Source organism: Streptomyces sp. ISL-96, from assembly GCF_018614035.1.
In the GTDB taxonomy this organism is placed as follows: domain Bacteria; phylum Actinomycetota; class Actinomycetes; order Streptomycetales; family Streptomycetaceae; genus Streptomyces.
Map to the genome: position 1 here is coordinate 112886 of NZ_JAGGPA010000006.1, position 57671 is coordinate 170556.

45 protein-coding genes and 1 tRNA gene (2 of these 46 running past the window's edge) are annotated in these 57671 nt (G+C 68.9%); 12 read left to right on the forward strand and 34 right to left on the reverse strand.

Annotated features, from left to right (window positions below; all coding sequences use genetic code 11):
* The 9 genes from tyrS to J7E96_RS04535 form a co-directional block, all read right to left on the reverse strand.
* Positions 1–784 carry the 5' portion of a tyrosine--tRNA ligase gene (tyrS, locus tag J7E96_RS04495; RefSeq protein ID WP_215127657.1) on the reverse strand. The gene continues 620 nt to the left of window position 1, outside the view, so the window shows 784 of its 1404 coding nt (coding positions 1–784); it begins with the start codon at positions 782–784; the stop codon falls past the left edge of the window.
* Between the two features lie 98 nt (positions 785–882).
* The gene (locus J7E96_RS04500; RefSeq protein ID WP_215127659.1) at positions 883–1800 is read right to left on the reverse strand and encodes a glycosyltransferase family 2 protein; all 918 of its coding nucleotides are present in this window, start codon (positions 1798–1800) and stop codon (positions 883–885) included.
* Entirely contained in the window at positions 1797–2885 is a 1089-nt protein-coding gene (locus J7E96_RS04505; protein ID WP_308295835.1) for a hypothetical protein, read from the reverse strand. The genes J7E96_RS04500 and J7E96_RS04505 overlap by 4 nt, the downstream gene beginning before the upstream one ends.
* Complete coding sequence (locus J7E96_RS04510; RefSeq protein WP_215127661.1) at positions 2882–3592, reverse strand: methyltransferase domain-containing protein; 711 nt, start codon at positions 3590–3592, stop codon at positions 2882–2884. Before J7E96_RS04510 ends, J7E96_RS04505 begins: the two co-directional genes overlap by 4 nt.
* A gap of 14 nt (positions 3593–3606) precedes the next feature.
* Positions 3607–4623 (reverse strand): hypothetical protein, encoded by a 1017-nt coding sequence (locus J7E96_RS04515; protein WP_215127663.1) that lies wholly within the window; start codon positions 4621–4623, stop codon positions 3607–3609.
* Entirely contained in the window at positions 4620–5516 is an 897-nt protein-coding gene (locus J7E96_RS04520) for a radical SAM protein (RefSeq protein ID WP_215127665.1), read from the reverse strand. The genes J7E96_RS04515 and J7E96_RS04520 overlap by 4 nt, the downstream gene beginning before the upstream one ends.
* The gene (locus J7E96_RS04525; RefSeq protein ID WP_215127667.1) at positions 5510–6661 is read right to left on the reverse strand and encodes a hypothetical protein; all 1152 of its coding nucleotides are present in this window, start codon (positions 6659–6661) and stop codon (positions 5510–5512) included. The genes J7E96_RS04520 and J7E96_RS04525 overlap by 7 nt, the downstream gene beginning before the upstream one ends.
* A 17-nt stretch (positions 6662–6678) precedes the next feature.
* Complete coding sequence (locus tag J7E96_RS04530) at positions 6679–7605, reverse strand: zinc-binding dehydrogenase (protein WP_215127669.1); 927 nt, start codon at positions 7603–7605, stop codon at positions 6679–6681.
* Between the two features lie 71 nt (positions 7606–7676).
* A complete protein-coding gene (locus tag J7E96_RS04535) occupies positions 7677–8354 on the reverse strand; it encodes an HAD family hydrolase (protein ID WP_215127671.1) in 678 nt (225 codons plus the stop codon).
* Between the two features lie 583 nt (positions 8355–8937).
* Here J7E96_RS04535 and J7E96_RS04540 point away from each other — a divergent pair.
* The 4 genes from J7E96_RS04540 to J7E96_RS04555 all read left to right on the forward strand — a co-directional run bounded on the left by J7E96_RS04540 (position 8938) and on the right by J7E96_RS04555 (position 11163).
* A complete protein-coding gene (locus tag J7E96_RS04540; RefSeq protein ID WP_215127673.1) occupies positions 8938–10176 on the forward strand; it encodes a helix-turn-helix domain-containing protein in 1239 nt (412 codons plus the stop codon).
* 108 nt (positions 10177–10284) lie between these two features.
* Positions 10285–10725: a hypothetical protein gene (locus J7E96_RS04545; protein ID WP_215127675.1), complete on the forward strand. Its 441-nt coding sequence runs from the start codon at positions 10285–10287 to the stop codon at positions 10723–10725.
* Positions 10725–10919: a hypothetical protein gene (locus J7E96_RS04550; protein WP_215127677.1), complete on the forward strand. Its 195-nt coding sequence runs from the start codon at positions 10725–10727 to the stop codon at positions 10917–10919. The genes J7E96_RS04545 and J7E96_RS04550 overlap by 1 nt, the downstream gene beginning before the upstream one ends.
* 103 nt (positions 10920–11022) lie before the next feature.
* Entirely contained in the window at positions 11023–11163 is a 141-nt protein-coding gene (locus tag J7E96_RS04555; protein WP_215127907.1) for a hypothetical protein, read from the forward strand.
* Between the two features lie 67 nt (positions 11164–11230).
* On the opposite strand, the gene J7E96_RS04560 is transcribed toward J7E96_RS04555, so the two are convergent.
* The gene (locus J7E96_RS04560; protein WP_215127679.1) at positions 11231–11518 is read right to left on the reverse strand and encodes a hypothetical protein; all 288 of its coding nucleotides are present in this window, start codon (positions 11516–11518) and stop codon (positions 11231–11233) included.
* Between the two features lie 91 nt (positions 11519–11609).
* Between J7E96_RS04560 and J7E96_RS04565 the strand changes: the two genes are divergently transcribed.
* Together J7E96_RS04565 and J7E96_RS04570 are read left to right on the forward strand one after the other, a co-directional pair.
* Positions 11610–12269: a helix-turn-helix domain-containing protein gene (locus tag J7E96_RS04565; protein ID WP_215127681.1), complete on the forward strand. Its 660-nt coding sequence runs from the start codon at positions 11610–11612 to the stop codon at positions 12267–12269.
* On the forward strand, positions 12266–13870 hold the full coding sequence (locus J7E96_RS04570) for a tyrosine-type recombinase/integrase (RefSeq protein WP_215127683.1): 1605 nt from the start codon (positions 12266–12268) through the stop codon (positions 13868–13870). Before J7E96_RS04565 ends, J7E96_RS04570 begins: the two co-directional genes overlap by 4 nt.
* A 168-nt stretch (positions 13871–14038) precedes the next feature.
* Here J7E96_RS04570 and J7E96_RS04575 read toward each other — a convergent pair whose 3' ends face one another.
* From J7E96_RS04575 to J7E96_RS04645, 15 genes are all read right to left on the reverse strand, one after another.
* Complete coding sequence (locus J7E96_RS04575; RefSeq protein ID WP_215127685.1) at positions 14039–14785, reverse strand: M48 family metallopeptidase; 747 nt, start codon at positions 14783–14785, stop codon at positions 14039–14041.
* 6 nt (positions 14786–14791) lie between these two features.
* Positions 14792–18148: a type I restriction endonuclease subunit R gene (locus J7E96_RS04580; protein WP_215127687.1), complete on the reverse strand. Its 3357-nt coding sequence runs from the start codon at positions 18146–18148 to the stop codon at positions 14792–14794.
* A gap of 73 nt (positions 18149–18221) precedes the next feature.
* Positions 18222–19457, reverse strand: a complete 1236-nt coding sequence (locus J7E96_RS04585; RefSeq protein WP_215127689.1) for a restriction endonuclease subunit S — start codon at positions 19455–19457, stop codon at positions 18222–18224.
* Positions 19450–21933, reverse strand: coding sequence for a class I SAM-dependent DNA methyltransferase (locus J7E96_RS04590; RefSeq protein WP_215127691.1), 2484 nt, complete (start codon positions 21931–21933; stop codon positions 19450–19452). Before J7E96_RS04590 ends, J7E96_RS04585 begins: the two co-directional genes overlap by 8 nt.
* A gap of 441 nt (positions 21934–22374) precedes the next feature.
* Positions 22375–22448 (reverse strand) — tRNA-Thr (locus J7E96_RS04595).
* Positions 22449–22557: 109 nt separating this feature from the next.
* Positions 22558–24093, reverse strand: coding sequence for an alpha/beta hydrolase (locus J7E96_RS04600; RefSeq protein ID WP_215127693.1), 1536 nt, complete (start codon positions 24091–24093; stop codon positions 22558–22560).
* A 112-nt stretch (positions 24094–24205) separates the two neighbouring features.
* A complete protein-coding gene (locus J7E96_RS04605) occupies positions 24206–25420 on the reverse strand; it encodes a DNA polymerase III subunit delta' (protein WP_215127695.1) in 1215 nt (404 codons plus the stop codon).
* A 93-nt stretch (positions 25421–25513) separates the two neighbouring features.
* Positions 25514–28696 carry a dTMP kinase gene (gene tmk / locus J7E96_RS04610; protein ID WP_215127697.1) on the reverse strand — a complete coding sequence of 1061 codons (3183 nt, stop codon included), beginning with the start codon at positions 28694–28696 and terminating at the stop codon, positions 25514–25516.
* Between the two features lie 121 nt (positions 28697–28817).
* On the reverse strand, positions 28818–31700 hold the full coding sequence (gene topA / locus J7E96_RS04615; protein ID WP_215127699.1) for a type I DNA topoisomerase: 2883 nt from the start codon (positions 31698–31700) through the stop codon (positions 28818–28820).
* Between the two features lie 212 nt (positions 31701–31912).
* Positions 31913–32110, reverse strand: coding sequence for a hypothetical protein (locus J7E96_RS04620; RefSeq protein WP_215127701.1), 198 nt, complete (start codon positions 32108–32110; stop codon positions 31913–31915).
* Positions 32111–32242: 132 nt separating this feature from the next.
* A complete protein-coding gene (locus tag J7E96_RS04625; RefSeq protein ID WP_215127703.1) occupies positions 32243–33763 on the reverse strand; it encodes a methyltransferase in 1521 nt (506 codons plus the stop codon).
* A 92-nt stretch (positions 33764–33855) separates the two neighbouring features.
* Positions 33856–34437, reverse strand: a complete 582-nt coding sequence (locus J7E96_RS04630; RefSeq protein WP_215127705.1) for a small secreted protein — start codon at positions 34435–34437, stop codon at positions 33856–33858.
* Between the two features lie 210 nt (positions 34438–34647).
* On the reverse strand, positions 34648–37065 hold the full coding sequence (locus J7E96_RS04635; RefSeq protein WP_215127707.1) for a sodium-translocating pyrophosphatase: 2418 nt from the start codon (positions 37063–37065) through the stop codon (positions 34648–34650).
* 263 nt (positions 37066–37328) lie between these two features.
* A complete protein-coding gene (locus tag J7E96_RS04640; protein ID WP_215127709.1) occupies positions 37329–37805 on the reverse strand; it encodes an ATP-binding protein in 477 nt (158 codons plus the stop codon).
* A 93-nt stretch (positions 37806–37898) separates the two neighbouring features.
* Positions 37899–38252 carry an STAS domain-containing protein gene (locus J7E96_RS04645; protein WP_028810414.1) on the reverse strand — a complete coding sequence of 118 codons (354 nt, stop codon included), beginning with the start codon at positions 38250–38252 and terminating at the stop codon, positions 37899–37901.
* Positions 38253–38333: 81 nt separating this feature from the next.
* On the opposite strand from J7E96_RS04645, the gene J7E96_RS04650 reads away from it, so the two are divergent.
* Entirely contained in the window at positions 38334–40877 is a 2544-nt protein-coding gene (locus J7E96_RS04650) for a DEAD/DEAH box helicase (RefSeq protein ID WP_215127711.1), read from the forward strand.
* Here the strand turns inward: J7E96_RS04650 and J7E96_RS04655 are convergent.
* Genes J7E96_RS04655 through ssd form a run of 7 tightly spaced genes read right to left on the reverse strand, consistent with a single transcriptional unit; the run spans position 40774 to position 45743 of the window.
* Entirely contained in the window at positions 40774–41247 is a 474-nt protein-coding gene (locus J7E96_RS04655) for an Rv3654c family TadE-like protein (protein ID WP_215127713.1), read from the reverse strand. The genes J7E96_RS04650 and J7E96_RS04655 overlap by 104 nt on opposite strands.
* Positions 41244–41621 carry a TadE family type IV pilus minor pilin gene (locus J7E96_RS04660; RefSeq protein ID WP_215127715.1) on the reverse strand — a complete coding sequence of 126 codons (378 nt, stop codon included), beginning with the start codon at positions 41619–41621 and terminating at the stop codon, positions 41244–41246. Before J7E96_RS04660 ends, J7E96_RS04655 begins: the two co-directional genes overlap by 4 nt.
* Complete coding sequence (locus J7E96_RS04665; protein ID WP_215127886.1) at positions 41608–41814, reverse strand: DUF4244 domain-containing protein; 207 nt, start codon at positions 41812–41814, stop codon at positions 41608–41610. Before J7E96_RS04665 ends, J7E96_RS04660 begins: the two co-directional genes overlap by 14 nt.
* A gap of 14 nt (positions 41815–41828) precedes the next feature.
* Positions 41829–42620, reverse strand: a complete 792-nt coding sequence (locus tag J7E96_RS04670; protein ID WP_215127717.1) for a type II secretion system F family protein — start codon at positions 42618–42620, stop codon at positions 41829–41831.
* Entirely contained in the window at positions 42617–43441 is an 825-nt protein-coding gene (locus J7E96_RS04675; RefSeq protein WP_215127888.1) for a type II secretion system F family protein, read from the reverse strand. The genes J7E96_RS04670 and J7E96_RS04675 overlap by 4 nt, the downstream gene beginning before the upstream one ends.
* A gap of 35 nt (positions 43442–43476) precedes the next feature.
* Complete coding sequence (locus J7E96_RS04680) at positions 43477–44625, reverse strand: TadA family conjugal transfer-associated ATPase (protein WP_215127719.1); 1149 nt, start codon at positions 44623–44625, stop codon at positions 43477–43479.
* On the reverse strand, positions 44622–45743 hold the full coding sequence (gene ssd, locus J7E96_RS04685; RefSeq protein ID WP_215127721.1) for a septum site-determining protein Ssd: 1122 nt from the start codon (positions 45741–45743) through the stop codon (positions 44622–44624). Before ssd ends, J7E96_RS04680 begins: the two co-directional genes overlap by 4 nt.
* A 432-nt stretch (positions 45744–46175) precedes the next feature.
* Here ssd and J7E96_RS04690 point away from each other — a divergent pair, with 432 nt between their 5' ends.
* A complete protein-coding gene (locus tag J7E96_RS04690) occupies positions 46176–47051 on the forward strand; it encodes an HAD family phosphatase (RefSeq protein WP_215127723.1) in 876 nt (291 codons plus the stop codon).
* 312 nt (positions 47052–47363) lie between these two features.
* Here the strand turns inward: J7E96_RS04690 and J7E96_RS04695 are convergent, their stop codons facing one another.
* The gene (locus tag J7E96_RS04695; protein ID WP_215127725.1) at positions 47364–48188 is read right to left on the reverse strand and encodes an oxidoreductase; all 825 of its coding nucleotides are present in this window, start codon (positions 48186–48188) and stop codon (positions 47364–47366) included.
* Between the two features lie 102 nt (positions 48189–48290).
* Here J7E96_RS04695 and J7E96_RS04700 point away from each other — a divergent pair, with 102 nt between their 5' ends.
* Positions 48291–49277: an ATP-binding protein gene (locus tag J7E96_RS04700; RefSeq protein WP_215127727.1), complete on the forward strand. Its 987-nt coding sequence runs from the start codon at positions 48291–48293 to the stop codon at positions 49275–49277.
* A 542-nt stretch (positions 49278–49819) separates the two neighbouring features.
* Here the strand turns inward: J7E96_RS04700 and J7E96_RS04705 are convergent.
* Positions 49820–51109 (reverse strand): hypothetical protein, encoded by a 1290-nt coding sequence (locus J7E96_RS04705; RefSeq protein ID WP_215127729.1) that lies wholly within the window; start codon positions 51107–51109, stop codon positions 49820–49822.
* A 279-nt stretch (positions 51110–51388) separates the two neighbouring features.
* Here J7E96_RS04705 and J7E96_RS04710 point away from each other — a divergent pair, with 279 nt between their 5' ends.
* The 3 genes from J7E96_RS04710 to nhaA all read left to right on the forward strand — a co-directional run.
* Entirely contained in the window at positions 51389–53926 is a 2538-nt protein-coding gene (locus J7E96_RS04710; RefSeq protein WP_215127731.1) for a bifunctional SulP family inorganic anion transporter/carbonic anhydrase, read from the forward strand.
* A gap of 218 nt (positions 53927–54144) precedes the next feature.
* The gene (acs, locus tag J7E96_RS04715; protein WP_215127733.1) at positions 54145–56112 is read left to right on the forward strand and encodes an acetate--CoA ligase; all 1968 of its coding nucleotides are present in this window, start codon (positions 54145–54147) and stop codon (positions 56110–56112) included.
* Positions 56113–56308: 196 nt separating this feature from the next.
* Positions 56309–57671, forward strand: partial view of a Na+/H+ antiporter NhaA gene (gene nhaA, locus J7E96_RS04720; RefSeq protein ID WP_215127735.1) — the 5' portion only. It continues 116 nt past the right edge of the window; 1363 of the gene's 1479 nt are visible here — the first part of the coding sequence; the start codon lies at positions 56309–56311; the stop codon falls past the right edge of the window.

Genomic DNA, 57671 nt, shown 5'->3' on the forward strand with positions numbered 1-57671 from the left:
TGGTGATGACGACCTCGGGGGTCTGGTCCGAGATCTCCATGACCTTGCGGCACATCTGGAGGTTCAGCAGCTGGTCCACGCCGCCAAGCTCGACGTCGGCGTTGATGGCCACCGAGTCCCACGCCATGACGACGGAGTAGACGAACTCGGCGACGGACAGTCCGTGGCCCTCGGCGAGTCGGGTGCGAAAGTCCTCGCGCTGGAGCGACATGGAGACCGGTACCCGGGCGAGGACCCCGACGAGCTCCGGCAGGGTGACCTTGTTCAGCCACTCACCGTTGAAGCGCAGGTCGGCACGCTCGAAGTCGATGAACGGCGTGACCTGCTGCTGGTAGCCGCTCAGGTTGCGGGTGATGTCCTCGTCGGTGAGGGCGGGCCGATCCGAGGAGCGGCCTGACGGGTCGCCGATCTTGGCCGTGACGTCGCCGATGATGAACACGACGTGGTGGCCCATCCGCTGGAACCGGCTGGCGATGATGATCGGCACCGCATGGCCGAGGTGGACGTCGGGCGAAGTCGGGTCGATGCCGTACTTGACGACGAACGGCCGTCCCGCCGCCTGCGCGGCCTCCATCTTCTCGGCGAGCACGGCGGCCGAGGGGATCAGGTTGAGCGTGCGCCCCTCGACCAGGGCGGCCTGCTCCTGGGGGGAGAGGTCGGAGAGGTCGAGGGAGCGCCTTGCTGTTGTCTCGCCGAGGAGCTGCGTGACCGTATAGTCCGCGCCCAGGTCCGCTCCATCGAGGATGTGCATGACACGGGTGACGGACTCACTCAAACGGCTCATGGCGCGTATACGCTCCTGCGTCGGACAACTGGCCTGACCAGTATGGGATTGGAAGCGGCGATTTTATCATCGCCGCCCTCGGCGCACCGTCGGATTGATCATGAATGACCCTGCTGCCCCGGGCTCGCCGTCAGCCGCACCAGCGGCCGTCCCACGACCGTGCTGGAGAGGGATCGGAGCCACGGTGTTATCGGGTCACGTGCGCGGAGTGTGCCCATGAGCATTCCTGGAATCAGGAACATCGCGGGCAGGCGCCTCTCCCGCTGCATGGCGGATTCCACCCTGTGGCCGAAAGCGAGTGTGCGGAAATGCCAGGAGATCTTTCGGAGCCGGCGCGCATTCGCCCACGCGGGAGGACTCCCGTGCATCGCACGGAGTCGGTTCGAGAGCGCGATGCAGACGTCGGCCCGGTAGTTCTGTGAGACGCCGGGCGTACCCCGGTCGGTCATGCTGCGGGGGTGGACCCGGTAGAAGGTCAGCGGATCCCGAAGGGCGATCCCTCGGCCGGCCTCACGCAAGGCGTGGAAGAAGATCTCGTTGCTCACCGGAAGGAGACCGAGGGCGGCATCGCGGTGGACCACCAGTGTGCTCGTGTTTCCGCCCGGATGCGGCTCCTTCAGCATCGGGTCCCCGTCGGAGTCGACCACGTGCTCCCAGTGCTCGACGAACAGCGTCCCACCCATCATCACCTCGGCGCATGTACGCAGCTTCGACGGGTGGAACCAGTCGTCGGCATCGAGCGGAGCCACCCAGTCACCAGTGCTGACGAGAAAGGCGTCGGTCAGGGTCTGCCCGAATCCCTGCTGGTTCCTCCGAATGACCTTGACCTTGCTGTTGCCCTCGTGGCGCAGGCACACCTCTTCGGTTTCGTCGCTGGAACCATCGTCGATGACGATCACCTCGTGAAGGACGAAGTCTCCGGGTTCCTGTTCCAGACAGCTCGTTACGGCTCGGTCGAGATACCGGCCGTAGTTGTGGCACAGGATCACGCACGAAATCCGAGGTGGGCCGCTCATCGGTCACCTCCGTACACGCGGGCGTACTGCCGCAGAATCGCCTGGTGTTCCTGAGTCCTGTAGTCGAGGAACTCACGATCCAGACGGCGGGGCCTGGAGTCGAGTCGAGCCGCCGCGTTCTCCAGCGCGGTCAGGAACTTCTCTCCGAAGAGATTGGGGTGACCCTGCGACCAGTCGAACCATTCGGGTTCCTCGACGAGTCCCTTGTGCTGCTCGTACTGCTCGGTCAGGTGCCCCGTGAGGGAGCAGACCGGGAGCAGGTTCAGGTCGAAGGCCAGTTCCAGCTGGCCGGAGTGGCTGCCCCAGAGGTAGGGGAGCAGCAGCGCGTCCGAGGCCAGTCCGGCTTCGACCACTTCCGCGTCGGTGGGGTACGGGCGCATGGTCAGGCTGATCCGGGGATCGCGCCGGGCCGTCTCCAGCAGCAGCGGAGCACGGCCCCCGTCGGCGAAGTCGGCAGGGCTGAACGCGCGCAGAAGGACGTGGAGGGTGCTGTCGGGGTCCGTGATCCCCAAACTCCAGTTGGTCATGGTGGACAACTGGTCCCTGCTGGCCCGTGAGGCCCCGAACATGAGGCACCGGGACGAGCTGCGGGGCTCGCGCTCCAGGCTGGCCAGTTCCTCCGGAGCCGCGACGTACCCGTGGGGGATGACGGCCGCGTCGGGACGCTCGCCGAGGACCTCGGTCAGCTGGGTGACAGAGCCTTCGGTGAGGCAGACCCAACCCACCTCGGCCGAGTGGAGCATCCGCAGCCGCGTGGTGAAATCCTCGGCGTTGCCGACCATGGGCCGCGTGTCGTGGGCGGTGAAGACCACCTTGACTCCGTCGCCCAGGCACGCGTCGAGCAGGCGCTCCAGAGTGGCAGGGTCCTCGAAGTCGATGTGGTGCAGGTGCAGGACATCGAGCCATGTGAGAGGGCCGTGTTCGAGGAGCCAGGTGGCGTCGACCGCCGCCGGCACCGTGTCGCCGCTGGGGAGCTCGGTTCCGTTCAAGATGTGGAAGTCACGGCTCCGCAGTTTCCACGCGTACGGGGTACGAGCCGGGAGGTGGACGACGCGCATGCCCTCGGGCCGGGAGACCGCTGTCACCGCTGTTCCCCCTCCGCCTCTTCCGTGCCGACGAGGAGCAGCTGGGTGGACATGCCGTTGGAGGCGTCGTCGCTTCGTGTGAGCCCGGCGTGGTGGATCTTGAATCCCGACGCCTTCAGCAGCGCCTGGAATTCGTCGCTCGCCCACTCCCGGACATGGCTGGGGTTGCGGGGCGGTCCGGGAGTGTCGTAACCGCTGCGGCACTCGCGTGCCGGCGTGGACAGTACGGCGGCGGCGCTGCCCTCCAGGAGGAGGCCGCGGATCAGGGGCAGGGCCGGACTCGGGTTCACCAGGTGCTCGATCACGTCGGAGCAGACGACGATGGACCGGCGTACGAGGGCGGGGGCGATGGGCAGCCGCTCGGCCGACTCGAGGTCGACCTCGACCCACTCGCCGAAGGGGTGGTTGTCGCGGCACCACACGAGGTTGTCCCCGAAGTCCACACCAATGTAGGACCAGGCCGGGTACTCGTAGGCCAGCGAGGCCAGCTTGCCCGCCCGGCCGCAGCCGATGTCGATCACGACGTCGCGGCCGAGTTCCAGGGCCCGGGCGGCGGCGTAGGGGTAGACGTCGGGCTGCCAGGTCACGGTGTCGTCCGTCTCGTCGAGGAAGTACTCCACCCGGTCCCGGCTGCGGTAGCCGCTCCTGATGAAGTAGGTCTCGGCGCCGCCGATGGGCTGGCGGCTGGTCGCGGTGTCTGCGTGCACGAGAGACTCCTTGCTTACTTCGGCCAGTGGGAGAACAGCGAGAGCATCCGCTCGACCAGCTGCTCGCGTACGGTGTGCCATTCGGGACCGCCGTCGCGTCGCGCGGCCGAGGCCCGGTCGTACTCCCGGCCGTCGACCTCGGGCAGGCACGCGTACATCTGGAGGAGTGCCGAGCCGTCGTCCGTGGGCGCGGTGTCGGTGTCCGCCTTGAGCAGGGCGCGGATGTCCTCGGTGCACATAGAGGCGTCGATCCCTGAGCCGGGGATGCTCTTGCTCATCTTCGGGAGGCCGCCGAGACCCGGGATCATCTTGGTGTAGATGCCGGACAGTCGTTCCGCGGGCAGGCCCCAGCGTTCCGCTCCGCGCCGGGCGAGCGCGACGTACTTGTGCTCGTCGACCCCGAGGGAGACCAGGACGTGACGCCCTTGGCGGAGGAGATGGACGAAGTCCGCGGCCATGAGCAGGGTGGCCTGCTTCATCCCGTAGTTGAGGTGGTCGAAGACACCGTGGTTGCGGTAGAGCCCGGCGAGGTCCTCCTCCGCCCACTCGAAGTCGTCGTCGTCCAGGTGACGTGACAGCAGGAACGCGGTGGCCAGGACATCGGTCTCGCCTTCCTGCCTGCGCAGCACACCCCGTTCGGCGTCGAACCCGAGACGCAGGACGAACTCCTCATACCGGTCGGCGAGTTTCCGCACCGAGTCCAGCGGCGTGCGGCGCGCGTTGTAGGAGTCGAGATCGCCCAGCACGATCTGCACGTCGAGCCCGCACTGCTGCAGCTTGACCGCGCGCAGCAGCTGGAAGAGGGTGCCTGCGTGGGGCGGCCCCCCGAGTCCGACACCGGTGGTGACGATCGTGGGCTGACCGTCCGCGACCGCCTCCGCGAACTGGCGCGCTCCGGTGTGGCACACCCATTTCGTGTGCAGGTCGTCGGGGCTCATCCCCGCGAGACCGAAGTCGATGGCGCCGAGCCCCAGGCGTTCGTAGCTGTGCTGGTCGATGACGCTCTCGTAGTACGCGGTGTCGAACTTCATGCGATTCCTTCCAGCTGAGTCTGCTCACGGAGGGCGAAGGCCCGACGGACCAGCGGCTCGAAGCCGTCGGTCAGGAGGTTGCCGAGCTCCGCGTTGCGAGGTGCCGCGACGCTTCCGAGGTCCGCCGTGACCATTCCGTCGGCGAGGACCCAGACGCGGAACGGGTACGGGTCCTCAGGGGCACGCGTCGGCTGGGCGTAGATCGTCACTCCGTTGACGTCGCCGCGTACGTCGTCCACGGCCCGTACGAAGTCGTCCCGCTCGAAGCCGTAGATCTCCGCCTTGCGCGTGTTGGCGCGGCCGATGGGGCGGTACTGGGAGATCAGCCAGTACTCGACGTCAGTCCGCTGGGTCACTCCGGCGATGAGCCGCGCCATGCGCGGCAGGTCCTTCACGGAGCCGGCCGTGGTGAACGTGTTGAACGCGAGCCGCCGTTGGTCGGCGGCGAGGAACTCGACGTTGGACAGGAAGCGTTCGAAGTACCTCTGCCCGCGGAACCAGTCGGCCGTCTCGGAGTCCGGGCCGTCGACCGCCAAGGAGTACACGGTCACATGGTCGCGAACGCCGGCATAGCGCTCGCTCAGCAGCAGCCCGTTGGTGTGGAGGTTCGTCTCGAAGCCGACCTCGGTGGCGTGCCGGAGGGCGACCTCCAGGTGGTTGTCGTACGGCATCACGGGGTCGCCGCCGGTGAAGACGCACCGATGGGCCTCGGACTCCGAACGGAGTCGGTCGATGACGCGGCGGACCGTGTCCGCGTCGGTCTCGACCCGGTTGCGCTCCCGGTAGCAGAAGCGGCACACGCCCGGTGAGGTGCTGGTGGGTGCCAGGTCCCAGGCGTTGCAGTCGGTGTTGAGGACCAGGTGGACGATCGCGAGTTCGTCGTGCGTCAGCATGCTGCCGTCTCCTTGACTCCTGGGCTCACCAGGAGGGCCGTCGGGGCGATGGGCCGCAGGAGTGAATTCAGCTGATGCGGGGCTCCGCCCGTGAGCCGTACGAACTGCTGGAGCGTGTCCAGAGCCGCTCCGGAGTCGATGACGGTGAGTGCCTTGTCGATGCCGGACCGGATGGTGGGGGCCGCCTCGGACATCACCATGAGCAGGGCCGCGTTGAGGGCGACCGCGTTCCGCGCCTGGCTGGTGTCCCGGCCGGCCAGCACGCGGACGGCGGCGGCGACGTTCTCCCGAGGGTCCTCGTACTGGGTGACGGACATCAGGTCCTGCGGCATCGAGGCCACACCCCTGCGTACAGCGTCGTTGAAGGCGAGGTCCTCGTCGCCGGCGCTGACACGGCAGGTCCGTACCGTGCTTCCGGGGATCAGCTCGTCGACCTGGACCGCCTGGCCGATGCTGGAGTTGATGACGGTCACGTCCGGCAGGCCGAGCCGGGACAGCAGTCGGGCGGAAGCACCAACCGCGGGGTGCGAGAGGCCGTACACGTAGGCGGGGCACGTGACCGGGCTGAGGAGGGCGGGGAACGCCAGGCTGAGGGCGTGCACTGCCTGGAACCTGCCTCCGTAGCGGCGGTCGAACTCGGGTACGCGGTTCTCGATGGAGAAGAACCCGAAGCCGACCTCCGCGGTGATGTCCACCATCTCCTGGTGCGGCACCGTGTCGCTCGTCGCCCCCACAAGGTCGACGAAGTCGCGGGATCCGGTCTTCGACGACGCACTACGCGATCCGAGTTTCGCGACGTGTGCTCCCCCGGTGGCCGCCACCAGGGCGGCGGCGGTGCTGAGGTTGATCGTCTTGAAGGTCTTCTTCCCGCTACCGGTGTAACCGACGAACCGCGTGCCCGCGGGCGGCTGGTGGAAGTCCCAGCCACTTCGGTCGAGGGCCGTCGCGGCCCGGATCGCGGCCTCGACCTCCTCCAGCCTCGGTCCCCGCAGGAGCAGCCCGGTGAGGACGCTCCCGAGCATCACGTCGCGCGTGTGGCCCTCCGGTAACGCGAGGATGCTCGCGATGCCGTCGTGGACGTCCTGGGGTGCGATGTCGGCCGGCGAGTTGATCTTCTGGGCCAGTAATGGCGTTGTCACCGCCACGGTGTTGGCTCCTTCCTTCAGATGTCGGACGTGAGCAGAACCTTGAACGGACGATGGCGGGCCCTGGTCTTCAGAGCCGCCAGCCCCTGTGGCAGGTCGCTCAGAGGGAATCGGTCCCGGGTCATCAGGGCAGCCCAGTCGCCGCCCTTCGCGAGGACGTCGATGGCGTCACGGAAGTCGTCGTGGCCTTCCGCGCGGCAGTACGAGAAGGAGCCGCGCAGAGTGATCGAGCGCCGGAAGACGTCCCGTAGGGGGACCGAGAGGAGCACCCGGGGCGCGTAGGCGTTCTGGACGAGAACCGTTCCACCGTCACGAACGGCGCCCAGCGCCTGCCGTATGGGGGAGTCGCTGTCACCGGACGCGGCGTCCACGACGACGTCGCACGGCGGCAGGTCGGCGGAGTGGAGGTTGATACGCGAGTCGAGGACGTAGCTCAGCTGATGCGACCGTGAGGGCTCCCTGACCAGCATGTGGACGTCCCACCCCGCCTCCGCCGCGCAGATCGCCGTGCACACCCCGATGACGCCGCCCCCGATGACGCCGAGCCGCCCCAGAGGCATCCGAAGACCACAGCGGATCCCATGCAGGGCCACCGCCATCGGATCCGCGAGGACTCCGTGTACGGGATCGTGCAGGTGGGGCAGTGGGACGACGTTGTCGCGGGGCACCCTCACGGCGTCGGCGAGCCCCCCGGGCAGGTCCCATCCGATGCGTCGAAGCCCCAGGCAGAGGTGGACGTGGCCGCGGTCGCAGTAGTGGCACGAGCGGCAGGGCACCAGCGGGTCGATCGCGACCCAGTCATCCGTCTCCGTGTCGATCCCGACGATCTCGTGCCCGGGGTACCAAGGCTCCGGAAGCCGCCCCTGCCACGGGTGGTTGAGCTTCGCGACGTCGCTCCCGCAGACGCCCGTGCAGCGGATCTCGACGATCGTCGTGTCGCTCATCGGAGGCATGTCGGTCGGCGCGGGGAGTCGGCGGAGGGCACCACTTTCAACCGCCCAGGCGTACGGGACGTTCATCGTTCCCTCCACGCGCTCAGTAAGGACGGGAGAGCCTCCACCTCGGGTATCGCCCTGCCGGGCCAGGCGGTCTCGCCGAACGCGAGCCCGTGCGGCCCGCCCCGGCGTTCCACGCGAACCGCCCGCATCCCGGCGCGCTCGGCGCCGGCCAGCTCGTCACCGCCGCCGTCGCCGCAGTAGAGGGTCTGCTTCGGGTCGACACCGAGGGCTTGGAGCGCCGCGCCGAAGAGCTGCGGAGCGGGCTTCACCGCGCCCACCCGGCAGCTGAACACCGCGGCGTCGAAGAGCGGCGCGAGATCGCTGGCGTTCCACGCCTCGGCGATATCAGGGGACGCGTCGCTGAGGACCGCCAGCCTGACCCCGCCGTGCCGAAGCTCCTTCAGGGCCCGCAGGAGAGTGGCGTCGACCTGGAGCCGGTCGCGGGCGAGTTCCGCCAGGAGCTGTTCCAGCTTGTTGACGCAGGACGCCGGAGCGTCGCAGCGCGCGACGAGGTGTGCCGCGACCTCGGTGGTTGACCTCAGCTGCCCGTCGTGCCTCGCCCGCCAGCTGTCGGACAGCGCGGACTCGGCGACCGTCGGCGACAGGCGCATGGTCCCGGCGAACCGGGCGGCGGCGGCACTCCGTTCAACCATGCTCGGGGCCGCGACGAGTGTGCCGAAGAGATCGAGTATCACCGCGGTCGGCCTTGGAGCCCGAGGCGCGGAGTCCTGTCGGCGGGAGCAACCAAGCAGGACGTCGCTCACAGGGTGTGTGTTGATCGCGGACAGGCTCGTCGACAAGGCGGTGCTCGTCGGCGGATATCGCATGGCGAGGCTCCATCAGTAGATCGGCGATCTTGTGCAGAACCCAGTCCTCAGGCCAGCTGGGTATCTACGACCCGTCGACGAGCTGGTCATCGAGCGAAGGGAGGGTGGGCGCCCTCCGGGGAACTGGCCTACGGGTGGCGTGCGTTGTGTACAGAACAATCCCACCGGGAAGGACACGCGAGCGGACAGACTGTCCGCGCTTTCTTGGCGCACAGGGCTTGACTCATGCGCTGACCCTCGGTAAAGCGCGTGGCGCTGGTAGGAGGTCGGCAAGGGAGGAGATTTGAGCGATTCATGTCGAATTCAACACTCTTGCATGCAGGGGCTGCCTGATGTCCGAGCGTGCACCGGCCGACGACGTCGCCGTTAACACTTGGCGAGCAGCTCTGTGGGACTGGACATTGTCCGTACGCTGAGCGCAGTGCTCCGTCGCGAAGGGATCGATCCACCGATGAGTGAAAACCTGACGCTGGGAGACCGTCTCCGTATAGCCCGCCGGACACGGAAGCTGTCTGCCGCTCAACTGGCACAGAAGGTCGCGATATCGCCCAGCTACGTCCAGAAGCTGGAGTCCGGCGCGCGCAAGGCTTCGCCTTCACTGGTCCTGGCGCTCGCCAAGGCACTCCACTTCGGCCCCGAGGTCCTCACCGGCCAGCCGTACTACGGCGAGCCGGAGGCCGAGGACGGGGTGCACGCGGTGATCCCGGATCTCCGAAGGATCATGCTGTGCTTCGACACCCCGGACGAACTCGAGATCGCCCCGAGGCCGCTGTCGGTCCTGGCGTCCGAAGTCGACCAGGTAGCCGCTCTCCGACGGGACGCACGCTACGCACCCATGGGGCCGCTCCTGCCGGCCGTCATCACGGAGCTGACACATCTCGCCCTCAGCAGCCGCAACGGCGACCAGGCCAAGGCGTTCTGGCACCTTGCCCGCGCTTACCGGGCGGTGAACTCCCTGGCCCACAAGATGGGACACCATGACCTGTCCAACACGGCGCTGGAGAGGGTGCGGTGGGCGGCGGGCCAGTCCGGGGATCCGCTGATGAAGTTCACCGCCGGATACCTGGCCGCCGGCGCGATGCTTCGACAGGGGGCCTATTCATCCGCCCGCCGCAAGCTCCAGGCGCTGCGCCAGGAGCTCGAACGGCTCCAGCCGGAACGCTCCTTCACCGACGACGCGCTCGCGGTCGACGGCGCACTGCTGCTGAAGCTGGCCGTACTGGAGGCCAGGGAGAACAACCCGGACCGAGCGGACGACTACCTGCGCGAGGCCGAGGCCGTGGCCAGGATGGCCGGCAACCGTGACTCCCTCGCCTACGAGATGTCCTTCGGGCCGACGAACATCCGCATCCACGAAGTGCACGCCATGATCGACATGGGGGACACGGAGCAGGCTCTCGCCCACCTCACGGAGTGGTCCTCCGTGGCAGGCGAGGAGTGGGCGCCTCCGGCTTCGACGGTGGGCGAGCGATCGAGCCACCACTTCATCGACGTGGCCTCGGCGAAGCTGGCCGTGGGGGACAGAGCGGGTGCGTTCGGGGACCTTCGTCGTGCGCGTAAGGTCGCCCCCAATCACACGCGATTCCACCCCTCGGCCCGCGAGACGGTCGCGGCGCTCCTCCGGATGGACGCCCACCCCTCCAACGAGCTGTCTACATTCGGCAGTTGGGCGGGAGTTATCACAACCTGACGCCGAGTCAAGGTACTTCGCGAAGAAAACCCATGGACAGTCTGTCCGCGCACGGAGCTGGCAGAGTGGAAAGGTCTCCTCACAGATGATTCTGAGGAGGCCTTTTCCATGTCCGACGTCACCCCGCGCGTTCCCGCGCTGCCGCCTCGGTGGATGCCGATAGGCGACGATCCCGAGCTGTGCTCGGCAGGCCAATGGTGGGACGCCATACGCGCCGTAGAGGTCGCTGGCCGACGCGCGATCGAGCTTCTCCGGGAGGACGGCGCGGCGGTCGGTCCGGTCATCCTTGACCCCGGAGGGCCGGAGCCTCGCCTGTACTTCCTTGTGCCGCCTGGCACGGCCGCCGACTGGGAAGAGCCGGGGACGGTTCCTCTCGGTCAGAAGTGCCATGTCGTCGTGCCCCCCGCCGGGGCCACCGAGCCGCCCGGCCTGCACTGGCACGTCCTCCCCCGAGGCCCGAGGTCGCTGACACAGCCCGGTCCGCTGCGCAAAGCCCTCGGCCAGGCACGCAGGGAGCGGAGCGGTCAGGCGGAGGCCGCGGACTCCTGATGTCTCTGAACATCTCCCTCGTCCTGCTGCTCGGGATCATCCTGGTCGTATTGATCCGAGGCGGCTCCCTGAAGGCCGGGCCCGCGGTCGTGAGCGTGCTCTTCGGGTTCTTCCTGGCCAGCACATCGATGGCGCCGGACATCAACATGTTCGTCTCCAGTGTGACGAACATGGTCGGCCAAATTCAGTTCTAGCGGATCGCTCGGCGCGCCTACACCTGCGGCCGATCAGTCGACGCAGAAGCGCCAATCGCTCTTGATCGATGCGGGGACTTTCCACCCAACGGCGCTGGCCAAGATGAACAGCGTGGACCTCGGCTCCGAGGACGCCCCGAAGTTCGAGAAGAACACGCGACGTACCTACGCGCGCAACGGCATGGGGCGCAGATCCGGACGAGCGAGGCGTAAGCCTCCCGCTGATCTGCGGATCTCCGCGTGAGCCCCAACAGCGACATACCCCGGCAGGTACCTGGGGCCCGTCATGTGCCACCTATAGTCGTTCGCTTCTATGCGGCCAGGCTGTGGCGCTCGGTTCCGCCATCGGTCTGGTCTCCGTCATCCCGATGGCGGTCCAGCCCCAGCAGCTTCAGCAGGTCGGCCGTCACCACTCGGTAGGCGTTCCCCAGCCGCAGAACCTTGACCGGGTACTGCCCCTGCTTGGCGAGTCCGTAGCCGGTGGATCGGCCGATCATCAGCGCCCGGTTCGAGGTGTCGAGGTCAATCACGGCCGGGAGGGCAAGCAGCTCGTCGCCCGTCAGACCTCGTGCCTCACGGGACGAGTCAGATGCCGTCATGATGCCCTCCTGGGGATTTCTGGTGTCGCAGTGGCGCCATAGATGTATCACGGAGTTGCAGCAGCGCCTTTTGGCTACCTAAAGTGTCACCATGACACCTGATCAATGGCCGACAGCGTTCACCGGTCGGATCGCCCAGCGCTTGCGGGACGCGCGCAAGGCCGCCAGCCTCACCATGGCCGAAGTCGCCCAGAGCTGCGCCGACCGCGGCTTGCCGGAGTTCACCGAGCACTCCATGAAGAACCTGGAATCCGGCCGCAAGACGAGCATCACCGTCGCGGACTTCGTTGTCCTGGCTGACGTCCTGGGCGTCCCGCCAGTGACCCTCCTCTTCCCCCTCGGCACCTCAGCCACGGTCGAGGTCCTCCCGGGTCGGGAGGTGTCCACCTGGGACGCCGTCGCGTGGTTCACCGGCGAAACCCCCCTGGACGAGCCTGCCCCCGAAGGCACCGCCCGGGACGTCCTCGATGCCTTCCGCCACCACGGCGACCTGGTGGCCGCCGCGACGTCCTCCTACGCCCTAGCCAGGGAGCGGCGACGAGCGGCGAGCACCACCCTGAATCGGACCCGCAGAGCCACGCTCCTGCAACGTGCCGAGGGCTACGAGGAGCACGCGTTCGAGGACTGCCAAGAACTGCGGGCGTTCCGAGGCCGGATGCGCGAGCGCTCCCTCATACCGCCGAACCTTCCCGACGAGCTTGCTTTCGTCGACCAGCCCGAAATACCCACCCACCCGGAGGACAACGAGTGAAGAACGGCACCATCACCCGGCGGTGCCGGTGCACGGACCCGGAGACCCGCAAGGACCTTGGCGCCTCGTGCCCCAAGCTCAAGTCGCGGCGGCACGGGGTCTGGAGCGTGTTCCAGGAGCTAGACCCGGCTCAGGACGGCCGCCGCCGACGGTTCCGTCGCGGCGGCTTCGAGTCCTCCACCAAGGCCCAGGAGGAGCTGGACAAGGTCCGCGCCCTCATGGCCATTCCCGAAGAGGACGACGCCTGGGGCAAAACGCAGATCAGCGACCTCATCGAGAGCTGCCTCAAGGAGAAGGACCCGCTCCCGGACTACGACGAGACCCGTCGCCGGTTCCAATCCGGGCAGACGCTCAACTCCAAGACCACCGTCGGCGAGTGGCTCGACACCTGGCTTGCCGGGCGTAAGCGCCTGCGCCGGGGAGGCGCGGCCCGCTACGAGTGTGATATCCGCGTTCACCTCAAGCCGCACCTCGGCCACCTACGGCTGGACAAGCTGCGCGTGCACCACATCAACACGATGTTCGACGCGATCAACGAGCGCAACATCGAGATCCAGGAGCAGAACGCCCAGCGGCGGGTGGTGCGTGACGACCTCAAGGCAACGCCGAACAAGGGTGCCGAGAACCGGGCCCGCCGCAAGTGGCTGCAGGCCCAGCTCGATGCGATGCCGCCCTTCCGGCGGGTCACCGGCCTCAACACGCAGCCGCACATCCGCGACACCCTGCGGGCCGCGCTGAACGTCGCCATCGCCCAACAGGTGATGCCGGCCTTCAACCCCGCGGCACACGTCGAGCTGCTGCCGGGCACCAAGCCGAAGGCCCTCATCTGGACCGACGAGCGGATTGCCCACAGGCGCGAGACCGGCGTCAAGCCTTCGCCGGTCATGGTCTGGACCCCCGAGCAGACCGGTCAGTTCCTCGACTACGTCGCCGAGGACCGCCTGTACCCGTTCTGGCGGCTGATCGCCTTCCGTGGCACCCGGCGCGGCGAGTCGTGCGGGGTTCACTGGATAGACCATTCGGCCTCCGCGAAATCCCTCGCCATCGCCACCCAGCTCGTCCAGGACGGCTGGGAGATCCACGAAGGTGCGCCCAAGACCGACTCCGGTATTCGCCTGATCGCTCTCGACGACGAGACCGACCAGCTGCTGCTCGCTCACAAGGCTCGTCAGCAGCAGGAGCGGCTCGAGTGGGGTAACGGGTGGGTCGATACCGGCCGCATCTTCACCCAGGACGACGGCTCGATCCTCCACCCGGGCAAGGTATCCGACCTCTTCGAGCGTCTCGTGGAGGCCGCCGGGCTCCCGCCCATCCGACTGCACGACCTTCGCCACGTCGCCGCCACGCTCATGCTCGCGGCCGGGGTCGACATCAAGGTCGTCTCCGAAACCCTCGGCCACTCGGACACTCGGGTCACCCGCGACATTTACCAGGCCGTCCTGGACGACCTCGCCCGCGACGCCGCAGAGAAGGTCGTGCAGCTCGTGCCTCGGGCACGGAAGCCACTCACGGTGGTCAAGGACACCGAGACTGCCCCTGCCCGCCCAAGGATGACCCCTCCTCGGAAGGCCAAGGAGTCGGCCGAGGAACGCTCTGCCTGAGTGAGCGATGGAGAGGAGCCCCGGTCAGCGGGAATCTGACCGGGGCTCCGGCATGTGTGCCACCCGTTGTCGGCGGCGGCGCAATCTTCACGTTGGGCCGCATGCCCGCCGATCAGAGCGGAGGTCACCCGACCGAGGCGTTCCGCATTCCTTGTTCAAGATCGCGATTCACTGCAAAGTCGAGGTATGGGACAGCGTTACCTCACTGGGAAGCCACACGCCGGCCCCCCACTCTTCCAGCCGATCCCGCCGAGATTCGTAGTCAGGAAGAGCTCGGGCCACCATCCGCCAGAAGTTCGGTGAGTGGTTCGGCTCATGCAGGTGGGCCAGCTCATGCACCAGCACGTAGTCCACAAGTGCGGCGGGAAGCTGCATGACCGCCCAGTGGATGTTGAGCGCGCCCCGGTCCGAGCAGGATCCCCAGCGGTAACCGAGGGGGCGGACCAGTAGATCAGCGGACGGAGCTTCGAGGCAATCTGCCCATGGGCTAATACGCTGGGGAAGCCATTGCCTCCCCCGCTCCGCGTACCAGGCCACCAACACGTCGCTAGCTGAGTCCTCACAGTCCCGTCGCAACCTGAGCCTGCCTTCAACCAGGGCTACCGGGCGAGGAGCTTCGTCGACGGTCTTGAGCCGGTAGCTGCGCCCCAAGTAGTAGAAACCCTCGCCATCGAAAAACCGGCGGCACGGGCGCTGCTCTACATCCACCTCACGGTCGCGGACTTTGGTGTAGAGCCAGGGCAGACGGGTGCGGATGAGACTTTCGAGGGCCTCGCGGTCCGCGCCTGGCGGCACGGTCGCGACGATCCGGGCATCACGTTCCACCGTGACCCGGACGCTCGTGCGTCCGGGTACTGGGTGGATGTCGATGACCAGACCGCCCACTTGCAGCGGTTCGGCCGCGGTGTCGTGCATGAAGGGTTACAAGTCCTTCTTGTTGTGCTGGATGATCTCCCGCACCGCAGGCGCGAGACTGTCGACAGCGGGATGAGTGCGGTCGTTGACGGCGAGGAGCATCCAGATATCGCTCTGCAGATCGTGGAGCGCGGCCGTGTTGTAGAACAGGTCCTTGCGCGCGCTGTGCCGCACGGCAACAGCCCGCACTTCGCGCGTCAGCCCGATCAGGTCCAGCCGTGCCTCGTCGGTGATGACCCCGTCCGTGACGACGGTAGTCAGCTGCTGGTACACGGCCTGCTCGAGCTTGCTGAGACTGCGCACGTCCGCCGGCAAACCCGAATCACGCCCCTCGGCCACATCCTGCGTCTCCTGGGAGAGTGTCTCGAAGGCTTCTAGCTGCTGCGCCCAGTCCTCCGCGTACTTCTTGAGGATTTCCTCCAGGCGTTCACGGAGCCTGTTGTAGGCGACGGGGTTCTCCTGAAAGTGGAGTTCGATGTGGTTACGCACGGCGTGCGCCATCATCGACGCCTTGGCGCGGGAACTCGGCAGCTGCTCGACCTTGGTGCGGAAATCGTCGGAGGTGAGCCGGGTGGGTTCTATTGCGCGTTCTACGCCAAGGGCCCTGACGTGCTCGTTGATCAGCTCGGCGACTCGCTCACCGTACGCGGCCGGGTCGAAGCCGTCCTCCTCCTCGCTGAACCGTTGCTTGGCCACCTGCGCGATGAACCCGAAGAGCTTGGCCGGCCGCTGATAGCGGCGGGTGGCTTCGCGTGGCAGGAGAAGGTCGAACGTGTTCAGGAAGGCCCGAAGGAGCTTGCGGTAGGTGATCCGCCGTTCCTCATCCTCCAGAGTGTCCACCAGCCGGTGCACGGCGGCAGTGTCGGCAGGGTCGATCAGTTCCCGGGTGAGGCCGAGATGGTGGCGGAGCGCGTCGTACTGGTGTTCAAGCTTGTTCTCCTCGACCTCGATTTTGACGGTACCGCCCTCGGCTTCATCGGAGGCGTAGGCGGCCATCGCTTCGAGGAGGGCTTTCGAGACGCCCGCGTAATCGACGACGAAGCCGGCCTGCTTCTTCTCCCCGTAGGTGCGGTTCACACGGGCGACGGCTTGGAGGAGTTCAGCCTCACGCATCCGACGATCTAGGTACATGACCTGTTCGATGGGGGCGTCAAAGCCGGTCAACAGCATGGTGCGGACGATGAGGATGGCCACCGGCTTGGAGGATTCCGCAGTGAGGTCGGCGGGGTTGGGGAAGGGGCTACGGAACGCCGTGATGGCGTTCTCCTGAGCGTTCCCGTCGGACCAGGATGCCCAAGCCGGGTCGTCCTCGGAATCGGGGGAGATCACCGGCACGAAGTCGATGGCCTTGAGCAGCGCGAGCTGCTTGTGGGCGGAAACGAGAAGTCGCTGCTTGGGGGTACGGTCCTCCGCCGGGATGTCCTGGGCCTTGACGAGAGTGCGGGCCGGAGACTTGGCGGCCTTCTCTACTTCGGCGACCAGTTCGTCGCGTGCGTCGCACAGGGCTTCCCGGTAACGCACCGCAATGCCACGTGAATGGGCGACGACCTGGGCCTTGAAGCCCTCCTTCATGGCCCCTTCGACGTAGTGCCGCAGCATGTGGCGTGCCTTACGCCGGATCATGTCGTCGGCGTTGAGGACAGCCGAGGACTTGGCGTAGCGCTTCTGGAGTTCGTCGTACTGGTCATCGGTGAGTTCTTCGAACTCCTCCTGGAACGCCTCATCCAGAGTCTCGCCCTCATTGACCGCGCCCTTGGCGATGTGGCCTTCGTAGTAGATGGGCACGATGGCGCCATCGTCCTCGGCGTCCTTAAGGCGGTAGGTGTCGATGAACTCACCGAAGGTCGTCGCGGTGAGCTTGCGGCGGTTCATGATGATCGGAGTGCCGGTGAAGCCGATACGGGCTGCGTTGGGCAGGGACTCCATGAGGTTCTGGTGGAGGGCAGAGCCGTGTGAGCGGTGTGCCTCGTCGACCATGATGAGGATGCCGTCCCGGTTGTTGATCAAGCCCCAGCCGGGAGTGCCTTCGTGGGCCAGGGAGTCAGCGGCGTTCTGCCGGGCCTTCTCCGCGTCCTGCTGTTTCTGGATCATGACGAAGACCAGGCCGGCGTTCTCCAGACCGAGGACCTTCGGCACTTCGGACGCGCGAGTGATGACGTCCGGCTTTTCGCCTGCAAGCTCGGCTGTTTCGGCGAGCTGCTTCTGGAGCTGCCTTCGGTCGGTGACGATAACGATCTTGAAATGACCCAGGCCGGGAGTGGAACGGAGCTTGCGTACCAGGAACACCATGGTCAGCGACTTACCCGAGCCCTGGGTGTGCCAGACGATGCCACCGCGCTGGTCCTCCTTGCCGTGGACCTGCTTGGTCTCGCCCGTTAGCAACCGCTCCACCGCCTTATGGACGGCTCGATACTGCTGGTAGCGCGGACCAATCTTCACCCGGGCAGTTCGGCCTTCGGAGACCTCAACATCTTTGAAGACGACGAAGTTCCGCACGATGTCGAGCAAGCGGTGCGGGTGCAGCACTCCTGCTACGAGAACCTTTTGGGCGCCGGCGAAGGCGTCATGCTTGTGGAATGTCGTTTCTGCTACTCGCTTCGTGTCCAGGGGGTGCGAATCCCGCCAGACCACGTAGTCCTGGGGACGAGAGGTGAACGTGCCCAGCAACGCGGTGTCCCCAGTTGTTGCGATCGTCAACTGCACCGTACGGAACAACTGTTCGCTGCCCTCGGGGGCAAACGAATCCCGCCTCTGATTGGCGTACCGGCGCAACTGCTGGATCGCCTTGTGTGCATCGCCCTGCCCGGCTTTGAGCTTCTTGCACTCGATAATGACCAACGGGATGCCGTTGACGAACAACACAAGGTCGGCGATGAGTTTCCTGGGCTTGCCGTAGTCGTCCCGCGCACCAGGGATCGTCATCGGGAACTGGGAGACGACAAGGAAGTCATTGTTCTCCGGTGTCTCCCAGTCGATGAACCGCACCTTCTGCGCCCTCCCTCCATCCCAGCCGTCGATGCCAGGGACGGCGACGCCTTCGATCAGAGCTTGGGTTGATGCCTCATTAGCCGCTATGAGCCCGCCGCCGGGTGCCCCGCCCTTGCTGAGCTCGGAGATCGCGACGGCCGCGCGGGCGTCGTCCAGCCACGCCGCCCCGTTCGGCATCCGGTTCAGCCGGTCCAACTGGCGCCGGAGGATTCCGGTGAGCAGCGCACTGTCCGCCCCATGCCGGATATACGGATCTCCGCCTGGCGCTTGCAACTCCACGCCCTGATTCCCCACCGCATGCCGCCAACCCATGGTGCGGTGGGTGAGCTGAGCGATCAGTGGGGCTTCTACGTACTTGTACTCGGGGCCGGACATGGGGTGCGGTCTCCTTCAGTGAACGGGTACGTGGGGAGCAGCCGAGGGGGTGGAGGTGCGGCGCAGCTAAGGACTACGCGGGAACCAAGACGCGAGCCTTGCCCATGAGAAGGTCATCCATCGTAGATTTCTTGAAGAGCTCAAGCTTCGCGATCAGGCGATCACCCTCAGATCGCTGCTGAAACAGATCGGCCACGATGCGCGTAATCTGCTCCTGCTCAGCAACCCCTGGCACAGGAATCAGGAACGCTTCCACATCCCTCTTCGTGACATTGGCATCCTTACGGGTACTCGCCCCGACCTTCCTCCAGCGAAAACGGCCGTGCTGGAGAGCGAGCAGAAGGAATTCAGGGAGGACTCTCGCGCCCTGCTTAATCTCCAGCGCAGAAAGCGCTTGGTTTACTGCCGCAGAACACCCGAGGATCGCTGTACGACCGATCTGCCCCCAGCCTCCATACATCGCGACAAGCACAGTTTGGGGCGGGTAGATGCGCATATTAGAACTCTGTAGCGCGGTGTCAGTAACGCTCTCCTGCGTGAACGAAAGAACCCCATCATTAAGGTCGAGCGTCTTTACCCACGGCGTTCCGGAAGGAGAAAAGTAGAGGTCCCCCTCCGAGCGCAATGGAGTGCTACCAGACCCGACTTCACACATTTCGGATACTGGCAAAAGATCCCAATCATAGGGGATTTCACCAATTTCGCTCCGCACTCGTCTGCGACCCGCGATCACACCATCCATGAATAGCTGATCCAGCACCCCAGCGTGGACCATCTCGCGTTTATGCAGAATGGCGCGTTGTGCGCGGATCTGCCCGTCGACCTCGTCGAGGATTTCGGCGATCCGCCGCTGCTCTGCCAGCGGCGGCAGGTTAACCTCAATCTTCTTGAAATCTCTGTACCGAACAGCCCCACGCCGGTCTACAGAAGCCTGGTCATGTACGCCATATTCAGCCAGCATCACGTCGCTCTTGAGAATTCGATACATGAAGGCTGTATCAATTTCCGGCGAACATGAGAAGACTGTGTAGATCGGGCTGACACAGCCAATCTCAACAATCCCCTGAAGACCGATAGAACCTTCCGTAAGGTGATTCGTGGCATACGCGAACCATCCTTTTCGAACCAGCTTGTAGTCCGAGATATCATCACTGTGGATCTGGCGGTTCTTGAAATACTCGTCCGACCGGACAAGGCCGTGATGCTTCGTAGACGAGAGAACTACCGCCTCGTTCGCGAGGCGACCTACCCGAATGCTCGACTCCTGAGTGACCTCTCCAAGAGCGATTCGCTTCCAGCCGTCACGCATAACCCAGCTCCTCCAGGTACCCCCGCAGTCGCTTGGCCGAGGCCTCGCGTTCCTGCTCCAAGTCCTCCAAGGTCACCGCGTACTTCTCACCCCAGTTACGGAAGGCATCCACTAGTGCCCGCCGGTCGGCGGCGACGAAGCGGGTCATGCGGGCGTACAAGTCCGCGTTCAGAAAGCCGAGGACGACTTCCTGCGCCTGTGCGGGGGTCAGATTCTTCGCCGCGTCGTGCAGTTCGGTAACGAACGACGACTTGATCGCGGCGAGTTCGAGCTTCGCTTCCCGCTGCCTCTTCTTCAGCGCGGTCAGTTCCTTGGGGGGCAGGACCTGGGTCAGGTCGAGCTCTTCCTCGTCGCCCTCGTCCTCCCCCCCTCCCTCGCCTGCCTTGGACGTCTTCTTCGGCGGCGAGCCCGCCTTCACCTCTGCATCCAGCTTCGCGACCAGTGCTTCCGCTGTTTCCAGCTGCTTCACGTATGCCGGGATCAGCTCCGGGACCAGCCTGTGCTCGCGGGCCTTGCGCATCGCGGCCCGATAGCGGGCCTTCGTCTTAGCATCGGCCTTGGCCGAGGGCTCCTCGAATGCCGAGGCAATGCTGCGGACCCAGCCGTCGATCAGACCCTTGAAGTTCTTCGCCATCAGCACGTCGAGGTCGTTCTTCGCGTCGAACCACCACGCGGCGACCGCTCCCGCCAACTGGTGCCTGTCCAGCACGCCCACGGGCTTCAGCGCCGCCACGAAGGTGGTGAGCAGCTCCTCGCGCGCCTGCGATTTCTGCTGATGCACGGGCAGCTTCGCGAGCTGCTCCCGGTGTTCGTCCCACCACGTGTGGAACGCCCGCCCGAGGACGACTTCCCGTTCCTGCGCGAGCCCCGGAATCCGCGCCGCCGTAGCCTCGTAGCCCTCCCTCAAGAAGTCGACGTACCCGGGATCACCGTCCCTCAGCCGGAAGAGCGCCCCTTCGGGCTCAATACCGAATGCCTCGAACTGCGCCTTGCGCGCTGCGATCTCGGTCCTCGGCACGCCCCCGTACAGGTGCGCCCGCACGTCCTGCGGCTCCGGCACGGGCGTGTTGTCCACGTAGCGGCGAATGTTGAGGTTGTAGTCGTTCTTCGCCAGCTCAGCGAACCCCACGACACGAGCGAACCCGGTGATCTCGTTCCAGCCCTCGTACGCGGAGACGATTTTCTCCGCGTGTTGGGCCTCCAGCAGGTTCTGCGTACGTCCGGCGGTGATCTCCCGGTCAGCATTGATGAAGAGCACGCCGTCGCGCCGCCCTTCGGGCGCGCCATCACGGCCACGCAGGACGAGGATGCATGCCGGGATCCCCGTGCCGTAGAACACATTGGGGCCGATGCCGATGACGGCTTCCAGCCGGCCCTCCTCGATGATCTGCTTGCGGATCTTCTGCTCTTCACCGCCCCGGAACAGCACCCCATGCGGCATGACGGAAGCCGCGATGCCGTCCGCCTCCAGCACTGCCAGCACGTGCTGGATGAACATGAGGTCAGCCTTCTTGCCCGACTCGGGCGTCCAGCCGTACCCCATGCGCTCGGCGAACTTCATGCCCGCCTGACGGTAGTTCTGCGCAAACGGCGGGTTGGTGAGAATGCGGTCGAAGCGCTGGAGTTGCCCGCCTTGTACATGCTGCGGATCCGCGAGGGTGTCGCCGTGGTGGATGACGCCGTCGGCAACGCCGTGCATTAGCAGGTTCATCCGGGCCATCGCCCAGGCACTGCCGTTGTCTTCCTGTCCGTACACGGACAGGTGAGATTCGTCGCCGCCGTGGTCCTGCACATACTCCTTGGCGAGGATCAGCATCCCGGCCGAACCGCAGCACGGGTCGTAGACGGACATGCCTGACTGCGGCTTGACCAACTGGTTCATCATGCGGATGACCGAGCGCGGGGTGTAGAACTGGCCGCCCTTTTTGCCGCCCTCGTCGGCGAACTCACCGATCAGGTACTCGTAGGCGTGCCCGAGGAGGTCGGGAAACTCGAAGTCCTCGTTGCTGAGCCGGTACTCGCTGAAATGGTCGATGAGCTGCTGGATGACCGGCTTGGTCAGCTTGGTGTTGCCACCGCGGGACTCGGTGAAGCTGATATAGGAGAGCACCCCGTCGAGCGCCTGGTGGTTGTGGTTCTCCAGCTGAGCAAGCGCCACGTTCAGGGCCTCGGCCGGTTCGGTCCGGGACTTGCCGACGATCGTGGACCAGCGGGACTCCTGCGGGACGTAGAACTCATGTGCCTTGTAGGCGCCGCGAGCCTCGGAGATCCGCTTGGCCTGCTCCTGGTTCTTCCCCTCTTCGACGAGCTTCTTGACCAGCGCTGCCTGCGCCACGTCGAACTGGTCAGAGGCGCGCTTCAGGAACAGCATTCCGAAGATGTAGTCCTGGTACTGCGCCGCGTCCATCTTGCCGCGCAAGATATCTGCGGCGGCGTACAGATGCCGCTCCAACTGCGGCAACGTGAGCTGTGCCACTCGTATCTCCTCTTACTTCACGTCCCACAAGACATGCGTCCAGTGACAACCAGCCCAGCCTAGGGCCTGGCTATGACATCCCGGCTCGTACGGCGGGTTCTGGGCGCCCCTCCTTCAGGCAGCGCACCGGCCGGCAGTGAGGCGGGCGCACCCGAGAACTCGTCCCCTAGTGAAGTGCGCCCGATTTATAGGAACCCCCCAACAGCCACGCCGCCAGCAGCCGATGTGTGCAGCGTCCCCCAGCCCCATCGCCACTGACTCGATGGTCCGCTTCCCGCACGCTTGCTCGTCCACCGCTATGCACGCCCACTGCACGCGTGTCCACCGGTTGTCCACCGGCGGCCCTCAGTAACGGTTCTCGGGCTGGGCCGTCACTGCGGCACAAGGCAAAGGGCAAGGAAAAACCCCAGGTCACGGCGAGTGAGTCCTGGGGTTCTTCGGAGCCGCCTTCGGGATTCGAACCCGAGACCTACGCATTACGAGTGCGTTGCTCTGGCCAACTGAGCTAAGGCGGCGCCGCTGCCGACACCATGGTGCGATCAGCAGCGGGCACAAGTCTACACAGTTTCGAGGGGTGCTCCGCACAGCCCTGTGCCGAGCACATCCGCGCAGGTCAGCGGCGGGTCAGGAGCACTTCTTGCCGTCCTTCGGGGGTGTGCCCTCCAGGAGGTAGGTGTTGATCGCCGTGTCGATGCAGTCGCTGCCGCGCCCGTACGCCGTGTGGCCGTCGCCGTCGTACGTCAGGAGCGTGCCGGAGTCGAGCTGGCCCGCCAGGGACTGAGCCCACTTGTACGGCGTCGCCGGGTCGCGGGTGGTGCCGACCACGGCGATCGGGGCGGCGCCCTTCGCCTCGATGCGGTGCGGGGTGCCGGTGGCTTTCGTCGGCCAGTAGCCGCAGGTCAGGGATGCCCAGGCCAGGCCCTCACCGAAGACGGGGGACGCCTCCTCGAAGGCGCGAAGCTCGTTGCGGACCTCGTCGGGGCCGGTGAAGGCCGGGGGGAGGTCCAGGCAGTTGACGGCGGCGTTGGCGTACATGAGGTTCGCGTAGCTGCCGTCCTCTGAGCGCTCGTAATACGTGTCGGCCAGCGCGAGCAGGTCCGCTCCGTCGCCGCCCGTCGCACGGGTGAGCGCGCTGCGCAGCTGCGGCCAGGCGGACTCGTCGTACATCGCCGCGATCACGCCCGTGGTCGCCAGGGACTCGCCGAGCGGGCGGCTCTCGCCGGTCGGTACGGGCTTGGCGTCGAGCTCGTCGAAGAAGCCCTTCAGGCGCTTGCCCGCCTCGCTCGGCGTACCGGTGCCGAGCGGGCAGTCCTCGCGCTTGACGCAGTCCGCGGCGAACGACTGGAAGGCGGTCTCGAAGCCGGCCGTCTGGTCACGGTTCATCTCGCGGGCGGGGAGAGACGGGTCCATCGCGCCGTCGAGTACGAGACGGCCGACGCGGGCGGGGAAGAGTTCGGCGTACGTCGCACCCAGGAAGGTCCCGTACGACGCCCCGACGAAGTTCAGTTTCCCGTCGCCCAGCACCGCCCGCAGGATGTCCATGTCGCGGGCCGTCTCGACGGTGGAGACGTGCGGCAGGATCGCCGCCGAGCGCTTCTCACAGCCGGCCGCGAAGTCCTTGAACGACGTGACCAGCTTGCCGGCCTCCCCCTGGTCGTCCGGGGTCTGATCCACCTGTGTGTACGCGTCCATCTCCTTGCCCGTCAGGCACTCGACGGGCTCGCTGCGGGCCACGCCACGGGGATCGACGGCCACCATGTCGTACCGCGCGCGGACCGGCGCCGGATATCCGACCGCCGCGTACGCCTGGAGATAACCGACCGCGGAGCCGCCGGGGCCGCCCGGATTGACCAGCAGCGAGCCGATGCGCTTGCCGGGGCCGGTGGCCTTCTTCCGCGAAACGGCCAGCTTGATGTCGGCCCTTTCCGGCTTCCGGTAGTCGAGCGGGGCCTTCATCGTGGCGCACTGGAAGCCGGGGGCACCGCAGTCGCGCCAGCTCAGCTTCTGCGCGTAGTACGTCGTGAGGGCGGCCGGGACGGCGTTCAGCGGCGCGGAGGCCGAGGCACTTGGTGACGAACCTCCCGACGAGCAGCCGGAAACGAGCAGCCCGGCAGTCGCGAGCGCGGTGGCGGAGATCCGGATCAAGTGCCTGGTGTCCATCCTCGGAGCGTAGTGCGGCCATCCCGGATTGTGCGGAAATGAGCTCGTACGAGTGATCCGGTCAACCGCGGCGGGAGGCACTACGGTCAAACGCGGCCGCCCGATCGCCGGCTCAGCCGGCGCGCAGCGCCACCGTCATCGCCTCCACCGCGAGCAGCGGCGCGACATTGCGGTCCAGCGCCTGCCGGCAGGCGATGATCGCCTCTATCCGGCGCAGGGTGCGCTCGGGGGTCGAGCTCTGCGCGATGCGGTCGAGGGAGTCCCGTACGTCCTCGTTGGCGAGGGCGACCCGCGAGCCGAGCTGGAGCGCGAGTACATCGCGGTAGAAGCCGGTCAGGTCGGTCAGCGCGAGGTCGAGGCTGTCCCGCTGCGTACGGGTGGAGCGGCGCTTCTGGCGGTCGGCCAGCTCCTTCATCGCTCCGGCCGTGCCGCGCGGCATCCGGCCGCCGGACGCCGCGCCGAGCGCCGCCTTCAGGTCGTCCGTCTCCTTGACGTCGACCTCCTCGGCGACCTGCTTGGCGTCCTCGCCCGCCGCGTCGACCAGCTCCTGCGCCGCCCTGAGGCAACCGCCGATGTCGGCGACGCGCAGCGGGAGTTTCAGCACGACGGCGCGGCGCGCCCGCGCGCGCTCGTCGGTGGCGAGTCGGCGGGCCCGCCCGATGTGCCCCTGAGTGGCGCGTGCGGCGGTCGCGGCGGTCGCGGGGTCGATCCCGTCACGCCGTACGAGCACATCGGCGACGGCCTCGACGGACGGCGTGCTGAGCGTGAGGTGGCGGCAGCGGGACCGAATAGTCGGAAGGACGTCCTCCAAGGACGGTGCGCACAAGAGCCAGACCGTACGGGGAGCGGGCTCTTCGATGGCCTTGAGCAGTACGTTGCCCGCGCCCTCGGTGAGCCGGTCGGCGTCCTCCAGGACGATGACCTGCCACCGGCCGCCCGCCGGGGACAGCTGGGCGCGCCGGACGAGCTCGCGGGTGTCCTTCACGCCGATGGAGAGCTGGTCGGTACGGACGATCTCCACGTCGGCGTGCGTGCCGACCAGGGCCGTATGACACCCGTCACAGAACCCGCAGCCCGGCGCCCCGCCGAGCGCCCGGTCCGGACTGACGCACTGCAACGCGGCGGCGAACGCCCGGGCGGCGGTGGAGCGTCCGGAGCCCGGCGGGCCGGTGAAGAGCCAGGCGTGCGTCATCTTCGACGCGGCCGGGGCGAGCGTCGCCCCGGACCGGTCGGCGACGGCGGTCACGAGCGCGTCGGCGTCCCGGGCGGCGCCGGCCAGCTGCGCCTGAACCCGCCCCTGCCCGACCAGGTCGTCCCATACGGCCATGGTGCTACCGCCTTCGCCGTGCGCTCATCTTCTTGCGTTCTTGGATCCCGACGTCCCTATTGTGGTCGACCCCACTGACATCGCCCGGCACGCCTACCGGCGCCCGCCCCGGCCCCGCTGCGTACCGTCGTCCTCGTCATCGTCGGCGTCCCGCCCGCCCAGCAGCTCGTCCGCCAGCGACGGCAGATCGTCGAGCGGAGTCTCCTCCGCCCAGTCGGAGCGCCGACGCGCCGCACGCGCGTTCTGGCCGGCCGTCGAATGCGCGGCCTCCGGATCGAACCACGGCAGCTCGCGCGTACGTTCATTGCTGTCTTCGCCGCCGCGGCGGTCCTCGGACGCCTCGTCACGGAAGAACCCGGGCGGCACCCGGTCCGAAGGCTCGTCCCGCACCTGGGGCAGCACCGCCGTCTCCTCCGCGGGCCTCACGTCACGCACCGGCGGCAGGACTGCGGTCTCGTCGGCCGCCGGCCCCGCATCCCGTACGTCCCGCACCGGCCGCAGCACGGCCGTCTCGTCCGCGGCACGCGCCGGCGGGTCGTCCTTGCGCATGTCGACACGCGGCGTCTCCACCGTCTGCGTCACTTCGTCCGGGCGCACGACCGGCGTAGGAACCGTCAGCTCGGCGTCGGACGGTTCCGGCTCCGCCGCCACCGGAGCCGAACCCATCGACGCCGACGACGCCGACGCAGCAGCAGCGGCCGCCTCAGCGGCCTCCGCGAGCCGCCGCGCCTCCTCCGCCCGCAACAGCGCCTCTTCCGCCCTGCGCTGCTTCTCCCGGCGGCGTTCCTCCGCCTCGGCCCGCAGCCTGGCCTCCTCCGCGGCCTGCCTGCGCAGCCGTTCCTGCTCGGCCTCCCGCGCCTTCTCCTCCGCCTCGCGGCGCAGCCGCTCCTCCTCGGCCAGCCGGCGTGCCTCCTCGGCGCGCCGACGCGCCTCCTCCGCCTGCCGTTCGACCTCGCGCTGCCGCGCCTCTTCGATCTCGCGGCGCTTGCGCTCCTCCTCCTCGGCGCGGAGCCTGGCGAGCTGTTCCTGCCGCTCGCGCTCCAGCCGCTCCTCCTCGGCCTTGCGCGCGGCCTCCTCCTCGGCGCGCCGCCGCGCCTCTTCCTCGGCGGCCTTGCGCGCGTCCTCCTGCGCCTTCACCTCGGCGTCGGACAGGGGCAGCATCCGGTCCAGCCGGTGGCGTACGACCGTGGTGACCGATTCCGGGTCCTGGCCGGCGTCCACCACCAGGTAGCGCCCCGGATCGGCGGCGGCCAGCGTCAGGAAACCGTGCCGCACGCGCGCGTGGAACTCCGGCGGCTCCGATTCCAGCCGGTCCGGCGCCTCGGTGAAGCGTTCGCGCGCGGTCTCCGGCGAGACGTCGAGCAGCACCGTCAGATGCGGTACGAGCCCGTCCGTCGCCCAGCGCGAGATACGCGCGATCTCGGTCGGCGACAGATCGCGTCCCGCGCCCTGGTACGCCACCGACGAGTCGACGTACCGATCAGTGATGACGACAGCGCCGCGCTCCAGCGCCGGACGTACGACGGAATCGACGTGCTCCGCCCGGTCGGCGGCGTACAACAGCGCCTCGGCCCGGTTCGACAGACCCGCGCTCGACACGTCCAGCAGGATCGAACGCAGCCGCTTGCCGATGGGCGTGGCGCCGGGCTCGCGCGTGACGACGACCTCGTGGCCCTTGTTGCGGATCCACTCGGCGAGCGCCTCGACCTGGGTGGACTTGCCCGCCCCGTCGCCGCCCTCCATGGCGATGAAGAATCCGCTCGCGGCGGGCGCCTGGTCGGGCTCGCCGCCCCGCAGCGCCTCGCGCAGGTCGCGGCGCAGCGGAACGCCCTGCCGGTCGTCCGCCTTCGCGAGTACGAGCGCGGCCACCGGCAGCAGCAGCGCGCCGACGAGCATCAGCGTGAAGCCCGCGCCGCCGTGGGCAAACACGAAGCTGCCACTGGCGAGACGGTGCGGGCCGATCGCGGCGGCGAGCACCGGGGCCACGACCGCGCCGAGAGCCATGTAGACCCGTACGACGGCGTGCAGGTGCTCGGTCGTACGCGCCCGCCGGAAGTCCTCGGTCTCCTGGTCGAGCAGCGTGTGCCCGGTGTTCGCGGCGACTCCGGCGGAGAAACCGGCCAGCAGTGTGATCATCAGAACAGTCGCCGTGTCCGGCACCACGCCCATGGCCAGCAGCGCGATGCCGGTGACGGCGATCGCGAGCGACAGCAGGCGGCGTCGCGACAGGGTGGGCAGCACCTTCTGCGCGCTGCGGATCCCGATGACGCTGCCGCCGGTCAGGGCGAGGAAGAGCAGGGCGAAGGTGACGGGGCCGCCGCCGAGGTCCTTCGCGTGCAGTACGGCGACGGCCGCCGCGGCGGCGACCGCTCCGGCGACCGCGGCGCAGGCCACGACGATGAGCCGGATCGCGCCCGTGCGTCCCTTGTCGACGCCCGTGCCGGTCTTGGGCCGGCGCAGGCCCTCGAGCGGCGAGCGCGCGCGGGGCGTCTGCGCGTCGGGCAGTTCGAGGAAGAACAGCGTCGATACGGATGCGGCGAAAAGCCCCGCGGCGACGTACGACCCGAGGGCCGCCTGGTGCTGCGAGAACCAGTCGATGCCTGCGCCAAGCAAATTCCCGACCAGCGTCGCGGCCAGCAGTACGGCGGCAGCCGCGGGCAGGGCGACGAAGCTCGTACGCAGCGACAGCCGGCGCAGCGCGTCCAGGTGGTCGGGCAGCGGCCGTACCGTCGCGCCCTCCGGGGGCGGGGCGGGCAGCAGCGCGGGGGCGGCGCCTTCCTTGGCGACCGTCCAGAAGCGCTCGGCGACGCCGGCGACGAAGACGGTGATCAGGAGTACGGCCTGCGCCGTGTCCGGGGTCCAGTCGATCCACAGCGGTGCGACGACGAGGAGGGCAAGTCGCAGCCCGTCCGCGCCGATCATCGTCCAGCGGCGGTCCAGCGGCCCCGATGGCCCGGTCAGCGTGGAGACCGGGCCCAGGAGCAGGGCTCCGAAGATGAAGGTGGCAAGGATCCGAGCCCCGAACACCGCGGCGACCGAGAAGGCCTCACCGCGATAACCACCGCCGAACGACCCTTCCGAGATCGCCGCCTGAAGCGACAGCAGCAGCAACACGAGAAGGGCGAGGGCATCGCCGGTATTGCCGACGAGCTGTGCGCTCCACAACCGCTTGAGCGGGGGAATGCGCAGCAGGGCTCGTACGGCTCGCTCGCGTGAGTCTGCGGCTAGTGCGTCGGAGGTGGGGCTCACGACCGTTGGCTGCTCGGCTCGCGTCATCCGCCCAGCCTATCCGGACCCCGCCACTCCCCGGAGGCCGCGCCCGAACAAACGTCTGCTGCTCATACAGGAGCAGCCCCCGGCGCTGTCATGGCACCGGGGGCTGCTGAGCTGTACGCGATTACTCCTCCGAAGCCGACGAGCCGTTGGAGGCCGACGCCTTCTTGGCAGCGGTCTTCTTGGCAGCGGTGGTCTTCGCCACCGTCGCCGTGGTCGTCTTCTTGGCAGCCGTCTTCTTCGCCGCGGCGGTCTTGGCCGTAGCCGTCTTCTTGGCAGCCGTCTTCTTGGCCGGGGCCTTCTTCGCCGGGGCCTTCTTGGTGGTCTTCTTCTTCACCGGGCCCTTGGCGCGCTTCTCGGCGAGGAGCTCATAACCCCGCTCCGGGGTGATGTCCTCCACGCTGTCGTCGGTCCGCAGCGTCGCGTTCGTCTCGCCGTCCGTGACGTACGGGCCGAAGCGCCCGTCCTTCACGACCACCGGACGCTCGCTGACCGGGTCCGTACCCAGTTCCCTGAGCGGCGGCTTGGCGGCCGCGCGGCCCCGCTGCTTGGGCTGGGCGTAGATCGCCAACGCCTCTTCGAGCGTGATCGAGAAGAGCTGGTCCTCGGTCTCCAGGGAGCGCGAGTCCGTGCCCTTCTTGAGGTACGGGCCGTACCGGCCGTTCTGCGCGGTGATCTCGACACCATCGGCGGGGTCCGTACCGACGACGCGCGGCAGCGACATCAGCTTGAGCGCGTCCTCCAGCGTCACCGTGTCCAGGGACATCGACTTGAAGAGCGACGCCGTCCGCGGCTTGACCGCGTTCTTGCCGGTCTTCGGAGTGCCCTCGGGAAGGATCTCCGTGACGTACGGGCCGTAGCGGCCGTCCTTCGCCACGATCTGGTGGCCCGTCGCCGGGTCGGTGCCCAGCTCGAAGTCGCCGCTCGGCTTGGCCAGCAGCTCCTCGGCGTACTCGACGGTCAGCTCGTCGGGCGGCAGGTCGTCCTGCACGTCGGCGCGCTGGTGGCCTTCCGCGTCCTTCTCGCCGCGCTCCACGTACGGGCCGTAGCGGCCCACCCGCAGCACGATGCCTTCGCCGACCGGGAACGAGGAGATCTCACGGGCGTCGATCGCACCGAGGTCGGTGACGAGCTCCTTGAGGCCGCCGAGGTGGTCGCCGTCGCCGTTCCCGGCGTCCGCCGCGCCTCCCGGCGCGACACCGGCGTCGGCGTCGCCCTCACCGAAGTAGAAGCGCTTCAGCCACGGCACGGCCTGGGCCTCGCCCCGCGCGATGCGGTCGAGGTCGTCCTCCATCCTCGCCGTGAAGTCGTAGTCGACGAGCCGGCCGAAGTGCTTCTCCAGCAGGTTGACCACGGCGAAGCTCAGGAAGGACGGCACGAGCGCCGTGCCCTTCTTGAACACGTACCCGCGGTCGAGGATCGTGCCGATGATCGAGGCGTACGTCGACGGGCGGCCGATCTCGCGCTCTTCCAGCTCCTTGACCAGCGAGGCCTCGGTGTAGCGGGCCGGCGGCTTGGTGGCGTGTCCGTCGACCGAGATCTCCTCGGCCGAGAGCGCGTCGCCCTGCGCGACCTGCGGGAGCCTGCGCTCACGGTCGTCGAGCTCGGCGTTCGGGTCGTCGGCGCCTTCGACGTACGCCTTCATGAAGCCGTGGAAGGTGATCGTCTTGCCGGACGCGGAGAACTCCACGTCCCGGCCGTCGCTCGCCCGGCCGCCGATCTTCACCGTCACGCTGTTCCCGACGGCGTCCTTCATCTGGGAGGCGACGGTGCGCTTCCAGATCAGCTCGTACAGCCGGAACTGGTCGCCGCTGAGGCCGGTCTCGGCGGGGGTGCGGAAGCGGTCGCCCGAGGGGCGGATCGCCTCGTGCGCCTCCTGCGCGTTCTTGACCTTCGCGGCGTACGTGCGGGGCTTCTCCGGCAGGTACTCGGAGCCGTACAGCTGCGTCACCTGGGCACGGGCGGCCTGGACGGCGGTGTCGGACAGCGTCGTGGAGTCCGTACGCATGTACGTGATGAAGCCGTTCTCGTACAGCTTCTGGGCGACCTGCATCGTGGACTTCGCGCCGAAGCCCAGCTTGCGCGAGGCCTCCTGCTGGAGGGTCGTCGTACGGAAGGGGGCGTACGGCGAGCGGCGGTACGGCTTCGACTCGACCGAGCGGACGGCGAACGGCGAGTCGGCGAGGGCGGCGGCCAGGGAGCGCGCGTTCGCCTCGTCGAGGTGAAGGACGTCACTCTTCAGTTGTCCCACGGAGCTGAAATCGCGGCCCTGGGCGATACGCCTGCCGTCGACCGTCGTCAGGCGGGCGACCAGAGAGGACGGGTCGGAGGCGTCACCGGTGCGTCCCGTGGAGAACGTGCCGGTCAGGTCCCAGTACTCAGCAGAACGAAAAGCGATGCGCTCGCGTTCCCGTACGACGACGAGACGTGTGGCGACGGACTGGACACGGCCCGCGGACAGCCGGGGCATGACCTTCTTCCACAGGACCGGCGAGACCTCGTAACCGTAAAGACGGTCGAGGATGCGGCGCGTTTCCTGTGCGTCGACCATGGGCTTGTTCAGGTCGCGCGGATTGGACACGGCCTCGCGGATCGCGTCCTTGGTGATCTCGTGGAAGACCATCCGGTGGACGGGAACCTTGGGCTTCAGGACTTCGAGGAGGTGCCACGCGATGGCTTCGCCCTCGCGGTCCTCATCGGTGGCGAGGAACAGTTCGTCGGACTCCGCCAGGAGCTCCTTGAGCTTCCTGACCTGCGACTTCTTGTCGGCGTTGACGACATAGATCGGCTGGAAGTCGTTCTCTACGTCGACGCCGAGGCGGCGCACCTCGCCGGTGTACTTGTCGGGCACCTCGGCGGCGCCGTTCGGGAGGTCGCGGATGTGCCCGACGCTCGCCTCGACGACATAGCCAGGGCCGAGGTAGCCCTTGATCGTCTTCGCCTTGGCGGGCGACTCGACGATGACGAGTCGGCGGCCGCCGTGTGCGGTCTCGCTGGTCGGGGACAACTTGGCTCTTCTCTCCGGTCGACACTCAGTGGTCTGTACGTGACGCTGCGGAGTGTGACGGTACAACCCGCCCCCGTGTCAAACGGCAAAAGCCCGCAACGGCCACTCGAACGGTAACCCGACTCCCGGCATTCCTGCCGCCCGGACCGCCCGACCGCCTCTGCGGGACCCCGCCGGAGACCTCGTGTAGATCCCGTGTGGATCTCTTCCGATCAGATCCGGCCGAAACACCACACTCCGAGAAAGACGAAGGCTGACCCGAAGGCGGTGGCCAGCGCGAAAGAGATCGCGGGGCTCGTTCCGTACGCCACCGGCGCGCGATGCAGGGCACGCGCCCCCGTCCACCACAGCAGTCCGGTCCCGAACAGCGTGAACGCCGCTCCGGCGAAAACCGCTGGCCCGCTCTCCATCCCCGTACCCCTCACCGTCGCCGACCTGGTTCCCCGGACGGTGAGGCTGGCACCCCCGGAACACCGCCCGGCGACCTGGACGCGAACTGCCGGTGAACGGCATGCGGGCGGCAGGGGGCTGAGCCGGCCGGCTCAGTCCAGCGGCTCCAGGAACCCCTGCTCCACCAGCAGCCGGATCGCCTCGGGCGTACGGTCCCGCAGCAGCACCGGGTCCTCGCCGAGCAGTTGCGCGATGGCGTCGAGAATGCGGCCCGCGCTGAGCGATCCGTCGGACACCCCGGCGAAGCCCGCGCCGACCGTGTCGACCTTCGTCGCGCGCCGCATTCCGCGGTTCTGGCGGAGCACCACGTACTCCGGGTCCTCCGCGCCCGGCAGCCCGATCTGCTCCTGCACGACTTCGTCGGCGAGCTTGAAGTGGCCGGCCAGCAGCGCCGCGTCGTCATGTGTCCGCAGGTAGTCCTGGCGCTCGAAATGGGCCCGTACGACCGGACCGAGAGGCTGCTCGACGGGGTGCGGCCACTCCTCGATGGTGATCGAGGGGATGTCGGCGCCGGACTTGCGCAGCGTGATCCAGCCGAAGCCGACGCCCTTGGTCTTGCGGGCCTCGAATTCGTCGAGCCAGGCTTCATAGCGCGCGGCGTACTCCGCGGGATCGCAGCGGTGGTCGCCGCTGTCGCGCAGCCACAGTTCGGCGTACTGCGTGATGTCCTGCATCTCGCGCTGCACGATCCACGCGTCGCACCCGCGCGGCACCCAGGAGCGCAGCCGCTCCTGCCAATCCTCGCCCTCCACGTGCTGCCAGTTGGCGAGGAACTGCGCGTACCCCCCGTCGTTCAGCCGCTCCCCCGCTCCCTGAACGAGCAGGCGGCACAGATCGTCCCCGCCCATCCCGCCGTCGCGGTACGTCAGCCGTGCACCCGGCGAGATGACGAAGGGCGGGTTGGACACGATCAGGTCGAACGTCTCCTCGCCCACGGGCTCGTAGAGCGAGCCCTGCCGCAGATCGGCTTCGGGCGCCCCGGAGAGCCCGAGTGTGAGCCGCGCGAACTGGAGGGCGCGCGGGTTCAGGTCGGTGGCGGTGACCTTCACCGCGTGCTGCGCGGCGTGCAGTGCCTGGATGCCGGACCCGGTGCCGAGGTCGAGGGCGCTGGAGACCGGCGCACGGACGGTGATCCCGGCGAGCGTGGTGGACGCGCCGCCGACGCCGAGGACGACATCCTCGTCGCGGGTGCCCGCGCCACCGGCGCCGCCGACCGCGCGGCCGAGGTCGGAGACGATGAACCAGTCCTGGCCCTCCTCGCCGCCGTAGGGCCGTACGTCCACAGTGGCCCGTACGCCGCCGTCCGCGCCCCCGCCCCCGTCCGCAACCTCGCGCACCAGCCAGCCGTCGGCCAGGCACTGCTCCAGGGGCAGGGCGGCGCGGGCGCGGTCGGTCGGCACGGCCTGCTGGAGCAGGAAGAGCCGCACGAGCGTTTCGAGCGGGCTGCCGCCGCGCGTGCAGCGCAGAGCGGGCACGGTCTCGCTGCGGGCGAGCGCCGCGTACGCGGGCGCGCCGAGCAGTTCGAGCAGCCCGTCGGCGGTGAATTCGGCGGCGAGGAGCGCGTCGCGGAGGCGGGCGGAACTTTCGGGCGCGGGGAGTCTGGTCGTACTCACCCGGCCATTGTCGCCGCTGCCACTGACAAAAGCCGCGCGGCCCGGCCCCCTTGTGGGGATCGTGCCGCGCGGCAGGGCCGTATGCGCCGTGGTTACGCGTCCGGGCCCGGCGGGGTGGCGGGCGTCGCGCCGGGCTTCTGGCAGCCGGGCTGCTTGGCCATCGCCTTGCCGACCTCGCCCGACTGGAGCTTCTGGAGCGCGCGGTCGCCGCTCCTGCTGATCTTGTTCAGTTCGTCGGCGACGCCCTTGAGGCCGTCGGCGAACTTCGCCTGGTCGTCGGTGTCGAGCCCGTCGACCTGCTTCCGCAGCCCGGCGTACGCCGCCGAGGAGGCGTTGAGCTCCTTGACCGCGTCCTTCTGGGTCGTCTCGCCGTCGTCGACCGGCGGGGGACCCGCCTTGTCCACGGCGGTGGCCATCGCCTTGTAGGCGTCCGAGATCTGCTGGAAGGCGCGGGAGTCCGTCCGCTGGACGTCGACGGGCTTGCTGTTGTCCGCGGTCTGCTTCTGGATGGAGGTGTTGGCGTCCGAGATCTTCTTCAGCTGGGGCTGGACCTGGTCGCAGACCGTCTTCGCCCAGTCGTTGACCTTGTCGTCACTGTCGTCGTCGCCGCAGCCGGACAGCGCCATTGCCAGTACCGCACCGCCGGACAGCGCGGCCGCAAACTTCTTGTTCACCGGATTGGTCCCTTCCAAGGCTCTCGGCCCCGGAACATACACGCCAAGTGGGCGACAACCGCATGCCGTACGTCCGGTACATAGGCTATTGAAGCCATTTGCACCAAGCGAGAGACACCTCACGAAACAGCCGCGGAACAGCGGCAGCGGGCGGACGCCGCGTCACCGCGCGCCGTCCGCCCGCCGTCTGATCAGGCGTTACGACTACTCCTACGAGACGACCTTGGACGGCACCGGCGGATCCGCCGGCTTGGGTACCCGCCCGGAGACGCCTCCGGAGTTGTCTTCGTCACCCACGGCGATTCCGCGCCGCTTGGAGACGTACACCGCGCCGACGACGACGGCGATGGCGAGCGTCGCCACCACCGCCCGCACTCCGGCGCTGGCGTCGGCCCCGTAACTGAACTGCACCACGGCGGGCGCGATGAGCAGCGCCACCAGGTTCATCACCTTCAGCAGCGGGTTGATCGCGGGACCGGCGGTGTCCTTGAACGGGTCGCCGACCGTGTCGCCGATGACGGTCGCGGCGTGGGCGTCGCTGCCCTTGCCGCCGTGATGACCGTCCTCGACGAGTTTCTTGGCGTTGTCCCACGCGCCGCCGGAGTTGGCGAGGAAGACGGCCATCAGCGTGCCGGTTCCGATGGCTCCCGCGAGGAACGAGCCGAGCGCGCCGACTCCGAGCGAGAAGCCGACCGCGATCGGCGTCAGCACGGCGAGCAGACCTGGTGTGGTCAGCTCGCGCAGCGCGTCCTTGGTGCAGATGTCGACCACCCGGCCGTACTCCGGCTTCTCCGTGTAGTCCATGATCCCGGGGTGCTCGCGGAACTGCCGCCGCACCTCGAAGACCACCGCGCCCGCCGACCTGGACACCGCGTTGATCGCCAGCCCCGAGAAGAGGAAGACGACCGCGGAGCCGAGCATCAGCCCGACCAGGTTGTTGGGCTGGGAGATGTCCATCTGGAGGCCCAGCTCTCCGACTTTCGCCCCGACGTCGTCGCGTGCCGTCGCGATGGCGTCCTTGTACGAGCCGAACAGCGCCGCCGCGGCGAGGACCGCGGTGGCGATGGCGATGCCCTTGGTGATGGCCTTGGTGGTGTTGCCGACGGCGTCCAGGTCGGTGAGGACCTGCGCGCCCGCGCCCGTGACGTCGCCGGACATCTCGGCGATGCCCTGCGCGTTGTCGGAGACGGGGCCGAAGGTGTCCATGGCGACGATGACACCGACGGTGGTGAGCAGGCCGGTGCCGGCCAGGGCCACCGCGAAGAGGGCGAGCATGACCGACGTACCGCCGAGCAGGAACGCGCCGTACACGCCGAGGCCGATGAGCAGCGCGGTGTAGACCGCGGACTCCAGGCCGATGGCGATGCCGGCGAGGACGACGGTGGCGGGGCCCGTCAGCGAGGACTTGCCGATGTCCCTTACGGGGCGTCGGTTGGTCTCGGTGAAATACCCCGTCAGTTGCTGGATCAGGGCGGCCAGGACGATGCCGATGGCGACGGCGACGAGCGCCAGCACCCTCGGGTCGCCATCGTGTCCCTTGACGACGGCGTCGGTCACGCCGTCGAGGTCGGCGTACGAGGACGGGAGGTAGACGAAGACCGCCACCGCGACCAGGACGAGGGAGATCGCCGCGGAGATGAAGAAGCCGCGGTTGATGGCGGACATTCCGCTGCGGTCGGCGCGCCGCGGGGCAACCGCGAAGATGCCGATCATCGCGGTGACCACGCCGATCGCCGGAACGATCAGCGGGAAGGCCAGTCCGGCGTCGCCGAAGGCGACCTTGCCGAGGATGAGCGCCGCGACGAGCGTCACGGCGTACGACTCGAAGAGGTCGGCCGCCATGCCCGCGCAGTCGCCGACGTTGTCGCCCACGTTGTCGGCGATGGTCGCGGCATTGCGCGGATCGTCCTCCGGAATGCCCTGTTCGACCTTGCCGACCAGGTCGGCGCCCACGTCGGCGGCCTTCGTGAAGATGCCGCCGCCCACTCGCATGAACATCGCGATGAGCGCGGCGCCGAGCCCGAACCCCTCCAGCACCTTGGGCGCGTCGGCGGCGTACACGAGGACCACACAGGAGGCACCGAGCAGACCGAGGCCCACCGTGAACATGCCGACCACGCCGCCCGTACGGAAAGCGATCTTCATCGCTTTGTGCGAGACAGCCGTCAGATCCTTTTCCGGCTCGCCCTCGGCCGGGGTGGCTTCACGCGCGGCGGCCGCCACGCGCACATTGCTGCGTACGGCCAGACGCATCCCGATGTAACCCGTCGCCGCCGAGAAAAGCGCGCCGACCAGGAAGAATACGGAACGTCCGGCGCGCTGCGACCAGTTGTCGGCCGGAAGCAGCAAGAGCAGGAAAAACACCACGACGGCGAAAACGCCGAGTGTGCGCAACTGCCGTGCAAGATAGGCATTCGCGCCCTCCTGCACCGCCGCGGCGATCTCTTTCATCTTGTCGGTGCCTTCGCCGGCTGCCAGTACCTGACGTACCAGCAGCTGGGCGACGACCAGGGCCGCCAGTGCCACTACGGCGATGACGATCACGATGATCCGGTTCTCGTCGGTGAGTACCGCGGCCGCGAGAGTAGAGGGGTGGTCCAGCTGCTGCGATGTGAAGAGCCCCGCCATTCGTCCTCCTTGACGCTCAGCGCTCAAGATGTGGACGGATTGTAGGGAGCGGAAGCTGATCAAAACAGAGCGCCGCAAACCGAATTGACCTTCGCTTGCCACTCAGCAAATGATCGCGTTCCCGCAATCCCCTCAAAAGCGGTAATGGGGCAAACGCATTGACGATTTCGGAATGATCTCCGGGAAAGATCTAGGGAAATACGAAAGGCCCTGCTCAGCAGGGCCTCACGGAAAAGATCCGGTCCACAGGAACCGGCGGAAAATCAGGGGGACAGGGCCGCCGGTGTCGTCGGCCAGGTCATGCGGATGGTGCCGCCGGACGCGCCGGTGACGACTTCGACATCGTCGACCAGTCCACTGATGACGGCCAACCCCATCTCGTCCTCACCGTCGGAATCGGCGTCGGAGTCGGCGCCGCGTCCCCCGGACTCGGACCCGGCCCCGGTGGCGCCACGCACCCCGGGGACCGATCCGGCCGCACCACCCGAACCAGGCACCTCGTCCCCGACCTCGATGGAGAACGACTTCTCCTCCTCGGTCAGAGCGACCCGGACCGGAGCCGAGATGCCATTGCTGCGGTGGAGCCCCACCGCACGGGTGCACGCTTCGCCGACCGCGAGTCGGACTTCGTCCAGCACCGCCTCGTCCACCCCTGCCCGGCGCGCCACGGCGGCCGCCACCAGGCGGGCCGTCCTGACGTGCTCGGGCTGGGCGCTGAAGCGGAGTTCAACGGTGGCCATCTGCGGTCCCCCTCGGACGTACGGGCGTGCTTGTCAGGGGCCCTGGCCTGCGCCCGGTGCCCCTGGTTGTTCTTCCGGTTGTCCCGGAAGCCGTCAGTCGGTGGCGTTGACGGCTTCGTCGACCGAGGTGTGAATGGGGAACACCTTGGTCAGCCCGGTGATTCGGAAGATCTTGAGAATGCGCTCCTGGTTGCAGACCAGTCGCAGCGAGCCCTCATGGGCCCGCACACGCTTGAGTCCGCCCACGAGCACGCCGAGCCCGGTGGAGTCGAGGAAGTCCACGCCCTCCATGTCGACAACCAGGTGGTAGCTGCCGTCGTTCACCAACTCGACCAACTGCTCGCGCAGCTTGGGCGCGGTATACACATCAATCTCGCCACCGACCTCGACGACCGTACGGTCGCCACCAGGTCCAGACACGTTGCGAGTCGACAGGGACAGGTCCACGGATCCTCCAGCACCTTGCTATCGAGCGGCCGCCCCCCTGAGGTCTCCCCGGCGGAGCCAGAGGACGGAACGCCAGCCGCGATGGCATTCAATCACTTACCTGCAGGCATGCACGATGCCTTGGAACCATTGTCCTTCACGCCAGTGACACACTCGGTGCCGATGGCCAAGAATCACCGTCCCAGCAGACCTACGGAGAACACGGGTGCGCGCCCCTCTCCCCGTACGGTCCTCCACCGGCTCTCCGCAGGCGAGAGCCGGTCCTCGCGCATCACTCATACGGAGCACTTGCCCCCACGTGCGGGTTCTCATGCAGTGTGGCCCGACCGCATCCGTACGGAAGTGATCGCGGCGATTCAGGCCGCCGGGATCGAGCATCCCTGGACCCACCAGGCGCAGGCCGCCGAGCACGCCCTGGACGGCGAGTCGGTCGTCATCTCCACCGGCACGGCGTCCGGCAAGTCGCTCGCCTATCTGGCCCCTGTCCTCACCACCCTCCTCGACGGCTCCGAGGCACCGAACGGGCGCGGCACGACGGCCCTCTACCTCGCCCCCACCAAGGCCCTCGCCGCCGACCAGCGCCGCGCGGTGAAGGCCCTGGCCGCGCCGCTGGGCAACGCCGTCAGGCCGGCGGTCTACGACGGCGACACGCCGGTCGAGGAACGCGAATGGGTACGTCAGTACGCCAACTACGTCCTCACCAATCCGGACATGCTGCACCTGGGGATACTCCCCTCCCATCCCCGCTGGGCCTCCTTCCTGCGCGCCCTGCGCTACGTCGTCATCGACGAGTGCCACACCTACCGCGGGGTCTTCGGCTCGCACGTGGCCCAGGTGATCCGCCGTCTTCGCCGCCTGTGCGCCCGCTACGGCGCGAATCCCGTCTTCCTCCTCGCCTCCGCCACCTCCGCGGAACCCGCCGTGTCGGCGGGCCGCCTGACCGGTCTCACCGTCCAGGAGGTCGCGGACGATGCCTCCCCGCGCGGTGAACTGGTGTTCGCCCTGTGGGAGCCGCCGCTGACCGAACTGCGGGGCGAGAAGGGCGCGCCCGTACGCCGGACCGCCACCGCCGAGACCGCCGACCTCCTCACCGACCTGACCGTGCAGGGTGTCCGCTCGGTCGCTTTCGTACGCTCCCGGCGCGGCGCCGAGCTGATCGCCCTCATCGCCCAGGAACGCCTGGCCGCCGTCGACCGCTCGCTCCCGGCCCGGGTCGCCGCCTATCGCGGCGGCTACCTCCCGGAGGAACGCCGCGCCCTGGAACGTGCCCTGCACTCCGGCGAGCTCCTCGGCCTCGCCGCGACCACCGCACTCGAACTCGGCGTCGACGTGTCGGGCCTGGACGCCGTCGTCATCGCCGGATACCCCGGCACCCGTGCCTCCCTCTGGCAGCAGGCCGGCCGGGCCGGCCGTTCGGGTGAGGGCGCCCTGGCGGTCCTGGTAGCCCGCGACGACCCGCTGGACACCTACCTCGTCCACCATCCCGACGCCCTGTTCCGCCAACCGGTGGAATCCACCGTCCTGGACCCCACCAATCCCTACGTCCTCGCCCCCCATCTGTGCGCCGCCGCCGCCGAGCACCCGCTCACTGACGCCGACATGGACCTCTTCGGACCGGCCGCCGCCGAACTGATGCCGCAGCTGGAGGCCGCGAATCTGCTCCGCCGCCGGGGCAAGTCCTGGTACTGGACCCGCCGGGAGCGGGCCGCCGACCTCACCGACATCCGGGGCGAGGGCGGCCGCCCCGTGCAGATCGTCGAGGCGGACACCGGCCGGCTCCTCGGCACGGTCGACGCGTCCGCCGCCCACGCATCCGTCCACGACGGCGCGGTCCACCTCCACCAGGGCCGTACGTACCTGGTGCGGCACCTGGACCTGGACGACCCGCACGGCGCAGTCGCCCTGGTCGAGGAGGCGAACCCGCCGTACTCCACCACCGCCCGCGACACCACCGCCATCTCCGTCCTGGAGACCGACACCGAGATCCCGTGGGGCGAAGGCCGCCTCTGCTTCGGCTCCGTCGAAGTCACCAACCAGGTCGTCTCCTTCCTCCGTCGCAAACTCATCACCGGCGAAGTGCTCGGTGAGACCAAACTCGACCTCCCTCCCCGTACGCTCCGGACCCGCGCGGTGTGGTGGACGGTCACCGAGGATCAGCTCGACGCCGCCCGCGTCAACCCGGAGCAGCTGGGCGGCGCCCTGCACGCCGCCGAGCACGCCTCCATCGGGATGCTCCCGCTCTTCGCCACCTGCGACCGCTGGGACATCGGCGGCGTCTCCATCCCGCTCCACCCGGACACCCTGCTGCCGACGGTCTTCGTCTACGACGGACATCCGGGCGGCGCCGGGTTCGCCGAGCGGGCCTTCCACACCGCGCGCCAGTGGCTGACGGCCACCCGTGAGGCCATCGCGTCCTGCGAGTGCGAGGCGGGCTGCCCCTCGTGCATCCAGTCGCCCAAGTGCGGCAACGGCAACGACCCGCTCAACAAGCGCGCCGCCGTCCGTCTCCTCACGGTCCTCCTCAGGGGAGCCCCGGCCGCCCAGGCCGACCAGGGCGCCCCGGATACCCAGGATTCACCGGAGACCCCGAAGCCTCCTGCTGCCACGGAGAGCCCCTCGGAGTGAACCAGGCGGCCACGGGCCCGGCGGGCCCCGCGCGGGCCCTCACAGCCACCCTGTACGGCCCCGCACCGGCCTCCGCCAGTACGTCGGAGACCTCGCCGTAGACGGAACACCTGACCAGCCGCGCTTCCTGAGCCGACGCCACCTCGGCCGCCTCACCGCAGGCGGCGGCCTCACCCCGCATCCATTGCCCCGCGGCCGCGAGGGCCGCAAGATCAGCAGCACCACCGGCCCGGTGCCGAGCCACCACCGCCTGCCCGGCCGCCAATGCCACGCCGAACACGACGCCGGCCACCACCACAGCCACAACGGCCCACACGGTGGCGCTCCCCTGGTCCCCTCGCCCACCCCGGCCGCCCCACCTCCCCCTCACGCCGTCACCCCCACGCTCTCCTCGGCCAGTGCGACCGCCTCTGCCCGCAGCGTCAGGGACAGCGCGCCGAGGCCGGGCGATGGGGCCTCGACGGTTACTCGCACCAGGTCCCCCTCCCTGCCGACCGTCACGCGCGCACCGCGCGGCGCCGCCTGCCGGGCCGCTGCGGCCGACGCGCCCGCCGGCTCCTGCCGTGCGGCGGCCCTGGCGCCCGCCCTCGCCGCGTCCACGCACTGGATCTGCGCCGAAGTCGCCATCAGCGCCCAGATCAGCGCCATGGTGAAGAGCACCAGCGCCGGCACCACCACGGCCGCCTCCGCCGTGACATAGCCCCGGTCCGCGCGTCCCCGTTCGCCTGCCTCAGAACGGCACATTGAGTGCCTTCCCCACAACCGCTTCCAGTGCCCCCGCGACCATGTCGCTCGTAACGACCTTGTAGAGCACCGCCGCGAAAGCGCAGGCAGCGATCGTCCCCATCGCGTACTCGGACGTCGTCATCCCCGCGTCCCCGCCACCGGCCGCACCGCACACCAGCCTGCGTGCCCGTACCCGCATCCACACCCACATGTCGACCCCCAAGGTCAGTTGCCGTTCATCAGTCCGCTCGCCAGTCCGATCACCACGGGCGCCACGCCGACCACCAGGAAGGCGGGCAGAAAACACAGCCCGACGGGCCCGACCATCAGCACGCCCGCCCGCTGCGCCCGGGCCGCCGCCTCCCGCGCCCGTTCCGCTCTGAGGCCCTCGGCCAGCCGGGCGACGGGTTCAGCCGCCGGAGCCCCGGTGGCGCCCGCCCGTTCCAGGCAGCGGGCCAGCCCCGCGGCGCCCGGTATCGCGCCCAGCCGCCCCCACGCGTCGGCCGGTTCACCTCCGAGCCGCAGCTCGGCGGCGGTCCGCGCCAGCCGCTCACCCACCGGGCCTCCGAGCGAATCCCCGACCGCCTCCGCCGCCTCGCGCGGCCCCGCGCCGGCCGAGATACAGGCCGCCAGAAGATCGGCGGCAAGCGGCAGTTGGCGGGCATCAATCGGGTCCTCTTCGCGCGGCTTGCGCCCCCGCTGCCACCGCACGGCTGCGTACGCCGCGACCGCCCCGACCGCGCAGCCGGTGAGCCCACCCACCAGCACGTATCCGGTGACGACGGCCCCCAGCGGCGGCCCCGAGCGCAACAGCCGCACCCCGTACTCGGGCCTCCACCGCCACCCGCGCCCGAAGCCGGCCCCGGCCGCACCTGCCGCCTCCATGGCCAGCAGCGCCGCCAGCCGCCTGCGCATCAACCGCTCCCGCCGCCGCCCGGCCAGCGCGAGCGCCAGCCACACCGCGGTGGCCGCGACCGACACCACCACCCCCAGCCTGTGGACAATTTCCCCGCTCATGAGCCCTCCCCCCGTCGCACGATCCGCCGGGCCCACAAGAGACCCGCACCTTCCAACAGCCCGCCGACCAGCAGGCACCCCAGACCGGCCGGAGTGTGCAGCAGCACCCGCAGCGGTCCGGCCCCCAGCGCGCTGCCGATCAGCAGCCCGGCCACCGGAAGCAGCGCCAAGAGCACCACCGTCGCCCACGCCCCGGTCAGCTGGGCCCGGAGGTTCTCCCGCTGGTCGCGCTCGGCCCGCAGCGCACCCTCCAGGCGGTCGAGTCCGGCGGCGAGACCGGCGCCGCCGTCCACCGCCACCCGCCAGCACGCGGCGACCCCCACGAGCCCGTCCGCCCCCGGCCGGCGCGCCGCCCTCCGCAGCGCATCGGGTACGTCCCCGCCGAACCGCGCCGCCGCCAGCACGTCGGCCTCCGCCCCGCCCAGGCCACCGGTGCCCGTCGCGGCGGCGAACAGGGCCTGCCCCGGCTGCCTCCCGGCCCGTAACTCGCCCGCCACCGCCGCGCACAGCGCGATCACTTCGTCCGCCCGCTTCCCCCGCTCACGGCGCCGCTCCCCGGCCCGCAGCCGGCGCCGCGCCAGCGGCACAGCCACCGCTCCCGCGACCAACGGCAGGACCGACTCGCCCAGTACGGCCACGAGCACCGCGACCGGCACACAGAGCCACTCCCGACCCAGCCGCCCCCGCACCGATGCCGCCAACCGCTCCCACAGCGCACCCGGGCCGCCCGGGTCCACCGCCCCGCCCGCGAGCATCAGCCGCGCCCGCCGCAGGTCCCGGTCCCGCCCTGCCAGCAGCCAGGCCGCCGCCCCCGCGCACATCGCCGCCGCATACACCGGCGCCGCGCCCGCGCCCGTCACAGCGCACCCCCGATCAGCGCACGCAGCCGCAGCCAGCCGCGTTCGTACGAGAAGGCCTCCGCGCCCCACCGCAGCGCCGGCACGGTCACCACCAGCCCCGCCGCGTCCCGCTCCAGCACGTGGACCTCGGCGACCCGCCGCAGCCCGCCCCGGCCGCGCGCGAGATGCACGACCACCGACAGGGCCGCCGCCAGCTGACTGTGCAGCGCCGCCCGGTCGAGCCCCGCGGCCGCCCCGAGCGCCTCCAGCCGCGCCGGGACATCCGTCGCAGCGTTGGCGTGCACGGTCCCGCATCCACCTTCGTGTCCCGTGTTGAGCGCGGACAGGAGCTCGGTGACCTCGGCGCCCCGCACCTCGCCGACCACCAGCCGGTCGGGCCGCATCCGCAGCGCCTGACGCACCAGGTCCCGCAGCGTGATCTGCCCCGCGCCCTCCTGGTTCGCGGGTCGCGACTCCAGCCGCACCACATGCGGGTGATCGGGCCTCAGCTCCGCCGAGTCCTCGGCCAGCACGATCCGCTCCCGCTCCCCGACAAGCCCCAGCAAGGTCGACAGCAGCGTGGTCTTCCCCGTGCCCGTGCCCCCGCTGATCAGGTACGAGAGCCGGGCTTCGACGATGGCCCGCAGCAGTCCGTCGCCGCCCGGCGGCACCGTCCCGGCCTCGACCAGCTCGGCCAGCGAGAACGCCTTGGGCCGCACCACCCGCAGCGACAGGCACGTGGAGCCGACCGCCACCGGCGGCAGCACCGCGTGCATCCGCGTCCCGTCGGGCAGCCGGGCGTCCACCCACGGCCTCGCGTCGTCCAGCCGCCGCCCCGCCACCGCCGCGAGCCGCTGCGCGAGCCTGCGCACCGCGGTCGCGTCGGCGAACGAGACCCCGGTGAGCTCGAGGCCGCCGCCCCGGTCCACCCACACCCGGTCGGGCGCCGACACCAGCACATCCGTCACCGAGGGGTCGGCGAGCAGCGGTTCCAGCGTCCCCGTCCCCACCAGCTCGCAGCGCATTTCCTCGGCAGCCCCCAGCACCTCCGCGTCCCCCAGCAGCCGTCCCTGCGCCCGCAGCGCGGCAGCCACCCGGGCCGGCGTCGGCTCCGCACCGCTCTCGGCGAGCCGCTGCCTCACGGCGTCGAGCATTCCCGCGCTCATGAGACACCGCCCCCGGCGAGCGCCTGCTCCCAGAACGCCGTACAGAACCGGGCCAGCGGTCCGCGCGCACTGCCACCCGGTGGTGTACCGCCGGCCTGCGCCTCCAGCAGCCCCGACTCCATCGGCAGCTCACCGGCCAGCGGAAGCCCCAGCAGCCCCGCCACCGACTCCTCGTCCAGCCCTGCGGCGTACGGCCCGCGCACCACCACCCGCAGGTCCCGCAGCACCATGCCCGCCGTGGACGCAACCCGGCTCGCCGCCGCGACGGCCCGCAGCTCGGCGGGCACCACCAGCAGTCCGAGGTCGAGCTGGGCCAGCGCCTCGGCCACGGCCTCGTCGACCCGGCGCGGCAGGTCCACGACCACGACCCCACCACGCCTTCGCGCGGCGGCCAGCACCGAGCGCATCGCTTCCGGCGGGATCACCACACGGTCGCCCCGGTCCCAGCTCAGCACGCGCAGCGCATGCAGCTCGGGCAGCGACTCCTCGAGCGCACCGCTGCCGACCCGCCCCCTGGACTCCGCGAAATCGGGCCACCGCATGCCTTCCACGGCTTCCCCACCGAGCAGTACGTCGAGGCCGCCGCCCAGCGGATCGCCGTCGATGAGCATCGTGCGCAGGCCCGTGCGAGCGGCGGCCACGGCCAGCGCACACGCCAGAGTGGAAGCCCCTGCCCCGCCCCGCCCGCCGAGCACTCCCACGGTCAGGGCCTGGCGCCCCACCCCCTCCGCCACATCGGCGATGCGCTCGACCAGCCAGCTTTCCGCGTCGGGCAGCCGCAGCACATGGTCGGCGCCGATCTCCACCGCGCGCCGCCACACATCGGGGTCGTCCTGGTCCTTGCCCACGAGCATCACGCCGCGTCTGCGCACTCCCCCGCGTCCGAGCACAGCCCCGCGCACCCGGTCGGCAGCGTCGTCGCCGACGAGGATCAGCGGCGCGTTCTCCCAGCTGCCCCTCCGCTCGGGCACCGCGTGGTGGACTTCCGGTTCGGCGCCCGCCGCGGCGCACAGCCGCAGCAGATCGTCGAGCAGGTCGACGTCCTCGGTGACGATCAGCGGTCCGCCCTGCCGCGCTTCGGCGGCCGGCGGTCGGTCGGGTGTCATGGATCCGGCCACGATCTCCGCCCCCTTCTCACTGCGATTCCTTGCGTCCACGAACTTCGCGGACGCAATCACCGTGGGGGGATCTGGTAAATCGTGTGGATCTTGCTAAAAAACGGGGGACAACTCATCGGTTGTGAATATCCCGCTCACCTATACCAGTGACTTCCGGAGAGCTGCGGAACGACTACTCACCGTGACACGTCTTGTGAGTGGAAGGCAGCTGCGGCCACGGGCCGGGAGGGGGAAGAATGATCAGAACCGGAGGGCAAAACCGCGTCCGGACATGCGACGACCCCCGTCGGGGGGGAGAACGGGGGTCGTCTCCACGGCCGACTCGGGGGGGGAGGAGTCGGACCGGGGTAGCACGGTCGCGAACGATCCGTGACTTCCATGGTGTACCCGAGAGCCTTCTCAGGCAAACCCACGCGCCACAGCGTACGCCGAATGGTGGGCGCCTATGCTCGCCTCGTGGAAAACCGCTCCTTGCCGCGAACAGCCGCCTTCTTCGACCTCGACAAGACCGTCATTGCGAAGTCGAGCACGCTGACCTTCAGCAAGTCCTTCTATCAAGGCGGACTGATCAGCCGCAGAGCTGCTCTCCGTACGGCCTACACCCAGTTCGTCTTCCTCGCCGGAGGCGCGGACCACGACCAGATGGAGCGCATGCGCGAGTACCTCTCCGCACTCTGCAAGGGCTGGAACGTCCAACAGGTCAAAGAGATCGTCGCCGAGACACTGCACGACCTGATCGACCCCATCATTTACGACGAGGCGGCCTCCCTCATCGAGGAGCATCACACCGCCGGCCGCGACGTCGTGATCGTCTCCACCTCGGGCGCGGAGGTGGTCGAGCCGATCGGGGAGCTCCTGGGAGCCGACCGCGTGGTGGCGACCCGGATGGTCGTCGGCGACGACGGCTGCTTCACGGGCGAGATCGAGTACTACGCGTACGGCCCCACCAAGGCCGAGGCGATCAAGGAGCTCGCGGCGTCCGAGGGATACGACCTGGCGCGCTGTTACGCGTACAGCGATTCGGCGACGGACATCCCGATGCTCGAGTCGGTCGGCCATCCCTGCGCGGTCAATCCGGACCGGGCGCTGCGCCGCGAAGCAGTCGCCCGCGAATGGCCGGTTCTCGTCTTCAACCGGCCGGTCCGGCTCAAGCAGCGGCTGCCCGCCTTCTCCATGCCGCCCCGCCCCGCGCTCGTCGCCGCGGCCGCGGTCGGAGCGGCCGCCGCCACCGCGGGTCTGGTCTGGTACGTCAGCCGCAGGCCCGGCCGGCGAGCCAGGCGCCAATACGAAACCTTTGCCCGTATTTGAACCGATACGCAAAGAAGCATGTCCAGGGCTTTCGCTTCCCCGGCTTCAGGAGTACAAATGAGGTAACGGCCCGCGAGACCACGGACATCCGAGAGGATGACCTACAACGCAGTAAGGCCCCACGGACCGAGCATGGAAGTTGAGCACCCACGCGACGTCGACCCGTCGATTACGGGCCAGCCGCACCAGGTGACGGGCAAAGTACCCGACCTGATGGGCATAAATTCGAGGACGCATGGTAACTCGGCGGACATGCCAGCGGCGGTACCGGTTCACTGGTACCGCCGCAACCCTTTGTCCGGCCGGAAAGGCTCAGGCAGCTCCGCGCTGAAGCGCCTCGCACACGGCCGTCGACTCCCGGGCCCCCAGCTCCACCGCACGCCCGCAGTGCGTGATCCACGCCGCCATGCCCTCCGGAGTCCCTGACACATAGCCCTCCAGCGCCGCGACGTACGCCGCGCGCCCCAGCTCCCCGTGCCCGACCTCCGCCGGGCAGACCGACTTCGGGTCGAGGCCGCTGCCGATCATCACGATCCGCCCGGCGGTGCGCGCCACCAGGCCGTTGTACGAGCCGAACGGGCGCAGCGCCAGCAGCTCGCCGTGCACCACGGCCGCCGTCACCAGCGCAGGCGCGGAACCGCCCGCGATGATGAGCTGCGAAAGCCCTTCGAGCCGCCCTGCCACCTCGTCGGCGCCCGGCAGCGGAAGCTCGATCAAAGGCTCGTTCACGGGCTCGCCCGCGAGCCGCGGCCGGCCCACCAGCTCGTCGGACACCCCTGCCCCGCCCGCCGCCACCAGATGCAGCCGGGCCAGCACCCGAAGCGGCGACTGGCGCCAGATGGACAGGAGCTGTCCGGCCTCGGCGGTCAGCCGCAGCGCCGCTCCGACCGTCCGCGACTCCTCGTCGACGCTGAAGTCGGTACGCCGACGCACCTCCTCCAGCGCCCAGTCGGCACCCGCCAGCGCCGCCGAGCCGCGTGCGCCGCGCAGCGCCGCCTCCGCGGTGATCTCGTTGCTGCGGCGCCGCATGACGCGGTGTCCGTAGACGCGGTCGACGGCCTTGCGCACGGAGTCCACGGCCTCGGGCACGCCGGGCAGCGCGCCCAGCGCCGCGAGTGGGTCAGCAGTCGTACTCATAAGTAAGGAGCCTACGCATCCATAGCACTCACCCCACCTTGGAGTGGTCTTCTTCACTCAGTGTGCGCACAGCACGCAATCATGCGATTACCCTTGGTGAACATGAAGATCGCTTTCGTAGGGAAGGGCGGCAGCGGCAAGACGACGCTGTCCTCGCTCTTCATCCGCCACCTCACCGCCAACGAGGCCCCGGTCGTCGCCGTGGACGCCGACATCAACCAGCACCTGGGCCCCGCGCTCGGTCTCGACGAGGCACAGGCCGCGGCGCTGCCCGCCATGGGCGCGCACCTGCCCCTCATCAAGGACTACCTGCGCGGCACGAATCCCCGTATCGCCTCCGCCGAAACGATGATCAAGACCACGCCACCGGGAGAGGGTTCGCGCCTGCTGCGGGTGAGCGAGGACAACCCGGTGTACGACGCGTGCGCCCGTACCGTGCGGCTCGACGACGGCGAGATCCGGCTGATGGCCACCGGGCCGTTCACCGAGTCCGACCTGGGTGTCGCGTGCTACCACTCCAAGGTCGGTGCGGTCGAGCTGTGCCTCAACCACCTCGTCGACGGCCCGCAGGAGTACGTCGTCGTCGACATGACGGCCGGTTCAGATTCCTTCGCCTCCGGCATGTTCACCCGCTTCGACATGACCTTCCTGGTGGCCGAACCGACCCGCAAGGGCGTCTCCGTCTACCGCCAGTACAAGGAGTACGCGGCGGACTTCGGCGTATCCCTCAAGGTCGTCGGCAACAAGGTGCAGGGCCAGGACGACATCGACTTCCTGCGCGAGCAGGTGGGCGACGACCTGCTGGTCACCGTCCGGGCGTCCGACTGGGTCCGCGCGATGGAGAAGGGCCGCCCTTCTCGGTTCGAGCTCCTGGAAGCCGACAACCGCCTCGCCCTCCAGACCCTGCAGGACGCCGCGGAGGATTCGTACGCGGAGCGCGACTGGGAGCGTTACACGCGCCAGATGGTGCACTTCCACCTGAAGAACGCGGAGAGCTGGGGCAACGCGAAGACGGGCGTCGACCTGGCTGCCCAGGTCGACCCCGCCTTCGTCCTCGGGGAGGCGCTGCCCGTCCCCCAGCCCTCCTAGACCCGTACTTCGCAGGTCACCCGATCGTGAAGATCAACTGGTCACGACCGATCGCCGCTCAGTCCGGTCCGCAACGGCGATCGCAATGCCGGTCCGATCCGGTCGGGTTCGGACGCCGAAGAGCCGCTGCGGCGAACCTTTTCAGCGACCCGCGAAGTCCGGGCCTAGAGCCGCAACCACCTGCCCCCGGTCGCGGGCCGGACGGACGGAGTCCGGCACAGCGCCCCGAAGCCCGAGAGGCGCCCCCGGCGCCGAACGTCGCGAGGGGCGCAGAAGGAGGAACCTGCCTGGCTGCCCAGGTCGACCCCGCCTTCGTCCTCGGGGAGGCGCTGCCCGTCCCCCAGCCCTCCTAGACCCGTACTTCGCAGGTCACCCGATCGTGAAGATCAACTGGTCACGACCGATCGCCGCTCAGTCCGGTCCGCAACGGCGATCGCAATGCCGGTCCGATCCGGTCGGGTTCGGACGCCGAAGAGCCGCTGCGGCGAACCTTTTCAGCGACCCGCGAAGTCCGGGCCTAGAGCCGCAAGTATTTTGCGGAGTTAGTGGCGCTCAGCCGGCTTGGCGTGGGAAGCCGGCGCTGCGCTCGGGGCGGCCGCGGTGGGCTGGGTGGTCAGGAATGGTCCCCAGCCTTCCTGCGGGTTCTCCCCGACGTCCAGAGTGCGCATCTTGGCGAGCACCTGCGGGTCCTGTGCGTCCAGCCAGTCGACGAGCTGCTTGAAGGAGACGCAGCGCACGTCCCGCTTCACGCAGACCGTTTTGATCGTCTCCTCGATGGCGCGCATGTACGTGCCGCCGTTCCAGGACTCGAAGTGGTTGCCGATGATCAGCGGGGCCCGGTTTCCGTCGTACGAGCGGTCGAAGGCCTGGAGGAGGCCGTCGCGCATCTGGTTGCCCCAGAACTCGTGCTGGGCCGGATCGCCCTTGACCGTTCCCGACTGGTTGACCATGAAGTTGTAGTCCATCGAGAGCGTTTCGAAGGCCCGCCCCGGCACCGGTACCAGCTGGAGCGGAATGTCCCACATGCCCTGGGTCTTCTTCGGCCACACCTGCTTGCCGATACCGCTGGAGTCGTAGCGGAAGCCCAGCTCTTTTCCGGCCGCCATCATGTTCTTCTGCCCCTCCAGGCAGGGAGTGCGGGCGCCGACGAGCTCCTTGTCGTAGTCGAAGGGCAGCGGCTTGGCGTCCTTCAGGCCCGAGTTGGTCTTCCAGCGCTTCACGAACGCCTTCGCCTGCGCGATCTCGCTCTTCCACTCCTCCGTGGACCAGGTGCCGACGCCCCCGTCCTTGCCGCAGAAGTGGCCGTTGAAGTGCGTGCCGATCTCATTGCCGTCCAGCCACGCGCCGCGCAGCTGTTCCACGGTCTCGCTGATTCCCTCGACGTCGTTGAAGCCGATGTCGGAGCGGCCCGGTGAGTGCTGCGGCGGGTCGTAGAGGTGCCTCTTGTCCTCGGGGAGCAGGTATACGGCGCTGAGGAAGTACGTCATCGTCGCGTCGTACTTCTTGCCGACCTCGCGGAAGTGGGAGAAGAGCCGCTGGCTGTCCTCCCCCGCCCCGTCCCAGGAGAAGACCACGAACTGCGGCGGACTCTGACCGGGCTTCAGCCGCTGGGGCCTGGTCACATTCGGCTGCTTTCCGGTGTACGCCGTCGAGCCGTCGCCAATCAGGCGTACCCCGCTCATGGGCGCCGGCTTGGGCGCGTTCTTCGCTCCGTGGGCGCCTTGCCCGGCGTCTGGGGCGCCCTGGCCGGCGGATCCCGAGCAGGCCGCGAGCGAGCCTGCCAAGGTCACGGCGGCGACGCCGAAGACGATCCTCTTCGTGGCGGCCATCATCCGCCCACCCTCTTCCGTCAGGTTTCGTGCGCTGCACTGCCGACACAGCGCGGCAAACCTCGCACGGCCTAGCGGAGGAATAAATACGACAAGCCGCTTAAATTCCTTATTCGTCACTACGAGTGAATGGTTGCTCCATTTAGACCTAATTGCCCCATTGGTTCTTTACTCTGCATTACCATTCATTTACTGAGAGTTGAAAATCCCGCCGCTGCACGCCGTGACCCACGGCCGCGCCCCACGTTCCGCGACCGCGCTGCCCCGGAGGAGACGGGAACCATGTCTGCCTGCGTCCCCACCCGCACCGACCATTCTTCGCGCGCCACCGGCGCACCCCGATCCAAGCGTCCGCACAGCCCGCCGCCCGGCGACGGCCGCCGGCGCCGCTTCCGTATCGCCGGAGCGGACCTGTCCGCCTCCATTTCCGTCTTCCTGATCGCACTGCCGCTCTCCCTCGGCATCGCCCTGGCCACCGGCGCGCCGCTCCAGGCCGGCCTGGTCGCCGCCGCCGTCGGTGGCCTCGTCGCCGGCCGGTTCGGTGGGGCTCCCCTCCAGGTCAGCGGACCGGCCGCCGGCCTCACGGTGGTCACGGCCGACCTGATCCAGCAGTACGGCTGGCGCACGACCTGCGCCATCACGGTCGTCGCCGGCCTCGCCCAACTCGCACTGTCCGCAGTACGCGTGGCCCGTTCCGCGCTCGCCGTCAGCCCGGCGATCGTGCACGGCATGCTGGCCGGCATCGGCGCGACCATCGCCCTCTCCCAACTGCACATCGTCCTGGGAGGCACCCCGCAGAGCTCCGCCGTCGAGAACGTGCAGGGCCTGCCCGCCCAATTGGCCAACCTGCACGGCCCTGCGATCCTGGTCAGCGCGCTCACCGTCACCGTGTTGCTCCTGTGGCCGCACATTCCCGGGCGTACGGGCCGGATCGCCCACAAGGTCCCGGCCGCCCTCGTCGCGGTGTTCGCCGGGGCCGCGCTCGCCGCGCTGACCCGGATGGAGGTGCCGCGCGTCGACCTGCCGTCCTGGAGCAGTCATGCGCTGCCGGAACTGCCGGAAGGGCCGGTGCTCGGCATCGCCGCGGCCGTGCTCACCGTCACGCTGGTCACGAGCGTGCAGTCGTTGCTCTCGGCTGTCGCCGTCGACAAGTTGGTGTCCGCCCGCAAGACACCGCCGGCCGAAGGCACGCGTTCGAACCTCGACCGCGAACTGGCGGGCCAGGGCGCCGCGAACGTCGTGTCCGGGGCGCTCGGCGGACTGCCGGTCGCCGGTGTCGCCGTACGCAGCGTCGCCAATGTGTCGGCAGGCGCGGTCAGCCGGCACTCCACGATGCTGCACGGAGTGTGGATCGCTCTCGCCGCGCTCTTCCTGGTGCCGGTCATCGATCTGATCCCGCTGCCCGCGCTCGCCGCGCTGGTGATGGTCGTCGGCTTCCAGATGGTGAGCGTCGCGCACATCCGCAGCGCCTCCCGCCACCGGGAGATGCTGGTTTACGCGGTGACGGTCGCCGGGGTCGTTCTCCTCGGCGTACTGGAAGGTGTGGCGATGGGCATCGGGGTGGCGGTCGCGGTCGCGCTCCACCGGCTGGCCAAGACACACGTCACCGCGGAGACGACGGCCGACGGCGCCCATCACATCAGGGTGCGCGGTCAGTTGACCTTCCTCGCCGTGCCCCGGCTGAGCCGGGCCCTGAACCAAGTGCCCCACGGGGCCGACGCGGTCGTCGAGCTGGACGGCTCCTTCATGGACCACGCGGCGTACGAAACGCTCCAGGACTGGCAGGTCGCGCATGCCGCGCAAGGCGGCCGGGTGGAAATCACCGGGCGTTCGGGCCAGCGGTTCACCGGGCCGGCCCCCGGCGCCGGTTCTCCCGACTTCGCAGACTTCACCGACCCCCACTTCGCCGGCTCCGCCAACTCGACCGGGAGTCCCGCCCGCTCCACGCAGTCCGCCCACACCTGCTGCCGGCCATGGACCCCCTGGCGCAACCACCACTGCGGCGACCATGCCGCCGCCCCTTCGGCCGCCAGGCGGGGACGGGCGGCCGGCGGCGCGGGCCAACTCGCCACCGGGCTCAGCGCGTTCCAGCGCAATACGGCGCCGCTGGTGCGCGAAGAGCTGGCCCGGCTCGCCCGTGAGGGGCAGACGCCGTCGCAGCTGTTCATCACGTGCGCCGACTCCCGGCTGGTCACGAGCATGATCACGTCGAGTGGCCCCGGCGACCTCTTCACCGTACGCAATGTGGGCAATCTGGTCCCGCCGCCCGGTGCGGAGAACACCGACGACTCGGTCGGGGCGGCCATCGAGTACGCCGTGGACGTACTGAAGGTGCAGTCCATCACCGTCTGCGGCCACTCCGGCTGCGGCGCGATGCAGGCCCTGCTCAATACGCCGCTCAACACGCCGTCGGACGCGGCCCAGACGCCACTGCGGCGCTGGCTGCGGCACGGGGCGCCCAGCCTGGAGCGCATGAGGAGCAGGAAACACTCCTGGGCGAGGATCTCGGGGCGGCTGCCGGCCGACGCGGTCGAGCAGCTCTGCCTGACCAATGTGGTCCAGCAGTTGGAGAATCTGCGTACGCACGAGGCGGTACGACGGCGGCTCGACGAGGGCACACTCGAACTCCACGGCATGTACTTCCATGTCGGCGAGGCCCAGGCGTATCTGCTCCAGGACGGTATGCGGATCGGCGAGACCTGCGAGGTCTTCGACCGGGTCGGCCCGTCCGACGCGGAAGCCCCAGAAGGCTCAGAAGGCTCAGAGAGCCAAGATGGCTCGGATGGCTCGGATGGCTCACTTGAAGAGTCGCGCGCCTGAACCGATCCGCCTCCGCGTCCGTGAGACCGTATGGCCCCTCCCCGCACCGCCCTGCGAGGAGGGGCCGTACGCCGCACCTCAGCCACCGCAGCCGCCACCAACACCGGACGGATGCGGCCCGCCGCAGCTCACAGGTCTAAACCAATTCCCGGAAGGCTCTTGTCACCCGGGCACGGGACTGATGAGCTAGGGCACGGGACACATCGGACGCCCTGGGAATGGGAGATGTCGTGAGCAACGAAAGCCTGGCCAACCTCATGAAGGAGGAGCGCCGCTTCGCACCGCCTGCCGAGCTGGCCGCGAACGCCAACGTCACGGCGCAGGCGTACGAGCAGGCCGAGGCAGACAGGCTGGGCTTCTGGGCCGAGCAGGCCGGGCGGCTCACCTGGGCCACCGAGCCTACCGAGACACTCGACTGGTCGAACCCGCCGTTCGCGAAGTGGTTCGCCGACGGCGAGCTCAACGTCGCGTACAACTGCGTGGACCGCCACGTCGAGGCCGGCCACGGCGACCGCGTCGCCATCCACTTCGAGGGCGAGCCCGGCGACAGCCGTGCGATCACCTACGCCGAACTCAAGGACGAGGTCTCGCGCGCCGCCAACGCCCTTACGGAGCTTGGCGTACGCAAGGGCGACCGGGTCGCCGTCTACCTGCCGATGATTCCCGAGGCCGCCGTGGCGATGCTGGCCTGCGCCCGCATCGGAGCCGCGCACTCGGTCGTCTTCGGCGGCTTCTCGGCCGACGCCGTCGCCTCCCGCATCCAGGACGCCGACGCCAAGCTGGTCATCACCGCGGACGGCGGCTACCGGCGCACCAAGCCCACCGCCCTCAAGCCCGCCATCGACGAGGCCGTCGCCAAGTGCCCGCAGGTGGAGCACGTTCTGGTCGTACGCCGCACGGGTCAGGACACGGCGTGGGACGACAGCCGCGACGTCTGGTGGCACGAGATCGTCGGCCGCCAGTCCGCCGCGCACACCCCCGAGGCCTTCGGCGCCGAGCACCCGCTCTTCATCCTCTACACGTCCGGTACGACGGGTAAGCCGAAGGGCATCCTGCACACCTCCGGCGGCTACCTCACGCAGACGGCGTACACCCACCACGCCGTCTTCGACCTCAAGCCGGAGACCGACGTCTACTGGTGCACGGCCGACATCGGCTGGGTGACCGGCCATTCGTACATCGTGTACGGGCCGCTCGCCAACGGCGCGACGCAGGTCATGTACGAGGGCACGCCCGACACCCCGCACCAGGGCCGCTTCTGGGAAATCATCCAGAAGTACGGCGTCACGATCCTCTACACCGCGCCGACCGCGATCCGGACGTTCATGAAGTGGGGAGACGACATCCCCGCCAAGTTCGACCTGAGCAGTCTCCGCATCCTCGGTTCGGTCGGCGAGCCGATCAACCCCGAGGCGTGGATCTGGTACCGCGAGCACATCGGCGCCGGCAAGACGCCCATCGTGGACACCTGGTGGCAGACCGAGACCGGCGCGATGATGATTTCGCCGCTGCCCGGCGTCACCGAGACCAAGCCCGGATCCGCCCAGCGCGCACTGCCCGGCATCAGCGCGACCGTCGTCGACGACGAGGCGAACGAGGTCCCGAACGGGGGCGGCGGCTACCTCGTCCTCACCGAGCCGTGGCCGTCCATGCTGCGTACGATCTGGGGCGACGACCAGCGCTTCATCGACACGTACTGGTCCCGCTTCCCCGGCAAGTACTTCGCGGGCGACGGCGCCAAGAAGGACGACGACGGCGACATCTGGCTGCTCGGCCGGGTCGACGACGTGATGCTGGTGTCCGGCCACAACATCTCGACCACCGAGGTCGAGTCGGCGCTCGTGTCCCACCCGTCGGTCGCCGAGGCGGCGGTTGTCGGCGCGGCCGACGAGACGACCGGTCAGGCCATCGTCGCCTTCGTGATCCTGCGCGGTACGGCGTCCGAGACGGACACCCTCGTCGCCGAGCTCCGCAACCACGTCGGAACCGCCCTCGGCCCGATCGCGAAGCCCAAGCGGATCCTCCCCGTGGCCGAACTGCCCAAGACCCGCTCCGGCAAAATCATGCGGCGGCTGCTGCGGGACGTGGCGGAAAACCGGCAACTGGGCGATGTCACCACACTCACCGACTCCTCGGTGATGGACCTGATCCAGACCAAGCTGCCGAGCGCCTCCAGCGAGGACTGAGCGAGGACTGACGGCCCAGGTCGCGTCAGTACGTACGCAGACGGGCACCCGGCGCGGGGAGCCGGGTGCCCGTTCTGCCCACTCTGTTCGTAAAGTGACGATTCGCCGGATTACGCCCTTGCACGCCCCGGTAGAGTGTCTGTTCGCGTAAGGAACGCGTCAAACTCAAGAGGTGTGCCGGGAAGTCTGGTCGGCAATGTGCTCCATGCTGCCCACCGACCGGAGGTTCCACCCCGTGACCGCGCCCCGCCCGACCGCGCCGCCCAACCCGCCCGGCCCGCCCACCCCTGCCGGCCCCCGCAAGTTCCTCGGACGGCTCTCGCTGCCCGAGCGCACCTTCGTCGCGGAGGCGCTGCGCACCGAAACCGTCGGCGGCGTACTGCTCCTCATCGCGGCGACAGCGGCGCTGATCTGGGCGAACACCGGCCTCCGCGACAGTTACGCGTCCGTACGCGACTTCCACATCGGCCCCGCCTCCCTCGGCCTCGACCTCTCCATCCAGCACTGGGCCGCCGACGGCCTCCTCGCCGTCTTCTTCTTCGTCGCGGGCATCGAGCTCAAGCGCGAACTCGTCGCCGGCGAACTTCGCGACCCCAAGGCCGCCGCGCTCCCCGTCATCGCCGCCCTCAGCGGCATGGTGGCGCCGGCCCTCGTGTACGTCCTGGTCAACGTGACCGGGGACGGGTCACTGGACGGCTGGGCGGTCCCGACCGCCACCGACATCGCCTTCGCGCTCGCCGTCCTCGCGGTCATCGGCACCTCGCTGCCGTCCGCGCTGCGCGCCTTCCTGCTGACCCTCGCCGTCGTCGACGACCTGTTCGCGATCCTGATCATCGCCGTCTTCTTCACCAGCGACCTCGACTTCCTCGCACTCGGCGGCGCCGTCGTGGGTCTGGCCGTCTTCTGGCTGCTGCTGCGGGCGCGCGTGCGCGGCTGGTACATCTACGTACCGCTCGCCCTGGTGATCTGGGGCCTGATGTACAACAGCGGCGTCCACGCCACCATCGCCGGTGTCGCGATGGGCCTGATGCTGCGCTGCACCCGGGACGAGGACGGCGAGGCGCACTCCCCCGGCGAGCACATCGAGCACCTCGTACGCCCGATCTCGGCCGGAATCGCGGTGCCTCTGTTCGCGCTGTTCTCCGCCGGGGTCACCGTCTCCGGCAAGGCGGTCGGCGACGTATTCACCCGGCCCGAGACGCTCGGTGTCGTCCTCGGCCTGGTGGTCGGCAAGGCCATCGGCATCTTCGGCGGCACGTGGCTGGCGGCCCGCTTCACCAGGGCCGAGCTCAACGACGACCTCACCTGGCCCGATGTCTTCGCCGTCGCCTCCCTGGCCGGCATCGGCTTCACCGTCTCGCTGCTCATCGGCGAACTGGCCTTCACCGGGGACGCCGAGCTGACCGACCAGGTCAAGGCGGCCGTACTCATCGGGTCGCTGATCGCCGCCGTACTTTCCGGGATTCTGCTCAAGCTGCGGGTACGCAAGTACCGCGCGATGGTCGAGGACGAGGAGCGCGACGAGGACCAGGACGGCATTCCGGACGTCTACGAGCTCG

Bases quoted from the DNA above. Each gene is read 5' to 3' on its own strand.
- J7E96_RS04500 (WP_215127659.1), bottom strand. From the start codon at position 1,800: ATGAGCGGCCCACCTCGGATTTCGTGCGTGATCCTGTGCCACAACTAC.
- J7E96_RS04515 (WP_215127663.1), bottom strand. From the start codon at position 4,623: ATGAAGTTCGACACCGCGTACTACGAGAGCGTCATCGACCAGCACAGC.
- J7E96_RS04520 (WP_215127665.1), bottom strand. From the start codon at position 5,516: ATGCTGACGCACGACGAACTCGCGATCGTCCACCTGGTCCTCAACACC.
- J7E96_RS04530 (WP_215127669.1), bottom strand. From the start codon at position 7,605: ATGAGCGACACGACGATCGTCGAGATCCGCTGCACGGGCGTCTGCGGG.
- J7E96_RS04540 (WP_215127673.1), top strand. From the start codon at position 8,938: ATGAGTGAAAACCTGACGCTGGGAGACCGTCTCCGTATAGCCCGCCGG.
- J7E96_RS04545 (WP_215127675.1), top strand. From the start codon at position 10,285: ATGTCCGACGTCACCCCGCGCGTTCCCGCGCTGCCGCCTCGGTGGATG.
- J7E96_RS04550 (WP_215127677.1), top strand. From the start codon at position 10,725: ATGTCTCTGAACATCTCCCTCGTCCTGCTGCTCGGGATCATCCTGGTC.
- J7E96_RS04555 (WP_215127907.1), top strand. From the start codon at position 11,023: ATGAACAGCGTGGACCTCGGCTCCGAGGACGCCCCGAAGTTCGAGAAG.
- J7E96_RS04560 (WP_215127679.1), bottom strand. From the start codon at position 11,518: ATGACGGCATCTGACTCGTCCCGTGAGGCACGAGGTCTGACGGGCGAC.
- J7E96_RS04565 (WP_215127681.1), top strand. From the start codon at position 11,610: ATGACACCTGATCAATGGCCGACAGCGTTCACCGGTCGGATCGCCCAG.
- J7E96_RS04575 (WP_215127685.1), bottom strand. From the start codon at position 14,785: ATGCACGACACCGCGGCCGAACCGCTGCAAGTGGGCGGTCTGGTCATC.
- J7E96_RS04580 (WP_215127687.1), bottom strand. From the start codon at position 18,148: ATGTCCGGCCCCGAGTACAAGTACGTAGAAGCCCCACTGATCGCTCAG.
- J7E96_RS04585 (WP_215127689.1), bottom strand. From the start codon at position 19,457: ATGCGTGACGGCTGGAAGCGAATCGCTCTTGGAGAGGTCACTCAGGAG.
- J7E96_RS04600 (WP_215127693.1), bottom strand. From the start codon at position 24,093: ATGGACACCAGGCACTTGATCCGGATCTCCGCCACCGCGCTCGCGACT.
- J7E96_RS04605 (WP_215127695.1), bottom strand. From the start codon at position 25,420: ATGGCCGTATGGGACGACCTGGTCGGGCAGGGGCGGGTTCAGGCGCAG.
- tmk (WP_215127697.1), bottom strand. From the start codon at position 28,696: ATGACGCGAGCCGAGCAGCCAACGGTCGTGAGCCCCACCTCCGACGCA.
- J7E96_RS04620 (WP_215127701.1), bottom strand. From the start codon at position 32,110: ATGGAGAGCGGGCCAGCGGTTTTCGCCGGAGCGGCGTTCACGCTGTTC.
- J7E96_RS04635 (WP_215127707.1), bottom strand. From the start codon at position 37,065: ATGGCGGGGCTCTTCACATCGCAGCAGCTGGACCACCCCTCTACTCTC.
- J7E96_RS04640 (WP_215127709.1), bottom strand. From the start codon at position 37,805: ATGGCCACCGTTGAACTCCGCTTCAGCGCCCAGCCCGAGCACGTCAGG.
- J7E96_RS04650 (WP_215127711.1), top strand. From the start codon at position 38,334: ATGGCATTCAATCACTTACCTGCAGGCATGCACGATGCCTTGGAACCA.
- J7E96_RS04660 (WP_215127715.1), bottom strand. From the start codon at position 41,621: ATGTGCCGTTCTGAGGCAGGCGAACGGGGACGCGCGGACCGGGGCTAT.
- J7E96_RS04665 (WP_215127886.1), bottom strand. From the start codon at position 41,814: ATGTGGGTGTGGATGCGGGTACGGGCACGCAGGCTGGTGTGCGGTGCG.
- J7E96_RS04670 (WP_215127717.1), bottom strand. From the start codon at position 42,620: ATGAGCGGGGAAATTGTCCACAGGCTGGGGGTGGTGGTGTCGGTCGCG.
- J7E96_RS04675 (WP_215127888.1), bottom strand. From the start codon at position 43,441: ATGTGCGCGGGGGCGGCGGCCTGGCTGCTGGCAGGGCGGGACCGGGAC.
- J7E96_RS04680 (WP_215127719.1), bottom strand. From the start codon at position 44,625: ATGAGCGCGGGAATGCTCGACGCCGTGAGGCAGCGGCTCGCCGAGAGC.
- J7E96_RS04690 (WP_215127723.1), top strand. From the start codon at position 46,176: ATGGTGGGCGCCTATGCTCGCCTCGTGGAAAACCGCTCCTTGCCGCGA.
- J7E96_RS04695 (WP_215127725.1), bottom strand. From the start codon at position 48,188: ATGAGTACGACTGCTGACCCACTCGCGGCGCTGGGCGCGCTGCCCGGC.
- J7E96_RS04700 (WP_215127727.1), top strand. From the start codon at position 48,291: ATGAAGATCGCTTTCGTAGGGAAGGGCGGCAGCGGCAAGACGACGCTG.
- J7E96_RS04705 (WP_215127729.1), bottom strand. From the start codon at position 51,109: ATGATGGCCGCCACGAAGAGGATCGTCTTCGGCGTCGCCGCCGTGACC.
- J7E96_RS04710 (WP_215127731.1), top strand. From the start codon at position 51,389: ATGTCTGCCTGCGTCCCCACCCGCACCGACCATTCTTCGCGCGCCACC.
- acs (WP_215127733.1), top strand. From the start codon at position 54,145: ATGGGAGATGTCGTGAGCAACGAAAGCCTGGCCAACCTCATGAAGGAG.